At 38.2% G+C, this 57,671-nt stretch carries 60 protein-coding genes (2 of these 60 running past the window's edge); 18 read left to right on the forward strand and 42 right to left on the reverse strand.

The features are described 5' to 3' along the window. From H4J56_RS06370 to H4J56_RS06385, 4 genes are all read left to right on the forward strand, one after another. Positions 1-869, forward strand: partial view of a heavy metal translocating P-type ATPase gene (locus H4J56_RS06370; protein WP_182259029.1) — the 3' end only. It extends 1,507 nt beyond the left edge of the window; only the last 869 of its 2,376 coding nucleotides appear in the window; the start codon falls outside the window, past its left edge; its stop codon occupies positions 867-869. 57 nt (positions 870-926) lie between these two features. Beyond that, positions 927-1,280, forward strand: coding sequence for a MerR family DNA-binding protein (locus tag H4J56_RS06375; RefSeq protein ID WP_259368164.1), 354 nt, complete (start codon positions 927-929; stop codon positions 1,278-1,280). Between the two features lie 329 nt (positions 1,281-1,609). Continuing rightward, positions 1,610-2,593 carry a hydrolase gene (locus H4J56_RS06380; RefSeq protein ID WP_182229919.1) on the forward strand — a complete coding sequence of 328 codons (984 nt, stop codon included), beginning with the start codon at positions 1,610-1,612 and terminating at the stop codon, positions 2,591-2,593. Next, positions 2,590-2,835: a YheU family protein gene (locus tag H4J56_RS06385; RefSeq protein ID WP_182214706.1), complete on the forward strand. Its 246-nt coding sequence runs from the start codon at positions 2,590-2,592 to the stop codon at positions 2,833-2,835. Before H4J56_RS06380 ends, H4J56_RS06385 begins: the two co-directional genes overlap by 4 nt. 46 nt (positions 2,836-2,881) lie before the next feature. Here the strand turns inward: H4J56_RS06385 and H4J56_RS06390 are convergent, their stop codons facing one another. Genes H4J56_RS06390 through nudE form a run of 3 tightly spaced genes read right to left on the reverse strand, consistent with a single transcriptional unit; the run spans position 2,882 to position 4,903 of the window. Beyond that, entirely contained in the window at positions 2,882-3,460 is a 579-nt protein-coding gene (locus H4J56_RS06390; protein WP_182214708.1) for a YceI family protein, read from the reverse strand. 28 nt (positions 3,461-3,488) lie between these two features. Further along, positions 3,489-4,313, reverse strand: coding sequence for a 3'(2'),5'-bisphosphate nucleotidase CysQ (cysQ, locus tag H4J56_RS06395; protein WP_182214710.1), 825 nt, complete (start codon positions 4,311-4,313; stop codon positions 3,489-3,491). Between the two features lie 29 nt (positions 4,314-4,342). Continuing rightward, entirely contained in the window at positions 4,343-4,903 is a 561-nt protein-coding gene (gene nudE, locus H4J56_RS06400) for an ADP compounds hydrolase NudE (RefSeq protein WP_182259030.1), read from the reverse strand. A 99-nt stretch (positions 4,904-5,002) separates the two neighbouring features. On the opposite strand from nudE, the gene yrfG reads away from it, so the two are divergent. Then, complete coding sequence (gene yrfG, locus H4J56_RS06405) at positions 5,003-5,677, forward strand: GMP/IMP nucleotidase (RefSeq protein ID WP_182259031.1); 675 nt, start codon at positions 5,003-5,005, stop codon at positions 5,675-5,677. A 79-nt stretch (positions 5,678-5,756) separates the two neighbouring features. Here the strand turns inward: yrfG and H4J56_RS06410 are convergent, their stop codons facing one another. The 12 genes from H4J56_RS06410 to gspC form a co-directional block, all read right to left on the reverse strand. Further along, positions 5,757-6,500, reverse strand: coding sequence for a type II secretion system protein N (locus tag H4J56_RS06410; RefSeq protein ID WP_182214715.1), 744 nt, complete (start codon positions 6,498-6,500; stop codon positions 5,757-5,759). After that, positions 6,500-6,970 carry a type II secretion system protein GspM gene (gene gspM, locus H4J56_RS06415; RefSeq protein ID WP_182259032.1) on the reverse strand — a complete coding sequence of 157 codons (471 nt, stop codon included), beginning with the start codon at positions 6,968-6,970 and terminating at the stop codon, positions 6,500-6,502. The genes H4J56_RS06410 and gspM overlap by 1 nt, the downstream gene beginning before the upstream one ends. Then, positions 6,970-8,304, reverse strand: coding sequence for a type II secretion system protein GspL (gspL, locus tag H4J56_RS06420; RefSeq protein WP_182259033.1), 1,335 nt, complete (start codon positions 8,302-8,304; stop codon positions 6,970-6,972). Before gspL ends, gspM begins: the two co-directional genes overlap by 1 nt. After that, positions 8,304-9,332: a type II secretion system minor pseudopilin GspK gene (gene gspK, locus H4J56_RS06425; RefSeq protein ID WP_259367710.1), complete on the reverse strand. Its 1,029-nt coding sequence runs from the start codon at positions 9,330-9,332 to the stop codon at positions 8,304-8,306. Before gspK ends, gspL begins: the two co-directional genes overlap by 1 nt. 42 nt (positions 9,333-9,374) lie before the next feature. Next, positions 9,375-9,983, reverse strand: a complete 609-nt coding sequence (gspJ, locus tag H4J56_RS06430) for a type II secretion system minor pseudopilin GspJ (RefSeq protein ID WP_220465911.1) — start codon at positions 9,981-9,983, stop codon at positions 9,375-9,377. A gap of 11 nt (positions 9,984-9,994) precedes the next feature. Continuing rightward, positions 9,995-10,393, reverse strand: a complete 399-nt coding sequence (gene gspI, locus H4J56_RS06435; protein ID WP_182259034.1) for a type II secretion system minor pseudopilin GspI — start codon at positions 10,391-10,393, stop codon at positions 9,995-9,997. After that, positions 10,383-11,024, reverse strand: a complete 642-nt coding sequence (gene gspH / locus H4J56_RS06440; protein WP_182259035.1) for a type II secretion system minor pseudopilin GspH — start codon at positions 11,022-11,024, stop codon at positions 10,383-10,385. Before gspH ends, gspI begins: the two co-directional genes overlap by 11 nt. Positions 11,025-11,042: 18 nt before the next feature. Beyond that, a complete protein-coding gene (gene gspG, locus H4J56_RS06445) occupies positions 11,043-11,477 on the reverse strand; it encodes a type II secretion system major pseudopilin GspG (RefSeq protein WP_182214818.1) in 435 nt (144 codons plus the stop codon). A gap of 22 nt (positions 11,478-11,499) precedes the next feature. Continuing rightward, complete coding sequence (gspF, locus tag H4J56_RS06450; protein ID WP_182214719.1) at positions 11,500-12,723, reverse strand: type II secretion system inner membrane protein GspF; 1,224 nt, start codon at positions 12,721-12,723, stop codon at positions 11,500-11,502. A gap of 13 nt (positions 12,724-12,736) precedes the next feature. After that, a complete protein-coding gene (gene gspE / locus H4J56_RS06455; protein WP_182259071.1) occupies positions 12,737-14,293 on the reverse strand; it encodes a type II secretion system ATPase GspE in 1,557 nt (518 codons plus the stop codon). Between the two features lies 1 nt (position 14,294). Next, the gene (gene gspD, locus H4J56_RS06460; RefSeq protein WP_259367711.1) at positions 14,295-16,367 is read right to left on the reverse strand and encodes a type II secretion system secretin GspD; all 2,073 of its coding nucleotides are present in this window, start codon (positions 16,365-16,367) and stop codon (positions 14,295-14,297) included. 110 nt (positions 16,368-16,477) lie between these two features. Then, the gene (gene gspC, locus H4J56_RS06465) at positions 16,478-17,431 is read right to left on the reverse strand and encodes a type II secretion system protein GspC (RefSeq protein WP_182259036.1); all 954 of its coding nucleotides are present in this window, start codon (positions 17,429-17,431) and stop codon (positions 16,478-16,480) included. A gap of 232 nt (positions 17,432-17,663) precedes the next feature. On the opposite strand from gspC, the gene hslR reads away from it, so the two are divergent. Then, positions 17,664-18,071 carry a ribosome-associated heat shock protein Hsp15 gene (gene hslR / locus H4J56_RS06470; RefSeq protein ID WP_070374949.1) on the forward strand — a complete coding sequence of 136 codons (408 nt, stop codon included), beginning with the start codon at positions 17,664-17,666 and terminating at the stop codon, positions 18,069-18,071. A 2-nt stretch (positions 18,072-18,073) separates the two neighbouring features. After that, on the forward strand, positions 18,074-18,937 hold the full coding sequence (hslO, locus tag H4J56_RS06475; protein ID WP_182259037.1) for an Hsp33 family molecular chaperone HslO: 864 nt from the start codon (positions 18,074-18,076) through the stop codon (positions 18,935-18,937). A gap of 36 nt (positions 18,938-18,973) precedes the next feature. Here hslO and H4J56_RS06480 read toward each other — a convergent pair whose 3' ends face one another. From H4J56_RS06480 to H4J56_RS06500, 5 genes are all read right to left on the reverse strand, one after another. After that, on the reverse strand, positions 18,974-19,546 hold the full coding sequence (locus H4J56_RS06480) for a hypothetical protein (RefSeq protein ID WP_182259038.1): 573 nt from the start codon (positions 19,544-19,546) through the stop codon (positions 18,974-18,976). Between the two features lie 119 nt (positions 19,547-19,665). Further along, entirely contained in the window at positions 19,666-23,643 is a 3,978-nt protein-coding gene (locus H4J56_RS06485) for a rhombosortase-dependent M36 family metallopeptidase (protein WP_182259039.1), read from the reverse strand. Positions 23,644-24,091: 448 nt separating this feature from the next. Then, positions 24,092-24,850 carry a TIGR04219 family outer membrane beta-barrel protein gene (locus H4J56_RS06490; RefSeq protein ID WP_182259040.1) on the reverse strand — a complete coding sequence of 253 codons (759 nt, stop codon included), beginning with the start codon at positions 24,848-24,850 and terminating at the stop codon, positions 24,092-24,094. 13 nt (positions 24,851-24,863) lie between these two features. Further along, positions 24,864-25,856, reverse strand: a complete 993-nt coding sequence (locus H4J56_RS06495) for a DUF2333 family protein (protein ID WP_182214728.1) — start codon at positions 25,854-25,856, stop codon at positions 24,864-24,866. Between the two features lie 9 nt (positions 25,857-25,865). Continuing rightward, a complete protein-coding gene (locus tag H4J56_RS06500) occupies positions 25,866-26,345 on the reverse strand; it encodes a copper chaperone PCu(A)C (protein WP_182214730.1) in 480 nt (159 codons plus the stop codon). Between the two features lie 70 nt (positions 26,346-26,415). On the opposite strand from H4J56_RS06500, the gene H4J56_RS06505 reads away from it, so the two are divergent. Further along, a complete protein-coding gene (locus H4J56_RS06505; protein WP_182259041.1) occupies positions 26,416-27,150 on the forward strand; it encodes an enoyl-CoA hydratase/isomerase family protein in 735 nt (244 codons plus the stop codon). 54 nt (positions 27,151-27,204) lie between these two features. Here the strand turns inward: H4J56_RS06505 and H4J56_RS06510 are convergent, their stop codons facing one another. The 13 genes from H4J56_RS06510 to H4J56_RS06565 all read right to left on the reverse strand — a co-directional run bounded on the left by H4J56_RS06510 (position 27,205) and on the right by H4J56_RS06565 (position 36,681). Beyond that, the gene (locus tag H4J56_RS06510; protein WP_070374956.1) at positions 27,205-27,540 is read right to left on the reverse strand and encodes a hypothetical protein; all 336 of its coding nucleotides are present in this window, start codon (positions 27,538-27,540) and stop codon (positions 27,205-27,207) included. An 82-nt stretch (positions 27,541-27,622) separates the two neighbouring features. Next, entirely contained in the window at positions 27,623-27,835 is a 213-nt protein-coding gene (locus H4J56_RS06515) for a PspC domain-containing protein (protein WP_182214733.1), read from the reverse strand. A 147-nt stretch (positions 27,836-27,982) separates the two neighbouring features. Then, positions 27,983-28,645: a phage shock protein PspA gene (gene pspA, locus H4J56_RS06520; RefSeq protein ID WP_182259042.1), complete on the reverse strand. Its 663-nt coding sequence runs from the start codon at positions 28,643-28,645 to the stop codon at positions 27,983-27,985. Between the two features lie 292 nt (positions 28,646-28,937). After that, positions 28,938-29,825: a sulfurtransferase gene (locus tag H4J56_RS06525; RefSeq protein ID WP_182259043.1), complete on the reverse strand. Its 888-nt coding sequence runs from the start codon at positions 29,823-29,825 to the stop codon at positions 28,938-28,940. A 109-nt stretch (positions 29,826-29,934) separates the two neighbouring features. Next, the gene (locus H4J56_RS19645; protein ID WP_259364605.1) at positions 29,935-30,066 is read right to left on the reverse strand and encodes a hypothetical protein; all 132 of its coding nucleotides are present in this window, start codon (positions 30,064-30,066) and stop codon (positions 29,935-29,937) included. A 10-nt stretch (positions 30,067-30,076) separates the two neighbouring features. Further along, positions 30,077-30,355, reverse strand: a complete 279-nt coding sequence (locus tag H4J56_RS06530; RefSeq protein WP_182259044.1) for a hypothetical protein — start codon at positions 30,353-30,355, stop codon at positions 30,077-30,079. A gap of 276 nt (positions 30,356-30,631) precedes the next feature. Further along, positions 30,632-31,606, reverse strand: coding sequence for a tRNA dihydrouridine(20/20a) synthase DusA (dusA, locus tag H4J56_RS06535; RefSeq protein ID WP_182259045.1), 975 nt, complete (start codon positions 31,604-31,606; stop codon positions 30,632-30,634). A 292-nt stretch (positions 31,607-31,898) separates the two neighbouring features. After that, positions 31,899-32,261 (reverse strand): DUF413 domain-containing protein, encoded by a 363-nt coding sequence (locus H4J56_RS06540; protein WP_182222532.1) that lies wholly within the window; start codon positions 32,259-32,261, stop codon positions 31,899-31,901. Between the two features lie 178 nt (positions 32,262-32,439). Further along, complete coding sequence (locus H4J56_RS06545) at positions 32,440-33,288, reverse strand: alpha/beta hydrolase (RefSeq protein WP_231907455.1); 849 nt, start codon at positions 33,286-33,288, stop codon at positions 32,440-32,442. Between the two features lie 246 nt (positions 33,289-33,534). Next, positions 33,535-34,761: an ectonucleotide pyrophosphatase/phosphodiesterase gene (locus H4J56_RS06550; protein WP_182259046.1), complete on the reverse strand. Its 1,227-nt coding sequence runs from the start codon at positions 34,759-34,761 to the stop codon at positions 33,535-33,537. 310 nt (positions 34,762-35,071) lie between these two features. Continuing rightward, positions 35,072-35,350, reverse strand: a complete 279-nt coding sequence (locus H4J56_RS06555; RefSeq protein ID WP_182259047.1) for a hypothetical protein — start codon at positions 35,348-35,350, stop codon at positions 35,072-35,074. A gap of 90 nt (positions 35,351-35,440) precedes the next feature. Next, entirely contained in the window at positions 35,441-35,596 is a 156-nt protein-coding gene (locus tag H4J56_RS06560; protein ID WP_182214746.1) for a hypothetical protein, read from the reverse strand. A gap of 284 nt (positions 35,597-35,880) precedes the next feature. Beyond that, on the reverse strand, positions 35,881-36,681 hold the full coding sequence (locus tag H4J56_RS06565) for an enoyl-CoA hydratase-related protein (RefSeq protein ID WP_182243062.1): 801 nt from the start codon (positions 36,679-36,681) through the stop codon (positions 35,881-35,883). A 285-nt stretch (positions 36,682-36,966) separates the two neighbouring features. Between H4J56_RS06565 and zur the strand changes: the two genes are divergently transcribed. The 4 genes from zur (at position 36,967) to H4J56_RS06585 (ending at position 40,972) form a co-directional block, all read left to right on the forward strand. After that, positions 36,967-37,404 carry a zinc uptake transcriptional repressor Zur gene (gene zur, locus H4J56_RS06570; RefSeq protein ID WP_070374992.1) on the forward strand — a complete coding sequence of 146 codons (438 nt, stop codon included), beginning with the start codon at positions 36,967-36,969 and terminating at the stop codon, positions 37,402-37,404. A 161-nt stretch (positions 37,405-37,565) separates the two neighbouring features. Next, positions 37,566-39,917 carry a M1 family metallopeptidase gene (locus H4J56_RS06575; RefSeq protein ID WP_182259048.1) on the forward strand — a complete coding sequence of 784 codons (2,352 nt, stop codon included), beginning with the start codon at positions 37,566-37,568 and terminating at the stop codon, positions 39,915-39,917. After that, positions 39,917-40,432 carry a DUF6702 family protein gene (locus tag H4J56_RS06580; RefSeq protein WP_182259049.1) on the forward strand — a complete coding sequence of 172 codons (516 nt, stop codon included), beginning with the start codon at positions 39,917-39,919 and terminating at the stop codon, positions 40,430-40,432. The genes H4J56_RS06575 and H4J56_RS06580 overlap by 1 nt, the downstream gene beginning before the upstream one ends. A gap of 75 nt (positions 40,433-40,507) precedes the next feature. Further along, positions 40,508-40,972: a chemotaxis protein CheX gene (locus H4J56_RS06585; RefSeq protein WP_146798820.1), complete on the forward strand. Its 465-nt coding sequence runs from the start codon at positions 40,508-40,510 to the stop codon at positions 40,970-40,972. Positions 40,973-41,182: 210 nt separating this feature from the next. Here H4J56_RS06585 and alr read toward each other — a convergent pair whose 3' ends face one another. The 6 genes from alr to rpmE all read right to left on the reverse strand — a co-directional run bounded on the left by alr (position 41,183) and on the right by rpmE (position 46,415). Beyond that, positions 41,183-42,361 (reverse strand): alanine racemase, encoded by a 1,179-nt coding sequence (alr, locus tag H4J56_RS06590; protein WP_182214753.1) that lies wholly within the window; start codon positions 42,359-42,361, stop codon positions 41,183-41,185. After that, complete coding sequence (dnaB, locus tag H4J56_RS06595; protein WP_070374997.1) at positions 42,361-43,779, reverse strand: replicative DNA helicase; 1,419 nt, start codon at positions 43,777-43,779, stop codon at positions 42,361-42,363. The genes alr and dnaB overlap by 1 nt, the downstream gene beginning before the upstream one ends. 138 nt (positions 43,780-43,917) lie before the next feature. Next, the gene (locus H4J56_RS06600) at positions 43,918-44,868 is read right to left on the reverse strand and encodes a DUF4097 family beta strand repeat-containing protein (protein WP_182259050.1); all 951 of its coding nucleotides are present in this window, start codon (positions 44,866-44,868) and stop codon (positions 43,918-43,920) included. A gap of 24 nt (positions 44,869-44,892) precedes the next feature. Continuing rightward, positions 44,893-45,429, reverse strand: coding sequence for a hypothetical protein (locus H4J56_RS06605; RefSeq protein WP_182203265.1), 537 nt, complete (start codon positions 45,427-45,429; stop codon positions 44,893-44,895). Beyond that, complete coding sequence (locus tag H4J56_RS06610; RefSeq protein ID WP_220465912.1) at positions 45,426-46,016, reverse strand: sigma-70 family RNA polymerase sigma factor; 591 nt, start codon at positions 46,014-46,016, stop codon at positions 45,426-45,428. The genes H4J56_RS06605 and H4J56_RS06610 overlap by 4 nt, the downstream gene beginning before the upstream one ends. A 186-nt stretch (positions 46,017-46,202) precedes the next feature. Continuing rightward, on the reverse strand, positions 46,203-46,415 hold the full coding sequence (gene rpmE / locus H4J56_RS06615; RefSeq protein ID WP_070374999.1) for a 50S ribosomal protein L31: 213 nt from the start codon (positions 46,413-46,415) through the stop codon (positions 46,203-46,205). Between the two features lie 255 nt (positions 46,416-46,670). On the opposite strand from rpmE, the gene priA reads away from it, so the two are divergent. From priA to H4J56_RS06640, 5 genes are all read left to right on the forward strand, one after another. Then, the gene (gene priA, locus H4J56_RS06620; protein ID WP_182259051.1) at positions 46,671-48,887 is read left to right on the forward strand and encodes a primosomal protein N'; all 2,217 of its coding nucleotides are present in this window, start codon (positions 46,671-46,673) and stop codon (positions 48,885-48,887) included. 103 nt (positions 48,888-48,990) lie between these two features. Next, positions 48,991-49,545: an SPOR domain-containing protein gene (locus H4J56_RS06625; protein ID WP_182259052.1), complete on the forward strand. Its 555-nt coding sequence runs from the start codon at positions 48,991-48,993 to the stop codon at positions 49,543-49,545. A gap of 133 nt (positions 49,546-49,678) precedes the next feature. Further along, entirely contained in the window at positions 49,679-50,197 is a 519-nt protein-coding gene (gene hslV, locus H4J56_RS06630; protein ID WP_070375002.1) for an ATP-dependent protease subunit HslV, read from the forward strand. A 61-nt stretch (positions 50,198-50,258) separates the two neighbouring features. Next, complete coding sequence (gene hslU / locus H4J56_RS06635) at positions 50,259-51,587, forward strand: HslU--HslV peptidase ATPase subunit (RefSeq protein WP_070375003.1); 1,329 nt, start codon at positions 50,259-50,261, stop codon at positions 51,585-51,587. A 59-nt stretch (positions 51,588-51,646) separates the two neighbouring features. Continuing rightward, positions 51,647-52,012: a gamma-butyrobetaine hydroxylase-like domain-containing protein gene (locus H4J56_RS06640; protein WP_182222523.1), complete on the forward strand. Its 366-nt coding sequence runs from the start codon at positions 51,647-51,649 to the stop codon at positions 52,010-52,012. 124 nt (positions 52,013-52,136) lie between these two features. Here the strand turns inward: H4J56_RS06640 and H4J56_RS06645 are convergent, their stop codons facing one another. After that, positions 52,137-53,996 (reverse strand): methyl-accepting chemotaxis protein, encoded by a 1,860-nt coding sequence (locus tag H4J56_RS06645; protein WP_182259053.1) that lies wholly within the window; start codon positions 53,994-53,996, stop codon positions 52,137-52,139. A 108-nt stretch (positions 53,997-54,104) separates the two neighbouring features. Beyond that, positions 54,105-56,105, reverse strand: a complete 2,001-nt coding sequence (locus H4J56_RS06650) for a bifunctional diguanylate cyclase/phosphodiesterase (RefSeq protein WP_182259054.1) — start codon at positions 56,103-56,105, stop codon at positions 54,105-54,107. 249 nt (positions 56,106-56,354) lie between these two features. Between H4J56_RS06650 and rraA the strand changes: the two genes are divergently transcribed. Next, positions 56,355-56,840: a ribonuclease E activity regulator RraA gene (gene rraA, locus H4J56_RS06655; protein WP_070375007.1), complete on the forward strand. Its 486-nt coding sequence runs from the start codon at positions 56,355-56,357 to the stop codon at positions 56,838-56,840. Positions 56,841-56,891: 51 nt separating this feature from the next. Here rraA and H4J56_RS06660 read toward each other — a convergent pair whose 3' ends face one another. Beyond that, positions 56,892-57,671, reverse strand: partial view of an EAL domain-containing protein gene (locus tag H4J56_RS06660; RefSeq protein WP_182259055.1) — the end only. The gene runs 1,320 nt beyond the window's last position; only the last 780 of its 2,100 coding nucleotides appear in the window; its start codon lies off the right edge, out of view; its stop codon occupies positions 56,892-56,894.

Below are 57,671 nucleotides of genomic sequence, written 5' to 3' on the forward strand. Positions count from 1 at the left end.
TCATCAGTGGTAGTGAAGAAGCAGTATTGCAGCTGGCCTATTCCTTACAAATAAATAGTGAGCACCCATTAGGCAAAGCTGTGGTTGAAAAAGCATTAGCCAGCGAAACACAACCAATACCTGTCGCGGAATTTCAAGTTGTCGCGGGTTATGGTGTCAAAGGCAACATTGGTGACAATTTAGTCTTGATGGGCAGTAGTCATTGGATGCAAGAGTTAGGGGTAACACTGCCAACCGAAAAAATAAAAATACCAGGTGCTTCTGTTTCTTGGTTGGCTAGTCAGCAGCAAGATAAGATCACATTACTTGGGCTGTTTTGTTTTAGTGATAAATTGAAGCCTGATGCGCTGCAGGCTGTGAAGTTATTGCAACAACAAGGTATAAAGGTAGCTATGCTTACTGGTGACAATCAAGCGAGTGCAACATCGGTAGCGACAGAATTACAGTTAGACGATTTTAAAGCTGAGGTGTTGCCTGCAGATAAAGCAAAATATATTCTGCAATATCAAGAGCAAGGTTATCAGGTTGCTATGGTTGGTGATGGCATTAATGATGCGCCAGCGCTAGCCCAAGCAGATTTAGGTATGGCAATGGCGTCTGGTACTGATGTTGCCGTTAGCGCAGCTTCTTTCACGTTAATGCGCAGTAAACCAAGCCTAGTCCCCACGGCATTGATCATTGCAAGGCTAACTTATCGTAAAATACAGCAAAACCTGTTTTGGGCATTTATCTTTAATGCTGTGGGAATTCCACTAGCAGCCTTTGGTTATCTTGACCCTATTATTGCCGGAGCTGCGATGGCATTTAGTAGCTTATTTGTCGTCAGTAACGCATTGTTATTGCAACGTTGGACTCTTAAGGAGAAATAACATGGCGAAACTTGTCACCATAGGTAAAGCCTCTACTTAACAGGGGTATCGGCCAAAATGATCCGATACTATGAAGAAATTGGCGTATTAAAAAAAACGAGTCGCACAGATGCAGGTTATCGACTTTATAACCAAGCACACATACAACAATTGGGATTCATCCGTCGTTCGAGAAATTTAGGTTTTTCCATGATTGAGATTCAGTCACTGCTCAAGTTCTGGCTCAATACTGATAGAGAAAGTCGACACGTGAAGCAACTAGCGTTGAGTCATTTACAGGAGATAAATGAAAAAATATTGGAGCTAGAGCAAATGAGAGCAATATTACAAAAACTAGCTGATCAATGTGATGGTGACGATAACCCTGACTGCCCTATTTTAGAAGGTTTAGCTCAACTTTCATCTGAATAACGAAGGATAATTTTTTTTTGTTATACTAACAGCACTTGTCTATGTTGATTGTCATGCATTATCTGCACAATTAATCTTAAATACTGAGGTGTGCTTATTAACTTATCTATTAATCAATCTTCCTCTACGCTCAATGTAATTGAGCGTCAAAACAAATCACGTGAAGAAAATGATGAAAAGGTATACTCATTAATCAACGAATATAAGACAACAAGTTTATGATGGCGTTTAGCCTTGTAAGCTTTTTTTTAGCCTAAAAATATCTATTTATTTTCAATTCACATACAATAATAAAACTGATAAACCACAACAGACCACTATAACTTTAAATGTTTACTCAAAGTCAATTCACTCCAGCTTGGTGGCTACACAATCCTCATTGCCAAACTATTATTGCAAAATTTTTAAGATCTAGAAAACAGCTAGAAACTTGCAATGAAACAGTGGAGTTACCTGATGGCGACTTTATTGATTTAGCATGGACCGATAAACCTAAACCTAATGAAACTCGTCCTTTAGTGGTTGTTCTTCATGGTTTAGAAGGTTCAGTTAACAGTCATTATGCTAAAGGAATGTTATCGGCTATTAAAGATAAACAGTGGATCGGAGTGCTAATGCATTTTAGGGGCTGTAGTGGACGAGTCAATAGAAAAGCACGTTCGTATCATAGTGGCGATACTGATGATATTAGTTATTTAACGCAATTTTTAAAGAAAAAATATCCACAGCTTCCAATGACAATTATTGGCTTTTCTTTAGGGGGTAATGTACTAGCGCGTTATTTAGCAAAAGAACCTAATAATCCTTATCAAGCCGCTGCAATCATTTGTGCCCCTTTACATTTGGCCAGTTGTAGCAAGCGGATTAACAAAGGCTTTTCGCGTATATATCAGAAATATCTAGTGGGCATGCTCAAAGACAGTATTAAGGATAAAATGGACAGTAATCTACTCTCTGCTCCGCTATCGCAAAGACTGGCCCATAAGCTCGATGAAATTAAGACCATTTGGCAATTCGATCAACTGGTGACAGCCCCTATTAACGGTTTTGAGAGCGCTGAAGATTATTATCATCAGGCGAGTGGACGTTTTATTTTGGATAAAATTAAACAACCCTGCTTAATTATTCATTCAAATGACGACCCTTTCTTATGTGATGAAAATACCCGTGATATTAGCAGTATTCCCAGTAACATATGTTTTGAGGTCAGTAAAAAAGGGGGGCATGTTGGCTTTATCAATGGTAATAATCCCTTAAGACCAAAGTTTTGGCTAGAACATCGTGTTCCAAATTTTTTAGAGAGCTACCTATGATAATCCCCTACAAAGATCTACAACCCGATACGTTAACAGGTATTATTCGAGAGTTTGTTTTACGTGAAGGTACCGAATATGGTGCGGACGATGTGTCTTTGTCCGAAAAAGTGGCGCAAGTAAAAATACAACTTGCTGATGGTAGTGCGTTTTTAGTTTATTCAGAGCTTCATGATACGGTAAATATTTTACCCATTGATCAGTTTGAACAACAACAAAACGAACAAGAACAAACGCAATAGTTATTTTATAACAACGAACACCCTATGGATGTTCGTTTCTCATTTGCTATTGAGTGAAAGCTAATACAAAACTTACCGGCACGGCATAAGCAATGCTTGGTAGATTTGCTAATGATTTTAATTTATTAATGCCTGCCACTAAAGCAAAGTCTTCGGCCTTAATGATAGCCGGCTTTAAGGTGCTCACTAACATATGATTTGCTGATAGCTTAGCCACCATAACATTCAATGTAAGTTCTTGCTGGTGACCATGTAAATTCAGGCTACCCGTAAGTGACATTTTCTGACTTGAACCGATAGTTATCGCATCAATATCTACACGATTAAGTTGCGCACTAAAGCTCGCTTGTGCAAAAGTTGCTGTTTCAAAGAGAAACTCCGCCATTCTTTGATCACGTATCGCAATATTGGTGTCAACACTGCTTAGGTCAATGGTCACATTTGCCAGGCCGCTATTGTTGATAACACCCGTAAATTCTTTAAAGCTATGACTTTCAGCCACAGTGCCTTTTTTAATCGACACAAAAGTTAACGATGAATTTTTAGAGTCCAACTGCCAAGCACTATAGGCTGGTGCCGTAAGCAGGAGTGAAAGGCTTAAAATAAAAGTAGATATAATACGCATAATAGGTCCTTTGAAAATAAAATAAAAATTAAGAGCGTCGCGCTCGATGAGGGGTCACAATACTTTGCCACGGAATATTACTCGCACCTAAAGTCATAAAGTCAGGATTCATTAATCCTTCCCGTTGATTATAAGTTAACGGTAAAAACTCACTATCAATTATTGAGCCTCCTGCTTGTTCGATAATACAATGGCTCGCTCCTGTATCCCACTCACCTGTAGGACCAATACGTAAGTAACAATCTGCACCACCTTCAGCAATTAGACAGTTTTTCAGTGAGCAACTGCCTAATGCCACATATTCAAAAGCAAAGTTTTCGTTGTTAAGGTATTGCCCCATTAGGCTGAGCTCTTGTCGACGGCTTACCGCCACTTTGATTTTTCGTTTGCCATCATATTTAGCGACATGAATTTGCTGGCTACCGGTATGGCTTTCTTTAAAAGCGCCAAGCTTATTTTGTCCATAGTAGGTGAGTTGGTGATCTGGTGCGTGAATAACACCAATACTTGGCCAGCCATTTTCCACCAAAGCGACATTAACAGCAAAATCGCCACTGCCTTTAATAAACTCACCTGTCCCATCAATAGGGTCGAGTAGCCAATATCGTGACCAATTTTTTCTTTGATTAAGCGCTAATGCACCAACTTCTTCAGAAATAATAGGAATGCCAGGTGCCAAGCGTGACAGCTCTTGCATCAATACATCGTTAGCCGCATAGTCAGCACTAGTAACTGGGCTATTATCTTCTTTAATTTCTGACGTGTAATTGCCCGACTTGTAATGCTTAGTAACTTCTAGGCCTGCTTTTTTTGCACTTTCTATCGCGATGGCGAGTAACGTTTCATTGTTCATTAATCTTCACTTACTTTTTCTTTTGAGTGTTATTTTAAAATATTCTTAACTAAATCTTTTACCAGCATTAGAGCAGCTATGCTTCTTGCTTCATTAAAGTCAGGTTGGGCAAGTAATGAATGATAGTCGGCAAGTTTCCATGAGACAACTTCTAGCTCTTCAGGTTCATCACCGGGGAGTTTTTCTGCATATAAACTTTCAGCAAGAAATATTTCCATTGAGGCAGAGAAAAAAGCCGGTGCTGTTGCGACTCGATGCACATGGGTGAATTTATTCGCCCCATAGCCGACTTCTTCTTTTAACTCACGATTAGCAGCATGCTCTGCACTTTCGCCTTCATCAATAAGTCCTTTCGGGAAGCCAAGCTCATATGTATGGGTGCCAGCACAATACTCGCGTACTAATAAAAACGTTTCATCGTCTAACATAGGTACAATTAATACAGCGCCTCGACCGTAGCCTTGCATGCGTTCATATTCTCGCTCTACGCCGTTACTGAAGGTGAGATCTACTTGTTCTATAGCAAACAAGCGACTCTTGGCAACTTGCTTACGTTGAGTGACTTTGGGAAGTGTTAAACTATTGCTCATGGTAGCTAAACCTAAGAGTAAAATATTAATAATATAGTTTTAGAATAGCACGTTAACTTTAGATATAATTAATAATTAATCGCTCTTAGGAAAAAAAATATGCTTAATTGGTCAAAAATTTCTACCGTACTTTTAGATATGGATGGAACGATTTTAGATTTACATTTTGACAACCATTTCTGGCTCCATCATTTACCACTACGTTACAGTGAGCATGCAAAGATTTCACTTGAGCAAGCAAAAGAAAACTTAGCAAGCCACTATGAAAGAGTTGCTGGGACCATTGACTGGTACTGTTTAGACTACTGGGCTGAACAAACCCAATTACCGATTCAAGCATTAAAACGTGAAGTACAACACTTAATTAGCTTACGCGATGATGCTCATGATTTTATGGTGGCACTACGAGAGAGTGGACGAGAAATAATACTGGTTACTAATGCTCACCCAGATAGCTTGTTGCTTAAGATTGAACGCACGCAACTCGATAAATATTTTGATGTTTTATATTCTACGCATGAATTTGGTGTTACCAAAGAATCACAATTATTATGGCAACGTCTTCAAGAGAAACAAGGTTTTAGCCTAGAGAACACCTTGTTTGTTGATGATAGTATCAATATTTTAGCATCGGCTCAACGCTATGGTTTTGAACATTTATTAGCGGTTGAAAACCCAGATAGTCAGAAAACGCCACATATTGTTAACGATTACCCATCTACATCAGACTTTAGAACATTAATTGATGAAATAAAGAAATATCCCATTAAGTAATGGCTATTATTCATCCTGACGTAAAGCCAGGATGAAATAGGTTTAGCCTAAGTAACGATTAATCACCGTATTAAATGGCTTAAAAATTCAATCGATAGCGCCCTTGGTTATCAGCTTTGCCAATAAAGGACAGCAGTGGCTTTAATTTTTCAGGGAAGTTAGCACCTGGCTTTAAATAACCATTTCCAGAAGCTCTATTGGTATTATGCAGATAAGCGGTAAACGTGAGTCCAAGATCGTTTTCAGGGGCAATGATAAACGCAAGCGCCCCTTTTTCACAAGCCAACTCAGCAGATAACGTACCTAAATTTGCTTTTTCTGATAATGCGGTGATAGCTGCCTTGTTCCATTTTATTAAGCCCTTCATTTGCTGACATACAGGCTTGCCGAGTATAAATTCATCAACACTGAGTTCAATAAGGTTGTGGGCTTGCATCGGGATAGCTAGATTAAGCTTTTCCGTAATTTGTTGCGCAGCTACTGTGATATCAACATTTGTAATTTTTATCTGCTTAAGCAATTGGCTTGCTGTCAACCTACCTTCTGGTCCACTGACTAAGGCACCGCCAAAAGTTAACTTAATTGTCGGGTCAAGCATCAATAATGAGAGGAAACTTAACTCACTACTGACGTTGTTAATGTCGACATTATCAATGCGGACTTGTTTTGCATAACTTTGCCACACTGTGCCAGAAAGTTGAGATACTTGGCTGTTTTTTGGTAAATTAATAAAGCTAACCACCCAAGCTGCAGGCATAGTTGCAATTAAAAAAATCAAATATAAACTAAAGAACATTGCTCCGTAAGCAAACCACTTTTTCATTAACCTTTTCCTAATTGTAAGCGACGAACTCTAACAACGCCGTTGCGATCGGCTTTACTTAAATCAATACTTTTCACTAATAAACCTTCATTATTGGCTAAAAATTCAAGCCAACTAAGTAACTGTGTAAAGGGGACTTCATCAATCCATACTTGTAAGTCTTCACCTTGAGGTTGCAAGCGAGCTATCGAAATATTATTACGACCGGCACTGCTGTTAACAATACTAGAAAGGCTGGCATTGCTGGCTGATGATGCCACTCTTTTTTGTGACTGTTGATAGCGCAGGGTATTTTCTTGCACCCAGGTATAAAGCGCTTGTTGGCGCATGATTTTTTGTTGAGTTTTATCAGTATTAGTAACCAATGGTTGCCACACTGCGCTGTAAAATAAAAACAGCACTACAACAAAGCCCATCATAGCAACGAGTCGTTGCTCAGAGCTTTTTAATTGTTGCCACCACGTTTTCATTATCGCCCCTTACTTGTGTTTGTTGATTGCTGATTATCATCATTACTGGTTATGCTAAATGAGCCAGAAATTTGATCACCTTGATTATTTTGCGCGCCCATAGATACCGTCAGATTACTCTCTTCAAGAGCGATTTTTAACTTATCAAAATACTGATAATCACTGGCAATTGCCTGCATACGGATCTCGTTGCGCTTACCATCAAACTTCAACGTTTGGGGTTTTATTTCAGGCACTAAAGCTAACGCTGGTTGCACTTGAGTTAAGATAGCTAAAAAGCCACTTTCTCCACTAGCCCCTCCTACTTCTTTGAGTTTCTGCTTAAGTTGGGAGCGAATAGTTGAGACTCGGACTCGCTTAGTTTTTGGAAAAACCTTTTTATAGGTACTAATGATTTGCTGTTCAATTTCAGCCTGTTGACTATGAAGCTGTATTAATTCGGCACCTTTAATACCGACATTAAGCAATAAAGCGAACATGGCAATACCTGCGGCCAAAAACCAACTTTTTAGCACGGGTGAGCGCTGTTCTTTAACTTTGAAGTCACCCTGTAGTAAATTGAACTTACCCGCTTTTTCATGATTATATGTAGCGGCTAATAACGCCAAAGGCAGCTCTTCTGGCATCGCATTGATGGTCAGTTTAGCGATGGTTTCAGGTAATATTGAATAAGCATTTAATGAGAAACTGTTGGGTACGTCATTATTGCTATCATTGTCCGCTACTGATTTTTGCTCACCGCTAATTTTCTCTACTGTTTGAGTACCACTAAGTGACTGACTAATTAACGGCCAAGTGTTGCTGTCTATGGTGATCCCTTGCCATTGTCCTTGGCGTATCAGTATTTGCTCACCTAATACAATTGCACTACCAACATTCACTTCATTAGCCAGTGGCATTGCAAGTACATCTGGGATGATTTTTTTACAGGTAATATCCGCACTTTTTAACCACCCTTGCCATAATGCCAACTGAGCAGATTCGATAATTGCAACAAAGCAATTGTGCGCACTACCGACAATTTTGATATCACTATAAGCGAAAAATAACTCTTCAACATCTTGTGCTAATTCATCTTCAAGCATATACGGCACAGCTAAGCGCATCGCTTTTGAAGATTTACTGGGTACCGTTAAACTTTTCAAACTGATATCACTGGCTGGCACAAACGTAATGACTTCACGTTGTTTGGCTTTCTCAGCTAATTGCTCTAACGCATTGGCATTGGGGAGTTCACCACTGGCAATGATGCCTTCTTGATCGTCACTAAATATTACCCAGTGCACTACGTCTTTTGCGTTAGTACCTAATCGGATATATAACTTTTCGGTCATTACTCTCGTCCTATGGTACGACTCACTACGGAGATATTATTATTGCTTTCAACTTTCATTAAAGTGCTCAACGCGAAGTAGCTGTCATTAAAACTAGCGATACTTTTTAGTTTAAAATAATGGCTAACAACATCGAACTGCTCTTTTTGATCATTGGTTATTTTTGTATGTTTTGATATATCGGCTAAATTAAAAAACTCATCTCGTGTTTTAAAACCAGCACCCTCTCGGCTAGCCAAGGCATTTTCTGCATCCGCTAAAGGAATACCTAAAAAAGCCTCCAACAATTCAGGTTGGTCGCTTCTTATGGTGTTTACATTTATTTTATGGAGATTGTTATTAGGTATTACGCAAGCATACTCTTTTAATTTATTAATAACCGGCACAGTAAAGTGTTCAATTAAGCGTAGTTCGGTAATACTGGCCAAATAATAATTAGCGGGTAAATAAGGAAACTCTTTTGCAGAGTAATCATTATCTTCAGCACCACCAGCACTAGCTATAGCGCTGTTTTGATCAAGCCAGTCAACCAATGCATCGGTCATGTATTCAGCATCAAACTGACTAACACCTTCAACATTAAGCGACATAATTAATTTTTGGAAAGCGTCTTCTATTGGACGCCTTTGAGTGCCCGTAGGAGTAGCATTATCATCAGGCCTTAAAGCATTTAAATTAAAACAGGCTTGCATATCAAAAATTTCGCCGGTAATTTGTCCAAAGTCAACAGGATAACTTGTTTCGCCTTGAGCCCAAATTTGTTCTAAATGCGTTACGTCTTTTTCATCTTTAAAAACATTGATTAATATTCTTTTTGCAAACGCTTCTGCGCCCATCGCATACCAATAAGCCTGCTGATTTAGCGTAACATTATTAGTACGTTGCATCTGCAACTGCAAGCGCGCAGTCATCTGTGTGGCTAATACGGCGGCTAACGCGACGATAAGCAAAACAGTAATTAACGCCACACCGGTCACTTTTTTAGCGGTCGACTTACTCATATCAGTACGGCACTGAGAGTTCTTCATTAGACCTCCCATAACGAACAGCACAATACGTAGGCTTTAAATTTAGACATCATCACCCGCCACTAAAAATTCTCGTCTTATAAGCCCATAATCTTTAGTTATTAGCTCAACAGCAATCGCTCGAGGTAAACTTTTATTTATAATTTGTTTTTGCCATTTTTTGTCATAAAAAAACTCAAAATTTAGCGCTTCAATCTCGGTGATTAACTTTCTTCTTTTAGGCTCTTGCCCTTGGATAGCGTCAACAAAATTAAAATGAAGTCGCTCAAAGGTTCCCTCATTTAATTGATAAGCGACTGATTGCATATTGCTACGCGGTAATAGTAGACCTGGATTTGTCCATCCGTTGCGAACAAAAGCTAAGGTACTTTCGCCATTTGAAAAACTATTGCTGTCAGTATATAAAAAATCTTGCTGGGGAGCTTCGCCATTTAATCGAATACTGCGTTTAGCAATTTGCAGTAAATCACGCTCGATAAGTAAAAAGCCTCGCTGTAATTCATTAACGCGTTCGGTACGAATTTTAGATGACTCATTACCTTTTAATACCGTATTAAAAATAGTGAAACTACTCATGCTGATCATTGAAAAAATAGCGATAGCTATTAAAACTTCTAACAAGGTAAAGCCATTATTCGTTGGCTTATTCAAGCAAATCTTCACTACGGCTGACTCTTTGAGATATAGGTAACCATACTAGTGATCGCTAACTTTTCATCTTCTTTATTACGAATTTCAATCGTTATAGCACGCATATTCTTATTTTCTGTTTTAAGCACTTTTTGTAGCCAAAACCATTCTTGGCCAGCCATTTTTACGGTGCCTTTTTTATTGTTTTTTGGTGGCCATGTTGGATCTAATGTCATCGCAACTAATTGATTTGAGGCCACCCAATTGGCTAATACTTTATTTTCTAAATGACTTAAATTTTTAAAGTTATTGTCTGCTGCACTTAACAACGCAATACCCGCGATTGAAAAAATAGCCATCGCTAACATAACTTCAATTAAAGTGAAGCCTAATGAAGCCGTTTTAATGACCCGTTTGACCTTATTCATCATCAAAGAGTGGCCCTTCAACGGTTATCGGTGTGGTATATAAACCGGTCACCTTAAAATAAAGTTTTGCTTCGGTATAATTATTTTTAACGAATTGAAAACGCAGACTAAACGGTGTTATTTCACCGCCTGAGAGTATGTAAATTTGGGGAATAAGTATTTTTTTTTCTATATTATTACCGTCATCATCTTTACCTACGTCTTCATCTAAATCGTTCTCTTTATTAGCCGCTTGTAACTCATTAAATACTTCAGTATCAAATAATTGTGGTTCTTCAATTGGCAAGTCATCAAGTTGTAAAATCAACTCAACACCTTCAGGTAATTTATAGCGACTGAATAATTCATTATCAGAGATATCCGACCACGTTATGCCGTCGTACCCTAAAAACTGATAACCTTTTTTGCCAATAACTAAGCCTAATTCAATATTATTTAGCATGCCATATTCAGCAGCAATATTAAAAACGCCAGCAAAACGTTTACTCGAGAGTTCAAGTGTTTCTTCGGCTTTATCACCTGAAGCACTAAACTGAACAACCGAAACCATTAAACCCACCAGCACAATAACCAACATCACTTCAATTAAAGTGAAACCGTTAACTACTGTGCTGTTTTTGGAATAATGCTTCATATTAAGAGTTCACCAAAACTACTGGTAGTCGCCAAGGTTCCAGTTGCCAATATCGTCTTCTGTACCAGGTTCACCGTCGGGTCCCATGGTAAAAATATCAATATCACCATTTTCGCCTGGATTTAATAGTTGATAGGCGTTGCCCCAAGGATCGTCAGGTAAACGTTTAACATAACCCCCGTTTGGAAAACGACGCGGTAAAGGTTCAACGTCAGTTTCTTCAACTAAAGCTTCTAAGCCTTGTTCAGTCGTTGGGTAGTTATAGTTATCCATTTTGTACATACTTAACGACGTTTCTAATGCATTAATATCTTGTACTGATTTTTGAAGTTTTGCGGTATCCATATTGCCCATCAAGTTTTGAACAACAACACTGCCTAACAAACCTAAAATAACAATAACAACCATCACTTCCAATAAAGTAAAGCCACGTTGTTTATTTTTCACTTTCATTGGTTGAATTTTTTTGTGCACATTAACCTCCTACTAAGGTATTTAACTGAAGAATTGGCTGTAAAATAGCCATAACTATAAAAAGAACGATACCTGCCATAGCGATCATCAAGGCGGGCTCAAAAGCTTTTAGCGATATATTCATCAACGCTTCAAACTCCCTGTCTTGGTTGTCTGCTGATCGACCAAGCATATGTTCTAACTTGCCACTTTTTTCACCACTAGCAATCATATGAAGCATCATCGGTGGAAATAATTTCGTTTGCTCTAAAGAAACTCGTAAACTCGCGCCTTCGCGCACTTTATCGGCCGACTCTTTAACGCATTGCTTAATGTATAAATTTTCTAAAACTTCACCTGATATTTTCATGCTTTCCAGCAAAGGAACAGCACTGGCGGTTAAGATACTTAAGGTACGAGCAAACCGAGCGGTATTAATACCACGAATAATTTTGCCCAGCCCTGGAAAACTAATCACCTTGCGATGAAAAGCAAACTTGAAGCTGGCCTTTTTCATTAAATGATTAAAGCCACCAATCAGTAAGGCAATCAAAATAAGGATATACAAACCATTATCTCTTAAAAAATCACTGGTACTAATTAAAAACTGAGTCGTTGCAGGTAAGTTTGCGCCCATGTGATCAAACTGGCCAACAATTTTAGGGACTACCGCCGTTAACAGTATTGCGATAACGCCTATGGCTACGACCGTCATAATAACGGGATAAATAAGCGCTTGAATGATTTGTGAACGTAAGTGTTCCCGTTGCTCGGTGTAATCGGCTAAGCGGTTTAAAACCGTATCTAAGAAACCGGATTTTTCACCTGCCGCAACCATTGCTCGGTATAAGTGACTAAAGACATGCGGAAACTCGGCCATACTCTCGGCTAAACCATAACCTTCGGTTACTTTTGTTCGTACCGCCATGATCATACTTTTCATGCTGTTTTTTTCACATTGTTCGCCAACGGCAAGCAAAGATTCTTCAATCGGTAAACCCGACTCGACTAATGTTGCCAACTGACGTGTGATTAAAGCAAGTTCAGCAACAGATACTTTTGTTCGTCCGCCAAACCGTGATTTATTCGCGGCTTGCTTAGTTTTTTGTAAGCTTGGCGTTACTTCAGTGGGCATTAAGCCTTTGTCACGTAATAAGCCACGCGCTTGTCTGGGTGTATCACCTTCGATAACACCCTTTACCGTTTTACCACGGCTATTTACTGCTTGATAATCAAAAGCTGCCATAATAAAACTCTAGTTAATCTTCTTTGGTAACACGCAAAACTTCTTCGAGTGTCGTTTGTCCGGTCAACACTTTATCAAAGCCGTCACGGCGTATGCTTGGCGTATTTTGGCGAATAAACTTTTCAATAGCCTGCTCACCTTTACCATTATGAATAAGCTCGCGTACTTTATCGTCGACAACAATAAGTTCATGAATACCCATACGGCCTTTGTAGCCCTTTTGGCTACATTCACTACAACCAACTGCGCGATAAATATGCTGAGTGTTGTCTTGAGGTAACTCAAGTAATTTAAGCTCTGGGCCATCAGGTAAATGGCTTTCTTTACAATGCGGGCACAATGTTCTCACGAGTCGTTGTGCTAAGACCCCCAAGAGACTCGATGAGAGTAAAAATGACTCTACGCCCATATCTTCCATACGAGTAATGGCACCAGCGGCACTGTTAGTATGCAATGTCGACATCACTAAGTGACCGGTTAAACTCGCTTGCACGCCAATTTGAGCGGTTTCTAAATCGCGTATTTCACCAACCATAACAACATCGGGATCTTGGCGAAGTATCGCCCGTAACCCGCGAGCAAAGGTCATATCAACTTTGGTATTAACTTGCGTTTGTCCAATACCTTCAATGGCGTACTCGATGGGATCTTCAACCGTTAAAACGTTACGCTCTTTCGAATCGATTTGGCTCAGTCCCGCATAAAGCGTGGTACTTTTACCCGATCCCGTAGGACCCGTAACTAAAATAATACCATGGGGTTTTTCGATAAGTTTTGAAAACTTTATTCGGTTGGCAAGTGTCATGCCTAAATCTTCTAAATCGAGACGAACCGAGTTCTTATCAAGTAAACGAAGTACCACACGCTCACCATGGCCCGTTGGCATTGTTGAAACACGTACATCAACAGCACGACCGGCAATGCGCAAAGAAATACGACCATCTTGTGGTATGCGTTTTTCAGCAATGTCGAGTTTTGCCATAACCTTGATACGAGAAACTAATAATGAAGCAAGTTTACGATTAGGCTTTAATACTTCACGTAAAACGCCATCAACACGAAAACGAATTTGTAGCGCTAATTCAAAAGTTTCAATATGAATATCAGAAGCATTTTCTTTTATTGCTTCACTCAACATCGCATTGATCAATTTGATGATTGGCGCATCATCTTCATTTTCTAGCAGATCTTCTGTTTCTGTCATCTCGTCAGCGAGAGAATACAAGTCAACTTCGTTGCCAATATCTTCCATCATCTGTTGAGCTTCTGAAGAATCTCGTTGGTATGAAATAGTTAATAACTGTTCAAATTCATCTAACGAATGAAATTCAATAGCAAAGGGGCTTTTTAAGACCCTACGCACTTCTAATACTGCCGCACTGTTAACATTGGCTAAGCAATGTAAGGTGTATTGGTCGTTACTTTTACTAATAAGTACATGATGACGTTTGGCAAAATTAAAAGGCAAACGGCTGATCTGCACTTTTACTTCTTCTGCCTCTTGACCATTACCTGCAACATTTAAAGTCACTACGCTGTCGATGTCTTCTCTCTTTTCAATATCAGCCATATTATTGGTCTTTTTGGTCTGAAGTTGATGAGTCATCACCCTCGCTTTTAACGACAGGCGGTAATAAGCTAGAGTCTTTAGACTGACTTTCTTTCATATATTCATCGAATGAAGGAGGTAAAGTCAGTTGGTCATTCCATTCAGGTAATAATGGCATTTTTTCATCGCTCATTAATGACAAACCTTCTTCTTGCTTACGTATTTCAGTCGCACGAATATAGTTATACTTTTCTTTACTAATTTCATTCATCAACTTGCCATCACGAATAATCGTTGGGCGAATAAATACCATTAAATTACGTTTACGCGTTGAGGTTGTTGTTGATTTAAATAAGTGCCCAATAAAAGGTATGTCACCTAATAAAGGTACTTTTTGTTCACTTTCTTGAACGTCTTCATCAATCAAGCCACCCAGTACCACGGTTGCGCCAGAATCGGCCATCACTACCGTTTTAATTTCACGTTTGTTGATAGAAATATCTACCCCCGTAGCGCCACTCACCGAAGAGACTTCTTGCTCTATAGTTAACTGCACACCACTGCCCTCATTCACTTGTGGGGTAACGGTTAGTTTTATACCAACTTCTTGGCGTTCAACAGTTTGAAATGGATTGCCGTTGTTGCTACCAGCAGTAGAGCCAGTAAGAATAGGAATTTCTTGTCCAACTAAAAAGTGCGCTTCTTCATTATCGAGTGTAGTGATACTTGGCGTAGCAAGGATATTGGAATTAGTGTCATTACTCACCGCTTGTATGATTGCGCCCCAGCCATTTTTCATAATACCAAACATACCACCGCTTACAGAGCCAAGTAAGGTTGCGGCTAATGAATAGTCGCCTTTAATATCATCTTGATCAGGGTTAACCGTTGTGGCACCACTTTCAGAAGTAACCGTAGAACCTTTAGTTCCTGGTGTTGATTGAGCTGCCTCAGCAGCCGCTGCTACAGCACTTATAGGCGCAGGACCGTTATTGAACTGGGTAAAACCACCATCTTCGCTGAACCATTGCACGCCTAAACTAATACCGTCACTTTCAAAAACTTCGACGATTATCGCTTCAACAAGCACTTGCGCACGACGAACATCTAATTTGCGGATGACTTCCTCAAGTGAACGTAGCATGTCTTGCTGAGCGGTAATTACCAAGGTATTGGTGTCTTCATGAGCGTCAATGCTGACATTACGTTTTTTACTGCTTTGTTTACTCGTTTGTGCGCCAGCGTTTTCGGCTTCAATTGATTTACTGACCCCTTCAAGTACTTTGACTAAGTCTTCAGCTTTTGAGTATTTCAAATAGTAAACACGGGTATTACCATTGGTTTCTAATTCACTGTCTAAGCGGGAAATTAACTTAGCGACACGCGAACGGGCTTGAGATTCGCCGCTAACAATTACACTATTGGTGCGCTCATCAGCAACTATTTTAGGGATAAGGAAGGTTGGCGTGCCAGATTTTCCTTGATCAGATTTATGCATGGCTTCAACAATACGCACCATTTCTGCCGCCGATGCATATTGCAGTTTAATAATTTGTACGTCTTGATCGCCAGCTTTGTCGACACGCTCAATAATATTCACTAAACGATTAACAACCGCAGCAGTGCCCGTTAGCATGATGACATTAGCGGGATCATAATTGACCACATTACCGCCACCGGCTTGATCTGAAAGTTGACGAAGTAAAGGGGTTAATTCACGTACTGTGACATTTTTAACTTCAACAACTCGAGTCACCATTTCATCACCCACACCAGGGTTTTCGTTACCAACAACCGGTATTGATGAAGTTTTAGCGTCTTTATTACGAATAACTTTTACAACATTATTATCCATTTCAACAGCAGAGAAACCATACACTTCAAGCACATTTAAGAACACTTGATAATATTGTTTTTCGGTAAGTTGATCTTGGGTACGTAATGTCACTTTACCTCGAACGTTAGGGTCAACGATCATGGTTTTTTTCAGGTTTTTACCGACTATATTGATGAATTCGTCAATTTCAGTACCTTTAAAGTTTGGCGAGTACTTAGCCGCATGTATATCAGCACTAAATAATAAAGTATTCATCATCACAACAGTTAAACCTGTTGCTAACAATCCTTTATACCAAGGGGCGCGAAGAGTCTTGCGCAAGGAAAAATTTTTCATAACTTAATTCTCAATTTTGGTCAGTAAAGGTATTAACCACCGATACTAAATAATATTTCGTTCAATTCACCATTACGATCGATTAATAGTGATACTTCTTTATCTTGTTTTAATGCAGCAAGTGCCTGTGCGGCTTCGCTTGGCACCGTTAAATCATAACCATTCATTTGAATCGCGATATCACCAGATTTCAGCCCTGAATTTTGAAAAAAATCTGCGTTTTTACCCGGCAACAATCTGTAACCTACTATTTTGCCACTTTTACGTTTTGGCGATATTTTTAAATAATCGGTAATTTTACTTGGGTCGGTATTAATTTCGTCTTTAAATGACTTTGCACTTTTACTCAACATCTTATTTGTTCTTTGATCAATAACATTAGGTGATGTTAGTCGACTATTTAATTCTCGAGTTTTAGCCGGAGATATTGCCGATTTATTTACCACGTTTTGTTGTATTTTTTCATTGTAATCAAAGCCATCAAGCATCAATGTTTCAAGTTTTCCGGCATGCTTTAAAAGCACTCGGTCACGAAAGACACTATCGAGCACGGCACGTGTTCCGGTAATGGTTTCACCAGGACTATAGGTGTCTTGCTTACCAGCGTTTTCAATGACCGCCGCAGACGTAGTTTTGTCATCACTTGCTACTGCCCCTGATAGCGTTAAACGTAACTGTGTTTGAGGTGCACTTTCCACTTCAACCGTTTCAATTGTATCTATACTGTCTGTATATAAGCCAAATAAGTTCAATGTTTTTAAATTTGTTAAACTGATATCAGCTTTTTCAGTGTTCTGTATTGCTACTTTTACGCTAACATTCGAAGATGCATGATATTGACCACTTGGCGCAACAAGCCAAGTGATTTGTGCAAAAACATACGCGATGTAAGCTAACAAAAATACACTGATCACCTTAGCTATTTTTTGCTGAGGTAATTGTGAAGAGAAGTCGACTACACTAGAAAAATTTGAAGGTAATTGCATGGTTATCTTTATAGAAATTTAAATTAATTTTCATTATTATACCGTGATAGTACTTGAGCTAGACATTATCAACAAGGGTAAGATGATGATTAAAATATTTATTAACAATTTAGTGCTGTTATGTGCAAACTAATATTGCCAGTTCAGCGATACACTTAGTTAAAAGACTAGACATTATAAGCAATTATGATATTTTCGCCGCGACATATATTTATAGGAAGATGGTAAGTAGATGAAACATAATTCACCTCTCACTGAAAACACTTCAACCCGTCTCGATAAGTGGTTATGGGCTGCTCGTTTTTACAAAACACGTGCCATTGCCAAACAAATGATTGATGGTGGTAAAGTGTTCTATAATGGTCAACGAACAAAGTCGGGTAAAGTCGTTGCTTTAGGAGACAAAGTTGTCTTACGCCAGAGTTATGAAGAACGAGAAATTATTGTTGTGGCGCTGGCAGATAAACGTCGAGATGCGAGTTTTGCGCAAACTCTTTACCAAGAAACACCCAACAGTATTACCACTCGTGAAAAAAATGCCTTAGCACGTAAACAAGGCACTTTACTTAGCCCCGCTAGTGATACTAAACCCGATAAGAAACAACGTCGACAATTAATACAATTTAAAGAAAGGATCTAACTGTGACTGTTAAAACTGATGTTTTAAATCGCTACTTATTTGATGGTAAGCATGCTCGTGGAGAGCTTGTACAACTGACTAAAGCTTATCAAGAAATTATCGCTTTGCATGAATACCCTCCTGGCGTGCAAGCCTTGTTAGGTGAATTAGTTGCCGCCACTTGCTTGCTTACTGCTACTTTAAAGTTTGAGGGCGAAATTACTGTTCAATTACAGGGCGATGGCCCCATTAGCTATATGTCAGTTAATGGTGACGATAAACAAAATATGCGTGGCATAGCTCGTTTAGCTGAGCCAACTGCTGGTATAGGTTTAAAAGAACTAATAGGTAAAGGTACGATGGTTATTACTATACGTCCTGAAAAAGGCGAACCTTACCAAGGAGTTGTTGCACTAGATAAAGATAATTTAGCTGATTGTTTAGCACATTACTTTGAAGTTTCTGAACAAATACCCACAAAAATTTGGTTATTTAATAATGCTGATAATACTCAAGTTGCTGGTAGCTTAATACAACTGCTTCCTGATAGTGATAGCAAAGAAACTCAGCTTAGTGATTTCGGACACTTGTGCCAACTAACCAATACAATAAAAGCAGATGAGATTTTTTCGCTAGACGCTGAAGACTTATTGTATCGCTTGTATCATCAAGAAGAGGTTCGTTTATTTGAACCTCAATCGGTTAATTATCAATGCAGTTGTTCTGAGGAAAAATGTTTAACAGCTATTTCTCAAGTTTCACCAAGCGAATTGATAAGCATTATAGAAGAGCAAGGTTGCGTATCGATGACTTGTGAATATTGTTTAACAACATATAAGTTTGATGAACCAAAACTTGCACACTTTATTCATGAGCCCAAGCACTAGTTTAGACTTAACGTCTTAATTCTACCTGTTCGCCTTTTAGCGCTCTTCTGCTAATGGGCGACCCACTTGACCACTGTAATCTATTTCTATCTCTACCCGCTCAAACTGTTTTGCTACTACAAGTGATTTATAATAACTTAAGAGATCGACACCCTCTCCTGGCGTTAATCGATAGGTACTTTTAGCTATTTTATTAATATTTGCGGTATTTTCATAGCTTGTTAGGCTCGCTAAGTTGTTAACGATAACCACAAAAGTGCCCTTTACCGTGCCCGTTTCTGACATTAATAAATTAACAACTTTAGCGCCATTAGTCAGCTTATCTGCTTGTAATTCAAATTTCTGTTCGTTGAGCATTAAGTATTTATTTTCTGAATTTGTCAGTTTTTTAAAAACGTTGTTATTTTTTAAACTTCCATTACTTTCACTTAAACCGCTACTAGTGGCCCGTGCAAGTGTTTCATTAGTTGTAGCATCTGATGTGTTTGGCTTTAAAGAAGCAGCTTCTTTATCGCTGGTTTTTTTTTCTAGTGGCTGTACGACTTCTCTTTTATCTGAACAAGCCATTAAAAAAGTTACACTAAGGGCGATGACACTAAGGTTACGCATATTTACTTCCTTTTTTATTTCCAGTCATAATTAAGTGATAAACGTTTAGTTATAAAAAAAGCTGATTGAATGACCAATCAGCTTTATTTTTACTTGTTGATACTACTTGTTGTTACTACTTACTTTTTACGGCGACGTAATAACGCTAAAGGTAATAGCAAGAAGGCTAATAAGCCAGTTGAACCACCGCTAGAATCTTTCCTAGCTGGAACCATACTAGGCATATCATTAACCACTACAGAGAAACTCTGCGTAGCATCGACAGTACCATCATTAACACTTGCTACAAATGTTAGTGTTTCACTACCAGATTCAATACTAGGAGAAGTGAAAGATATAGCTGCTGTGTTTGAGCCCGCTAATGTCACTGTTGGACCAGAGGTTTGTTCCCAGCTGTATGTTAATGCATCACCATTAGGATCTGTAGCTTCAACACTCATGCTAACAGAGATACCTTCTCTAACAATTCGCTCTACATCAGTAACGGCTGTTACAATCGGTGCACGGTTATCACAAGCAACACTATCACCTGCAACTACATCACTGAAAAGACTTGTTGTTATGCTATCAACGGTAACATCGTCAATTAACCAACCATCTGCAACAGTATTCGTATCACTAGCGATACGGAAACGGAATTTCACTTGGTTACCGTTTAAAGATTGGCCAAAGGTTACACGTTCATAACCTTGATTAGTCCCCGTAAAGGCAGCACGTCCAGCAAGAGCTGATTCAGCATTTTCGATAATAACACCGGTGTAGCCAGCAACAACAAATCGACCGCCAACTTCAGTTACGTCGATCCATTCATCACCATTAATGCTAACTTCTACCACACCACCATCCCAACCATTTAATGGTGCAGCAGGTTCGGTTGGGTCTTGGTCTGGATCTACTGGATCTGCTGGATTTGCTTCAAGATCATAGTACTGATACCAAGTTATTTGGAAGTCAGTTGCTTCAAAGCCAACAAGCATGTCTTTAGTTTCGTAAGCAACGTCTGATGGATAACCATTGTTATTTAACCAAAGGTAGTTATCACCACCGCCCCATGCACGCAACTCGCCAGTACCAACAGCTTGCTCCCCACCGATCATAACGTTTTCTTTAAAGTCATTAAATGCAGAAATAGTGTTCATGTCTTGAGATTGCGACGTTCCAACTAATTCTCTATCAGCAAAATCATAGTTAACTGTTGTTCTAAATGAATAGTCACTAGCAACACTTTCATCAAGATCAGGGAAAGTGACTTTCAACTCTATGCTATCAGTAGTTGCCACTTCATTTAATGTAAATTCAAGTGGTACGCTGGTTGATGAACCGGTAACACCTAAGTTAGCAAAAGTAATCATACCATCGTTAGCAAATGTTATGTCTTGGTCGCCAACGACTTCGACTTGTGCTGCAATATTTTCATAAGTAACACTACCGCGGTTTTCGATAACAAAACTAACTGTACCTGTTTCACCTTTATCAAGCACATTATCACTAGTACAGTAACCAGAAGTTAATCCCTGATAGTTAGCATTTAATACTTGTCCTTTAACATTGAAAGCTGACAATTCAGTTTTATCAGACTCAACTACGCCGCTAAACTGTGTATCAAAACGACTTGGTGCAACTGCGCCTAATCCCATGCCACGCTTAGCAAATGCGGCAAGTATTATTTTGTGATCTGCAGGGTCATTAGCAAAAGCTGCTGCTAATATTGCATCACGTGCTTCAACAAATGTTGGTGCTATTGGCATCATTTTGTAGCCAGCAATTAAGTAGTCTTTCATTAAACTATTTGCTTCAGCAAAAGTATGACTCTCACTGTTGATCATACCAACGTAAGATTCCCACAGCATGTTAGAAAATACAGAGCCTGGAGAATGAACTAGATCAGGGTATAGAGCTACATCACCAAATGAAGATGGATTAATTTCTACGTTTGTTGAATAAGGGTATGGACGAATACCTAATACATAACTATCTACATAAGTAGTTACACTATGTGGTAAACCATGTGTTTCATTACCTACCATTAAGGCATCTTTTTCTTCAGTCAATAGTAATAAGGCATGGAAATCACTAAAACCCTCACCCATAGCACGCCCTTGTTGACTGCTTAAACCGTTACTGTTACCCACTAAACGGTTACTAATATAGTGACCCCATTCGTGTGCCACAATACCGTTGTCCCATGCGCTACCTTTAAATCTAGCAGGTAACTCTTTCTTGAACATATCAACAGAGACAGTTTCGTCTGCCGCTAACAAGGCGTATATTTCTGTCCCTTCATCTTGAGTGATCATAAAGCTTGGAATAGTAATCGTGGCATCAGTGCCGCCCATACCATTAACAGCATTACCATCTTTGTTGTTGGCAATAATAACGGCAACAGCGCCTGCTGCTTGAGCATTAGCCACCTTAACGGTAAACCCACAAGCCCCACGGTCAATAACGGCAATTTTACCCATTAATTCAGTGCCGTTTGTTGGAGCTTCACAACCGTCGTTTACTGGCGCAGTTGCATCGACATAACGTACTAAATCACCAGAGATTTCAAAAGCTTCAGGACCAAAGAAAGGAGCACCAAGGCGAGATAATAAACCTAGGTCAGCATGGGTAGTTACTGTAACGCCCTGATCAACACCGTTTACTGGTGCCGAAACATCCCATAAATACATTTGCATTTGTGGAGAACGACCATCAGCTGGTGTAGACATGTTGGCATTATTAAAGCCTGAGTAATCTTGAACTTGTACCTCAAGAGCATCATCCTCTTCACCACCACGTTCGAAGTTAGATAGCTGAGCATTACCTGATACTTCATCAAAACCATGATCATAGTAATCATCATGTAAGTAGTTATTCATGTAAAACAGGTTAACAATAGCCGCTTTACGGTTATGCACCGAATATTCTTTTTGAGCAATGTCATACTCGTAATCAAAGGTATTAGTACTGGTGACTTCTGCCATGTAATCGCCGTTACTCAAACCATTAGGCGCGATAACATCAACATAAGCCGATACGTTATTACCCATAGTTACTGTAGCGTCATCGGCTAACCATGGATCCATAGTGCTTATTGGACCATGGCTTAATGTTACTAAAGGAGCAGGTAAGTATTCTGAAGTTCTGTAAGCATAAATGTCTGCACCTTGTGGAGCTGGCATAACATTACCGTGTGGGCTATCCCAAGGTTTTGCATTTTCATCAGCATAAGCACGGTAATTAAAGTCAGCTGCATGGCTAGTTAGATTATTTTTAAATAAAACTTTACCTGTATTTGCTGAAATCACATAACTGAAAGTTTCTGAATCTACAGAATCTACGGCAGCAGTTTCAATTTCTACGTAATGAGCAGCAACAAGCTGACCTTTCTCTTCAAAAAAGACTTTTTTAGTTCTTGGCTCACCAACGATAACTTTATCAGTGGCGTAATTAGTAACTGAGAATTCTTGGTATTTACCACTAGCATCTTTAGCCGCTAGTTTAACTGAGTTCGCATCGCCACCCATATCAGAGAACGCTGAGTTTACAGCTAAAGCAGAGTCACCAAATGCTGAGCTCATATCTTTTATTGCCGCTGGCGCTGTTTTATCAACAAAATAACCTGATGAAGCAACTAAGCCAAACTTAGCATCCATCATGATATTGTATTCACGATTGAATACTTCAACACCAGCAATTTCTTGTTTGTATTTCGCTATTTTCGCGCCACGTCCTAAATCATGAACATTAGCGAGTACAGGCTTAGAAATTTTAGATTTTTTTATTGATTTGCCCGTTAATTTATTAAGATAAAAATCAGCAGCAAAAGCAAGCTGATTTTCTGCAGAAATAGCACCTAAGTCAGGAGCAGCAATATTTTTTCCTGCCCACTGAAATGTAGTTTTACCAAGTTCTGCATCATACTGGTTTTGCATACCACTTGCCGTGGCAACCTGTGTATTTAACGCTGCAACTTTAGTACCTGATTTTGAGCCAACAACTTGCTCAATTGGAAAGTTTTTAGTTGGCATGCGGTCATTAGCTACCACGCCTAGTGCGGTGGTGGCTAGTGCAGAACCGACAAATGTGGCGATGATTGATTTATTAAATTTCATACTATTCCCTAACTATTTTTTATTATTAACCCACAACTTGGGTACTGAAGCATTTTATTATTAACCCACAACGTAGGCTCTACGGTAATTTATTACATTTATGTAACAATAAAGCAATCATTTAGCTTAAAAAACACAAACAAAAAGTAAAGCATACGTTACGTTAAAGTAATAAACGCTTATAAGGCAACCACTTGTTACAAAAACGTTAACGTCGTGCTTAATAATGGATAATAACGGATAAATACATATATTTATAATATCTCTAGCAAGTAACTGATTGGATAGTAGAAACTTATTTATACTAAATTTACCATAACGTCACTAAGTGGATTTAACAGATGAGTGGCATAAACTCTTTTTTCACAACAAAAAAGGCGCTAATTTTATAATTAGCGCCTTTATCAGTTTAAAAGTTCAGCTTTGTGAAACAGGTCCAATTAAAGCCTTAAAAGTGGACAACAACACCTGCAAAAGCACCTTTAAATTCAATGTTTGTATACAAGTCATCTAAATCTTCAAGTTCAAATTTAACCGCTTTATAGCCAAGTGTTAAATTTACATCAACCGCTAAGTTATCAATAAGCTCGTAGCTCAAACCGACTTGGTAGTCGTATATAGTATGATCGTCAATCGATAATAAATTACCATTGGCAAAAAGATTAAAACTCGTGCCGGGTAAGCCGACAATCGTTGAAACATAAAGCATAGGTACGATTTCTGTAACGGCTAATGTTCCTTCAACTGATGTACCACCAATAGCTGATGCAACCGTAATATCGCCATCAAAATCACGACCGGTTAAACCAATATCAAAAGAGAAAAGACCGTTATCAAAAATTTCATAATATAACGTATAGTCAATATAACTAACATCGAAGGTGCTACCGACAGCGGTGCCAGCGTCGAATGTTTTACCAGAAAAGTCAAAATCCTGCGACAAAACTGTTGCGCCATCAGTATCTAACGTTGTTGAGGCTATCATTAGATTGGGGATTAAAGGGATCGGATGTTCTAGAGCGATATAAAATGAACCTTGCTCTTTATCTTCTAAATTAAAATCAACTAAGCCAGCTTGTTCACCAAAAGTACCTGTTGCTTCATTACTCCATATTGAGCCACCAATATAAAGTCCGGCAATAGTATCAGCCATTGCTGATGTTGAAAGTAACCCGGTAACAAGTACTGCTAATGCTGTTTTTTTCATGTTGAACCCTTTATTATCCTTGACTTAATAAGTCATTTAAATCGATTAGTGCTGCGTTAGCACGAGAAATATAATTTGCCATTACTAAAGAATGATTAGCTAATAAACCAAAGCCATCACCATTAAGGATCATTGGACTCCATATAGATTCTTGGCTTGCTTCTAATTCTCGAATAATTTGCTGTACGCTTACTTTAGCATTTTTCTTCTCTAATACATCATTAAAATCAATTTCTACGGCGCGTAAAAAGTGAAGTAACGCCCAACACGCACCACGTGCTTCATAAAATTCATTATCAATTTTCCACCAGCTGGTTTTTAAGACAACGCTTGACTGTGCAGATGTTGATTGCTGGGCAACGCTATCGCCAGCTAAGTCGGTATTTAACTGTTCACGGCCAACACTTGCACTTAATCGTTGAGAGTAGCTGCCTAAACGTTTATTCACTTCTTGGATCCAGTCACGTAAATTATCTGAGCGAGCATAAAATTGCGCTGTTTGACTGTTAACATCACCTAACGCTTTGCGATAGGCATACAATTCGTTAATTGCTTTATTGTATTCACTTTCTGCACTTGGCATCGCCCAACTTTTGTGATCGATATTGTATTGAGGCTGAGCAACTTTTAAGTGCTTATTTTCTACCGATTGTGACTGAGAGCGGCTAAATTCCTGACGCATAACAAGCGCCATATCACGCGACATTTCAAGCGCACCAAGCTCCCAAGCTGGGATATTGTCTAAAAATACTGAGGGTGGCAAAGCATCATTTGACAGATAACCGCCAGGTTTATTTAATAATGTCTCGGTTACTCTAATAAGTGCCGTTGTTGTGGTGTAACCGACAACAGGTTTTATACCAGCTGCCGTTGCATCTTTCGTTGCTTCAGCTCTAATATCAAGCTGTTCAGGTTCAAAGCTCCAATAAACGCCGAGAAAATAGCCTGAGAGGATGATAGCAAAAAAAATGGTGACAAAAGTTTTTCCTGAAAAATTAGTCGTCATGTTGAGCTCCTAATGGTGTTGTTTTTTAGCCGGGTTTTCTTGTTTAATACTTCGCACCGGAATGGTTACGACAAGATCCTTTTGCTGCTTAAAGTGCAATGTTAATGAAAGTTCCTCTTCAGGTAACAAGGCTTTTTTAACGTTAAATATCATTAAGTGATAGCCCATAGGCTGCAATACCACTTTATTATTCCCTTCGATTGTCAATTGTTCAACTTGACGCATCTTCATCATACCATCACTCATGGTGTGTTGATGAATTTCAATTCTATCGGAAAACAAGCCACTGACTCCTGTTAAAATTAGCGCCTCATCATTTTTATTTTCAATCGACATATAAGCTGAAGTGATACTAGTTCCAGGTATGCTAGCTCTCACATAAGGCCCGTCAATAATAATATTACTATCGTGTTCAACAGCAAAAACATCGCTATTGATACTGAGTAACGTAAAAGATAATACAATGGCTATAAAACATATTTTATTCATTTCTCGCTATACTTCCTTTTTTAGACAGATTATTTTTATTGCCTTAACATTGTAACTAAGCTGGAGCAAAATGGATAACTTAATTATTAGCCAAGAAAACAATCATGTTTTCACCGTGACTCTTAACCGTAAACATAAAAAAAATGCACTTAATCAAAGTATGTATATCGACTTATGTGCTGCTCTAAAATATGCGAGCGAAAATTCAACTATCCACTGTGTACTTATTCAAGGCGATGAAAACTGTTTTTGTGCAGGTAATGATTTGGATGACTTTTTACAATGCTCACAAGATGATGAATTAGTAGCATTAGATTTTGTACAAGCACTGACAATATTTGATAAACCTCTTATTGCCGCAGTTGCTGGCCCGGCAATAGGTATTGGCACTACCTTGTTGTTACATTGCGACATGGTCATAGCGGCAAACAATAGTAAATTTAAATTACCCTTTACTCAGTTAGGTCTATCACCTGAAGCTGGCTCTAGCCTGTTGTTACCCCTGCGTATTGGTCATAACAAAGCGTTTGAACTTTTAGTACTTGGCAAGCAATTTACTGCCGAACAAGCACTAGATTACGGTCTTATTAATCAAATATGCATCCCGGAAGATTTACTAAAAATAGCTAGCGATATTGCTAATACTATTGCTAAATTACCTCATGATTCTGTCATGACCAGTAGAAAATTGATGAAACAACATGCTCAATTGACTATGCAACAGGTCATTGATAACGAAGCTAAAGAATTTAAACGTTTAGTAAAAACGCAGCAATGTAAAAATATTTTAGCGCAATTTTTTTAAAAAAATAAATCTTAAAGGTGAAATAGTCAGCCAAAATTTGCGGGGGTTTCATCTTTAGGCGATTTGTTTTTTGTCCCCTGCCATTAACCAAATAACAACAGCAATAAAAATAACGGGCCAAAATATACCAATCATCACAAAGGCCGCCGCACCAAAAATCATCATACCGATAAAAATTAATGAACCAAACACACTCATAACAATTGCAAATGCCACCATGACAAGAATAACCATAATAATTGCTGAAACACTAATCGCTTTTAAAGGATCAATGAGTTCATCACCAACATGAAGGTCGACATTAAACATTTCTATAAAACTTATTCCTAATGCATAGGTTAAAAATAAGGTTGCAAAAATTGCTAATGTTAATGATTTAAAAAATGACATAATTCCTCCTGCTTACTTAGTTTTACGCACAGCTATCGGTAAATATTATTTACTCGCTATCGCTTTAAGTTAATACTGCCCATTAATGCTTGGTGGGTAATAGTATCGCCGCGACCACATAAGCAACACCGCTAGCTAACGGAAATATAAGCAAAGCAGCAATAGCGGCAATACGAACAGCTATTCTTGGTAAGTCATAATATTTTGCGATGCCCGCACAAACGCCTGATAATTTTTTATGGGCAACATCTTTTGTTAAAGTTTTTTTCACTGAATACTCACGTTGATAGCTCATCATTTATTCCTTAATTCTAACCGCTGTTTTGTAAAAAAAGTTAATAGTCCTGCGCCAACAAAAAAAGTTAATACGGGAGCAAGACACATGATCATTATGAAATAGCCACTATGATGTATCATGTAATGCCCCCTAGTTTTTTGTCGCTTAGCCATTAACAACTTGCTTTTTTAAATCGGTTAATTCTTGTTCAATAGATTCATCTGTTTCTAAATCACGAAACTGGCTGGCGAGATCTTTATTCTCGGTAAAGTCATAAGACTCTAATTCAGCTTCTACTCGGTCAATTTTTTGTTGGTAGCGTTCAAATTTATTAATGGCTTCATCTATGTTGTAGACAATCGCTCTTTCACGCACTTTTAAACGTACTTCAACTGACTCTTGGCGTAATGCAAAAGCGTCTTGCTTACGTTTAGCTTCTTGAAGTTTTTCTTGTAAACGTTGACCGTCTTCTTGTACTGCACTCAAAAAAATCTCTAGCTGCGCTAAGTCATCATGGAATTCACTGACTTGTACTGAACATTTTTGCTTTTCATGTAGCGCAGACTTCGCAAGATCATCACGCCCTTTATTAATGGCTAATGCGGCTTTTTCTTGCCAATTATTAATACTAGCTTCTAGTGATGCTATTTTACGCATTAAGGTTTTCTTTTCTGCTATATTTTTTGCTGCAGTAGAGCGTACTTCAACCAAGGTTTCTTCCATTTCCTGAATGATCAATTTAACCATTTTCTCAGGATCTTCAGCTTTATCTAACATATTGTTTAAGTTAGCGTTAATAATATCGGTAAAACGTGAAAACATGCCCATAATCCATTCTCCTGCGCAAATGCGCTGCTATTAGTATTTTAATTTAATGACTCATTAAGTATTAACCAAAATGTTAATGCTTAACTTGCTACTGTGTTTTCTATTACAAGTGACATGCCAACTCAGCAAAACAAATTAAACTACTGTTTATTAAGGGATTTTATAAAGACATCGATTACAGAAAGAAAGAGGACATAATATGTCAGACGAAAATATAGTCAAATTCACAAATTAATTAGTTAATTTGACTATACCCATAACATGGTGGAATTTTATTAAAATGAGCGTTGGATTATTGAGTAACCACTACCGGAAAATAATCACCTGCGCCCCACTCACTCCATGAGCCGTCATAAACTTTTACGTGCTTATAACCGCACATTTCGGCGGTTAACGCTAAAACACAGGCGGTTACCCCAGAGCCACAGCTCATCACCATTGGTTTATTTTCGCTATTAATAGCGTTAAATTTTTCTTTTAAAATATTTTTGGCGAGCAAGCAGCCATCATGCGATAAATCACTAAAGGGTAAATTCACAGAAGAGGGTATATGACCGCTACGAATACCTTCGCGTGGCTCAGCAACTTTGCCCTCAAAGCGTTCTTTAGCCCTAGCATCAACAATAAGGTGTTCTTGAGAGTTAAGGTTACGTTCTATATTTTGGCTGCTATAAAAGTATTTTTTACAAAATGTAGCGATAAAGTTACCACGGCTAGTAACGGAAGATGTCGCTGATGAAACACGATACCCTGATGCCAACCAAGCGGGTAAGCCGCCATCAAGTACGGCAACATTTTCATGTCCCATTGCTCTAAACATATACCAAGCACGCGCTGCAGAAAATAAGCCTTGGTCATCGTAAACAACAATTTGACTGTCTGTCATTACCCCTAACGCACGCGCTTGCTGCTGAAAATGTTCAGCACTTGGCATAGTGTGGGGAAGTGGATTTGATAAATCAGAAAAGTTTTTATTTAAATCGAATCGCTTGGCATAAGGCAACGTAAAGTCTGGCCATTGTTTTTCTGGCGAGCGCATATTACCAACGGGTGGGATACTCGCATCAAGCAGTATTATATTTGATAATGGTTTTGCAGAGTCTCCGGTTAAATGGAGTGTAGAAAAAAGCAAATCATGCAGCTGACGGCACGATATTATTTGCTGAAAAGTCGAAGGCATAGTTAGCGTCATTCATTTTTGAATAAGGCTTAAAAAATAACGAATAAATCGATAGTTGTACAGTCGAAAAAACAATATAAATTGGCAGGGTACAACAAATTCCCTGCGTTTAGCTTGCGGCTTGTTTTTCGGCTGATGATTGTTCACGGTTATTTTCTACTAGGCTTACCACTAAAGACGCTGCCAATAAAAATACAGCAGGTAACATCAATAACGTAAAAATTAGCTCTAAGCTCGGCATAATCAATTCCTTACTCATCCGCTGCTTGAACGGTATTCTTTTGTTGAGTACCCTTTTTGTTACTAAGCTTAGCCACTAAAATTTGGGAATATTTGTTGTTGGCTAAAGCTGACATCGTGATATCTGGCTGAACTTTATCTTTTACGCTACTCGTTAATTTTGTATTGAGTTGTTCAATGCCTGTTTTAACCATCAGATTAGCGATAGTTTTGATGTCTGTAGTGTTGTCTGCAAAACTGTTAAAAGATAATAAAGCGGTAGTTAATGTGGTGATCAATAACGTTTTCATGTTGTTCTCCAAGTTTTATAATAGTTAAGTCGTAATATCTATTACAAAGGTTGTGCCAGAGATCAAAAAAAAATTAAGCAATTGAATTTTATAGGATTAATTAATCTATGCTTTTATCATAAAAATAAAGTTTAAGACTAAATAAAAGAAAAGTGGTCAAAAAAGCCAATTATTAATAATTATAGCGATAACATTATCTTTATCGCTAAACGGCAAAATAAATAGTATTCCGATTTAGGGATACAATTTCCCAAAATCGGTACACAAAACAGAAAATTACTCGCCTGCAGGAAGGGTCACTTGTGCGAACGCATCAAAAAGAACTTGGCTGGTAACTTCATTACCACTGCATTGCTCACTTAAATAACGACGAAACTGCCTAGCACCCGCTAAACCATTGCAGAGTCCAAGCATATGGCGAACAACATGCCAAGCACGCCCGCCGTTGGCAATATGAATATCAATATAGCGCGCCATCTCGGCAACAATTTGCTCTCGAGAAAGAATATCCGTGTTTGTTTGATAAATCGCGTTATCTGCTTCAACTAACATGTAAGGGTTTTGATAAATTTCACGGCCTATCATCACACCATCAATATGAGCTAAATGCTCATTGGCTTCATCATAGGTTTTAATACCGCCATTAATTGAAATTTGTAACTGTGGAAAGTCTTTTTTGATTTGATAAACACGACCATAATCAAGGGGCGGAACTTCCCTATTTTGCTTAGGGCTTAAACCGCTTAACCAAGCTTTACGTGCATGAATAATAAAATGTTTACAGTCAGCCTGAGAGACCACATCAACAAAATTATGTAAAAACTCATAACTGTCATGGTCATCGATACCGATACGCGATTTAACAGTAACCGGAATATTGGCTGCCGCTTGCATCTCATTGACACAGTCAGCTACCAAAGAAGGTTCAGCCATTAAGCAAGCACCAAAACGACCATTTTGGACACGATCAGATGGGCAGCCAACATTAATGTTAATTTCATCATAACCATACTGCCCAGCCATTTTTGCACACTCTGTCATGGCTTTAACATCACTTCCCCCCAGTTGCAGTACAACAGGGTGCTCTTCTTTGTTAAAGGATAAATAATCACCTTTACCAAATATAATTGCGCCAGTAGTCACCATTTCGGTGTATAGCACGGTGTGCTTTGACATAACACGATAGAAGTAACGGCAATGGCGATCAGTCCAATCGAGCATGGGTGCAACGGAAAGTTTATGTGAAATCATAAAGTTATAAAAAACCTTTAAGTTTAAAGCGAATGTAGCTGTTGGAAACAACAACAGAAAATTTCGCTGATTATAAAGGCTTTAGCGATGTTAAACAAAAGAAATAATGCCAAGTGACAGCACCGAAAGCCTCGATAGCTTTCAGCTATTTTTATGGTATAAAGATGGGTGAATTTTAAATAACATCACTTAATAATTTGGCGAATTAACGCCTAGTCAATTTGAACCTAAATCGGGGCTAAGTTATAGCAAGTATCTTGCATAAATAGCCTAATAGATTAACAAGAAAAGGTTAATCTAGGTCGTCAGGATCTGACTCAAGTTCGTCGTCTGTTTCAACTTTAGTTCGACCAAATAAGGTGTGGAATTGCTTGGGTGTTAAAATTATGTTTTGATATTTTAACCAAGCCTTCTCGATGGTATTGCTTACAGCAGCATTACCACGACAAACTTCAACAAAATGTTGCTCTTCTTCGGTAACAGGCAGACGGCTTCCTAAAGAAAGTGCCATTAATGCAACGCCATATTTTTCTAATGCCTCGGCCTCGGCCAAGTTAAAGTCACCGGAACGCTTTATGCCGCGCGGATAATTTCTATCATCGTAAAAATTTCTATTTACCTTAAAACTTTCTGCTGATATTGCTAAATTAGCCATTTTATAAACTCTACTAAAATATAAATACACTGATAATCGCATTTTTAACTCAATATCGATTAATTGGCAATTATTTTTTTAACGTTAATTAGAATATTTTACTTAATGTATATTATTTACCATTATATACACTATTTTTGACTTTTTTTTAGGCTAAAAATACAAAACTAGCATGAGGTTATATTTTGTAAATCCAATGTAGTCCTTGAATGACCGTCGTAGGAAAAGCGGTTTGATGATTGGCTTCTGGGATAATAACAATTTTTGCTTTTACATGAGTTTGCTGCCAATTAAGTATTTTTTCATAAAAATTTTCAGCATCTTTGACCATGTCATGGCTGCTGTCTAATGCTTTTGATTCACGCTCGCCAATAGCAATAAAAATATTAGCATTAATGGTTAACTGCCGCTTTCGATGCGCCTCTTCTAATGTAAAAATAACCTTATTATCAAACCAATAAGAAGGACTACCGAGTATGTAATGATTAAATAATGTCGGTTTAGTTAATAATATATATGTACCAAATAATCCGCCAAGCGAGTTACCGACAAAGGTTCTATCTTGTCGATCCGTTCGATAATTTTTATCGATATAATTGATAACACTAGCTTCGATAAACGCCATATGCTGTTGAGCACCACCTGTTGTTTGTTGCCAGGATTTATTGATTGTTGGGGTATAGTCTCGCACTCTGCTAGCATCTCGCTTCGACCCTTTAGCATATGAAATTCCAACGATAATAGCTTCTTTCATTTTTTGTGCATTCATTGGATAACGGGTTGCCCCAGAAACAATCTGAAAAGTATACCAAGCATCGGTTAAGTAAATAACGGGATAAGTTTTATCATCATTTTTAGCATAAGATTTAGGTAACTTTATAAATAATGGGTAAACACGTTGACTGTCGGGATCTTTAATTTCAACGACTTTACTTCTTGGTATTTGAAAAGGCGTAGTGGCAAAAGCCATTGATAGCTGGCTGGTCAATATTAATAGCAGCGTTAAACTATATATTACTAGTTTCAAGTGAACTCTCTTTCTTTACTCAATGACAAGTCGTTATGTTTACCTAACCATAACGAGTTATTTGTAAAACCTTAAGGATAAGTAAAGCAATACTCCTGCGAATAAATCACCGGTGTATTACTTTTAGTGTGCAACTCTTATTGGCAAATATTTATTTAAGTAACGGTTTCATAATCGCTAATTTACCATCAATTGGTGTGGTGATTTCTAGGCCTAAAATGTCTGCTATTCTTATTGGCATAATATTTATTTAAGTAACGGTTTCATAATCGCTAATTTACCATCAATTGGTGTGGTGATTTCCAGGCCTAAAATGTCTGCAATTAATGGCATAATATTTATGTTTTCCGCTGTATCTAACTGATATGCTTTTTTAAATGCGGGCCCTTGTGCATAGAATATTCCATCCATGTCCGTAGTGTCAAACTGACTCCAGCCATGATTTCCTTTACTGGTTTTTCCGGTAAAACCTATTGACCAATCGTTATCGGTTAAACAAGCTATATCACCGATACGACTTGATTTTGAGGCGTTAAATTTTGCTGGAATATCTTGGTATTGATAACATTTATAATGCTTAGCTTGTTGATTTAATTGTGCAACAGTTTGAGCTAATGTGCGGGTAGACTTACCCTCATCGTATATAAGTGTAATAGGGTTGGTTGCCAAAACTTTATATTCATCATTTAACCAATTAGGTAAATATTCATAATTTTTAGCAGGATAATCAGCCATACCATGATCAGAGACAATAATAATATTTACTTCAAAATCTAACGCTCGTACTTTTTCAACCATTTCACGAATGGTGCTATCTACACGGTTAATAGCGGCAATAAGCTCAGGTGAATCTTGACCAAAACCATGCCCTGCACTGTCTATATCATGAAAATAAGTGGTTATTAATTGCGGCCGTTCGCTTGAAGGAAGCTGATACCAATTTAATACACCATCTATGCGTTCTTGATGTGAGGCGTTGTGATCATATTTTTTAAAATGAGACGGATAAATACCCGCAATAGCGGCTTCGGAGCTTGGCCAAAAATAGTTAGCGGTACGCATATTTTGTTCTTCCGCAATAATCCACAAGGGTTTACGTAAATAAAAGTCGGGATTGGTCACCGCTTCCGAGTCTCTTATGCTGTAGGTTTTATTTAAATCGCGAGCATAGAAACGGTTAGACACTATGCCATGATTCTCAGGGTATGACCCCGTAACAATACTCAAATGGTTAGGAAAGGTTTTTGTCGGGAAAGTAGGACGTAATGATGTTAAATGAGCAGACTCTTTAGCAAATTGAGACAAGAATGTAGGCTGATATTTATCAACATAATCCCACCTAAAACCATCCAGTGAAATTAACAACACATAAGGTTTAGGATTAGGATTGGATGCTATACCTAGTGAATTTTTTGATTCTGATGTGCATGCATTTAAGGCAAATAACATGCCTATTATAAATAATTTATTCACGGTAATTTCTCATCAATAATTAGTGTTTAAGGGCTTTCTAGCATTGTTTTTTTACTAACATAAAATCGTTATTGCTTTATCTTAAGACGAGTATTTATTGACTCAACGCGGGGCGTAAATAAGACAATCGCTTCAATTAAACATCAGCATAATAATTATATATTTTGTGCTGATGCCTTTTTATAATTGAGCGCTCGGTAAAATTAGTAGAGCTTTACTCGGTAAATACTGTCCATTGATTGAAGGACTACAGATAATCTATCATCATTATCAACAAACCAATAGCTTGCCGCAGGAATCGACGGAAGTGCTATAAGCTAATTAAGATGTTTTCAGGTGCATGATGAAACCAAATAATTTCCTGTTCGATGATGTCTGCGGCATTAATACTCGCTTCGGTTAACACCGTACTCCAGATGGCAATATCACCGGCATTATCTTCTGTAAAAATCGCGTCGACAACAGGTGGTGTTGGAACAGTAGGCTGCGGTGTCGTTATTTTTTCTGAACGTTCACCACTGCCTCCACCACAAGAAGCTAAAAGAGCCAGTGATATTAAGCTCACAAAAAGAGAAGCAGTATAATTCATTCAAAAACATCCATTTGTTATAATTCATCCTAAATAGGCGAGACATTTATACCTAAAGATCAATATATTTACAATTGAAACGTCTATTCTTTATTGGGGTAAATCAATAACTAAATTGAATTTTTCAGAGCTTTTCCATAGGTTAAGTAATACAGTAAATTCTGCTATTTCATGGACAGATGCGGTTGAGCTGAGGATTTTTTCAGAGAGGGTATTCATTCGATCAAATTCATTGACATTCATCATTAACATTCCTTGTTATATGTCAATGACATTATGACTTAAATAATGAAAAAGGTATAGCTTTTAGTGAGTTAGTTTATGAATCTTTGATGACAAACGTTACTGACAATACTGCTTAATTAACGATTATTTTCCCAAAGTCTCTTCTCGGGCCTTCCTGAGCAAGTGTAGGTGCCCGACGCACACTCTTTAGTAACATATAAAGATTAACTCTATAGCGCTAAAGCCAACAAATATTTATTGAGGAGAACGTTTAAATAATTTCACTGAAATGACTTAATTTTATATCACTTTTTCAGTTTTCGTTTGAGCTCTTCCATTGTCAACATTGCTTGTGGAGACTGCAGTAATTCTGCGTTTAAGTCGGCAACTGCACTTAAGCCATTAGCCACAATAGTATCGGTATTTACATTTAAACTGCGTTTTGTCGCTTTTACGGCATAATTAGGTAATAAAGCAATGCGGTTGGCTAAACTGAAAGCAGCTTTCATTAAACGCTTACGTGTTAAATAGGTATCATTAATCATGCCCCATTTTTTTGCCTGACGTCCTGAGAAAATAGCCGAAGTGTATGCTAATTCTCGTAATCGGCCATCGGGTAAATTAAAATGCAAGCGTTGCAATGTTCCCATATCTGCAGGTATACCTAATTGCGTTTCCAAAATGCTAAAGTAAGACCGCATCGACGCTAAACGAATATCGCATGCCGAAATTAAATCAACCGCCCCCCCGATACATACACCATGGACCGCTGCGATTGTTGGAACAGAACAATCAACAATCGCTGAAAATGCTTGTTGCATATTAATGATTTCAGCCCTCAAGTGCGCTGTTTTATCATTTTGGCAATCTTGTGTTGACGCCATAACGTCTAATAAAAAGTTGATATCGGCGCCCGATGAAAATTGTTTCCCCTTGCCACTCAATACCACGACATGAATATCGTTTTGGTTATTTATCCAACGATAAGCGTCACCAATTTCAAACCACATTTTTTTATTCATCGCGTTCGCCTTATTCGGGCGTGCAAGTTGTAAATGTAAGACATTATTTTGGAGCGTTAAATCTAAATATTCAAATTCAGGCATGTTCAGTCCATAGTAAAAAATTTATTCTTATTGATTAAAGATGACACGTAGGTATCGAAGAGGGCAAGATAAAATTGCTAAACCAGTAAAGTGAATTTTATCTTGGTACTTAGCTGTTATCCAACTATCAAATATTACATTACATTTTCGTAAACGTTGAGAGTGCCAACAACACGCTTTTAATTTAAAAGGTTAAGTAATTAACCTTTCAAGCATATTACATCATCAAAATCTCTGTGTTAAACTGCTAAAAAGTAACCCAATCATGCAAGTACCTAACTCATAATGAATGCAGAAGAATTATTAATACAAGCAAAAGAGTCTTGCAAGAAGCGTGGTGCACGATTTACTTTGGCTCGCGAACAAGTATTTAAACTATTAACCGGACATAGCGGTGCTATTGGTGCTTATGATTTGCTTGACGAATTAAAGCTAATTGACCCAGCAGCAAAACCAGCAACCATCTATCGTGCTTTAGATTTCCTTGGTAAGCAGGGCTTTGTTCATAAGATTGAGTCTATAAATGCTTTTGTGATGTGCCATCATTTCAGTGAATGTAATCATCCCGTGCAATTACTTATTTGTGACCGTTGCGGACATGTTGAAGAAATTCAATCGTCTAATTTAGACTTAGCTTTACGCTCGATGGCAGATGCAACCGGCTTTACCATTAGCCATCAAATTGTTGAAGCGCATGGTGCTTGTCAAAGCTGCAGTAAATAGCGTTATTATTCAGGAGTAATAATAACTTTAACACCCCCATTAAACTCATATTTAGAGCTATTGGTCGCATAAGAAGTACCCTCCCCCTTAACTCAGTGAACTTATTTATGCTATAAGTACACGGTTAAACATGCCCATATTATAAAATATTCAGGAAGCCTATGAAATATTCAATCAAGTCAGCGTTAATTTGCTTATTTGTTGTTGCCAGTGGTAGCGCAATAGCGAAAAACACCATTAGTAGCGATAAATTTCGTCAATTAGAAGAATCTTTACCAACACCCAACACTTACAGAACTGCATCAGGCGCACCAGGTCACCAGTATTGGCAACAACAAGTTGATTATAAAATTAATATTCAACTTGATGATAAAACGCAAACCTTAACGGGTAGCGAAACAATGAGTTATACCAATAATTCACCTGACACTTTACGCTACTTGTGGATACAGCTAGATCAAAACCGCTTAAAACGTGACTCTGATAATCGCTTAACAGCTACAGCTCCTAGTAAAAAAATAACTTATAGCGGATTGCGTGGCGCTATCGAGTCAACTGAATTTGATGGTGGTAATACAATTACTGCAGTTACAGCATCAAACGGTAGTGCTCTTGACTATGTAATTAACGGCACAATGATGCGCGTTATCTTACCTAAGGCATTAAAATCCGGCGATGATGTTGAATTAAATATTAAGTGGAACTATAAGCTTCATGAACAAAAAGTGTTAGGTGGCCGTTCGGGTTACGAATACTTTAAAGAAGACGATAACTATTTGTATGAGCTTGCTGGCTGGTTTCCTCGCGCAGCAGCATACTATGACGTTATGGGCTGGCAAAACAAGCAGTTTTTAGGTAACGGCGAATTCACTTTAGAATTTGGTGATTACGACGTTAAGATCACCGTTCCTGCTGACCATATTGTTGCCGCTACCGGTGAGTTACAAAATGAAAGCAAGGTCTTAACAAAAACACAGCGTAAACGCTTAGAACAAGCTAAAAACGCAAAGAAACCTGTGCTTATCGTTACCGTTGATGAAGCACTTGAAAACGAAAAATCTCGCTCAACAAAAACGAAAACCTGGCATTTTAAAGCTAAAAATGTTCGTGATTTTGCTTTCGCATCAAGCCGTAAATTTATTTGGGACGCTCAAGCTTATAAAGAAGGCGGTACCGATACCATGGCGATGTCTTTTTACCCTAATGAAGGTAATCCATTATGGGAAAAGTACTCAACTGAAGCTATTATCCATACCATGCAACAGTATAATAAATACACCTTTGCTTACCCATACCCAGTATCAATTTCAGTCAATGGACCCGTTGGTGGCATGGAATATCCGATGATCACTTTTAATGGTCCTCGCCCAACACTTGACAAAGAAACAGGTGAAAAAACCTATTCTCGTGGTACTAAATACGGCTTAGTTGGAGTAATTATTCACGAAGTGGGTCATAACTACTTTCCAATGATCGTTAACTCTGATGAACGTCAATGGACTTGGATGGATGAAGGTTTAAACACTTTCCTACAGTTTTTAGCACAACAAGCATGGGAAGAAGGTTATCCTTCACGCCGTGGTCATGCTGCTGACATTACTAATTACATGAAAAGTACTAACCAGGTACCTATTATGACCAACTCTGAATCAATTCTTCAGTTTGGTAATAATGCCTATGGTAAGCCAGCAACAGCATTAAATATTTTACGTGAAACCGTTATGGGCCGAGAATTATTTGATTTTGCCTTTAAGGAATATGCACAACGTTGGATGTTTAAACGCCCAACACCTTCAGACTTTTTCCGCACCATGGAAGATGCATCAGCCGTTGATTTAGATTGGTTCTGGCGTGGTTGGTTCTACACAACAGATCATGTTGATATCGCTTTAGGTAATATTCATTTATATCGTCCTGATAGCCAAAACCCTGATACAGAAGCCGCTTGGAATCGTGCCTTAGAAAGTGAAAAGCCAACATTTATTAGTGACCTTCGTGATAAAGGTCAATGGCTTAGAACAACTGACAAGCCTGAATTGTTAGATTTTTACAACGAGCATGATAAATTTACGGCAACCAATAAAGCACGTAATACCTATAACAGCGCAAATAAAAAGTTAGAACAATGGCAAAAAGATCTCCTTGTTGATGAAAGAAATTTCTACATCGTTGATTTTGAAAATAAGGGTGGCTTGGTCATGCCTATTATTGTGCAATTAACTTTTGCAGATAAAACAACAGAACAAGTACATATTCCTGCAGAAATCTGGCGTAAAAACAGTAAAAATGTTTCTAAATTATTTATTACTGATAAAGAGATTACCGCTATCGCTATTGATCCAAACTGGGAAACAGCCGATGTAGATGTTAACAATAACTACTGGCCAGCACGCCCTATTAAATCAAGCTTTGAATTATACAAACGTAAGAAAAAAGACATGATGCGTGACTATAATGTTAAATTAAAGTCAGCTGATGACGAAAAAGAAGACAAGGAAGAAGAAGATAAATAATGTCAAAAACCTCATTATTTAAAAGCTTTGTTTTTTGTTTATTGTGTGGCGTTGCGCTTTCAAGCGCAGCCCACCGATACTTCTTTGGATTAACTGATTTATCAGTTAATCCAAGAACCCATAACATAGAAGTTATTCATCAATTTACGGCTCACGATATTGATAATGCTATTGCTGAGCAACAGCAAATACACTTTTCAGCTGAGCATTCTGAATACGAAAAGTTCATTCAAAACTATGTTGAAGCACATTTCCAACTTATTGATGTTCAAGATAATAAAAAACAGCCAATTAAGCTCAATTGGATAGGTTTAGAAGTCGCTAAAGGTAATGTTTATATTTACCAAGAAGCTAATTTTGAAAACTTTTTATCCGGATTAGTGGTAAAAAATGATTTACTCATCGATACTTACCCTAAGCAAGTAAATACTGTAAATTATAAAGACGAAACAATTATTGGCAGCTTAACTTTTTCGAAATCAGTTAAAATTGCGATAATAAAAAACAATAACTAGTAGGAACGATTTACATTTGCTAAATTAACATGCAAAATAAAATGACTAGTATAACTAAGCCCTTGGGAAACATTCATGAATGTAGAGTTTATTAACCCTTTTTTATCTTCAATGCTCAATGTAATGTCTACTATGGCACAAATGGAATTAGTACCTGAAAAACCTCGTTTGAAAAAAAATGAAGTTGCTATGGGCGATGTTTCTGGTTTAATTGGTATGGTGAGCGCTCAAACAAAAGGCTCACTATCAATTACTTTTGAAGGAAAGTTAGCACTGGCCACCATGAAAAAAATGGTTGGCGAAGGTCCTGACGAAGTCAATGAAGAAATTACCGATTTAGTCGGTGAAATTACTAATATGGTCACCGGTGGCGCTAAGCGTATGCTGAGCGAAAAAGGCTTTGAATTTGACATGGCAACGCCTATGGTTGTTTCTGGTCAAAACCATACTATTCATCACAAAGCCGATGGACCTATTATTATTATTCCGTTAAATTCTGAATTTGGTAAAGCTTTTATTGAGTTCAGTTTCGATAAATAGTGAATTAAGTAATTTGTAGTCATAGACCAAAACCTCGTTTAGCAATAAACGAGGTTTTTTATTTTTTACGCTATATTTAGTTTATTGACTCAATAACAACTGACAATTAATGACATTATAATAAACAGTGACGGTTGAGTGCGCTGTAAATGAATTTTTGGCGACTTTACCAAGAAGATGAGTAGTTTACTTAGTATTTAAAAAAGACCTTTACTGCGCTGACAAGGTGATTTGTACACGGCGAGTAATATTACATAAGAGCTCATAGGGAATGGTAGTTGCACATAGCGCTATTTCGGCAACAGATAACTGCTCTCCCCACAAAGTCACAACATCGCCAACCTGTTCTTGTGCATTTATCCCTAAATCAACAGTGATCATATCCATTGATACTCTTCCTACCAAAGGAACCCTTCGTCCATTGACCAAAACAGGTGTGCCATTTTTAGCATGCCGAGGGTAACCATCACCGTAACCAATGGCAACAACACCAATAATAGTCTTTTGCTCACTTGTCCAAGCATTACCGTAACCGACTGATTCGCCAGCGGCTAATTCACGTACGGCGATCAAACTTGACTTCAGCGTCATTACTGGCAGAACATCCAAGGTTATATCTTTATTGTGCAAAGCACTCTCTGGCGCACAAGTTGATAAATTTGCTGCGTTACTTTCAAAGGGTAAAGGAGAAATCCCGTATAATAATAAACCGGGGCGAAGCCATTGGTAATGGCTTGCTGGCCATGCACAAATACCGGCAGAGTTTGCCAATGTTCGTTCTTCGTTACAGCCTAACGTTACTTTTTCAAAGAGTGATATTTGTTGGCGAGTCGCCTGATTGCTTTTATCATCAGCACAACCTAAGTGACTCATTAGCACAATATTTTTTTGCACGTTTACTGAGTCCGTTAATTGCTGATAAAAATGGCTAAACTCCTCTGGATTTATACCTAAACGGTGCATACCTGTATCGATTTTTAGCCAAACCTTTAACGGAGAAGGAAGCGTTGCCGATAAAAGAGCATCAAGTTGTTGATGGTTATGAATAACCGTTTGTAAATTATTGACCGCAAGTATCGCTAAATCTTTTGCATTAAAAAAACCTTCGAGCAAGACAATCGGTTGAGTAATACCTGAAGACCGTAATGCCAGCGCTTCATCAATTCTTGCCACGGCAATAGCATCAGCGGTGATCGATGAATGACCGTGTTCATTTATTTTAGCTTGCTCAGAAAACAATGCGTGCGCAATGCGTTCAAGGCCATGGCCATAGGCATTAGCTTTTAAAACGGCTAGCACCTTTGCTGTCGGTGCAAGTGATTTTATCTGCGCTAAGTTGTGCTTGAGCGCAGATAAATTAATAATTGCCGTTGCGGTCGTTAATGCCATTAATCTTCATCTAATACATGCGGGCCGGCATAATTATCAAAACGAGAAAACTGTCCTTGGAAAGTCAACGGAACACGACCAATAGGGCCGTTACGTTGTTTACCAATAATAATTTCTGCCATACCTTTAAACTCTGAATCATCGTGATAAACCTCATCACGATAGATAAACATGATCAAATCGGCATCTTGCTCAATAGAGCCTGATTCACGAAGATCCGAGTTAATCGGCCGTTTATCTGAACGTTGCTCCAAACTACGGTTTAGCTGAGACAGTGCCACAACCGGTACTTGTAATTCTTTAGCTAATGCTTTTAATGACCGTGATATTTCGGCAATCTCTAAGGTGCGGTTATCAGCAAATTGTGGCGCGCGCATCAACTGTAAGTAATCGATCATGATCATACTTATACCACCGTGATCACGGGCAATGCGGCGCGCACGAGAGCGAACATCGGTTGGCGTTAAACCAGCGGCATCATCAATAAACATCTTACCTTTATCAATAAGTAACCCCATGGTTGAAGATAAACGCGCCCAATCTTCGTCACCTAATTGCCCCGTACGAATTTTGGTTTGGTCAATACGGCCTAATGAGGCTAGCATTCTCATCATCAGTTGTTCTGCAGGCATTTCTAAACTAAAAATCAATGCGGGTTTATCTTCAGTCATCGCCGCGTTTTCTGCGATGTTCATCGCAAAGGTAGTTTTACCCATTGATGGACGTGCAGCAACGATAATAAGATCTGACTTTTGAAAACCAGCGGTCATCTTATCTAAATCAGAAAAGCCACTAGAAACACCGGTAACACCATTATTTGGCGATGAACAAAGTTGTTCAATACGATCGACTGTTTTTTCTAGTACTGAGGTTATGTTTTCTGGCCCTTCGGACTTGTTAGCCCGTTGTTCCGCGATAGCAAATATTTTAGTTTCAGCAAAATCGAGAAGCTCTGCACTAGCACGGCCTTGAGGATCATAACCCGCTTCAGCAATTTCATTTGCCACACTGATCATTTCACGAGTAACTGCACGTTCACGAACGATGTCGGCATAAGCGGTGATATTGGCCGCACTGGGTGTATTCCTCATCATTTCGGCAAGGTAAGCAAAGCCACCGGCATCTTCAAGTCGTTGCTCGTTTTCTAAAGCTTCAGATAAGGTAATTAAATCAACAGGGTTGCCTAGTTCAATTAACGCAGCTATGGTTTCAAAAGTAATACGATGTGAACGACTATAAAAATCCTGAGCGACAACACGTTCGCCAACACGATCCCACGTCTCGTTATCGAGCAATAAACCGCCCAATACAGATTGCTCTGCCTCAAGCGAATGAGGTGGAACTTTTAAAGCATTCATTTGACTATCTTGAGAATACTTTTTATCTTTGAAAAATTTATTTGGCTTGCGCTCTGCCATTTATATACCCTAAAACTCTATCGCAAATGCGAGATTAAAACTTTTGGTAGGTTAGCAGAATTTACTTTGAAACAGAATATAAATACGAGCCAGAAAGCGCCCTAACTCGTTCTATTTTCAATGCCAGAGTCATAAAAATTAATTGCTGACGCTAATATTGCCATTTACCGTATTTACACGTACGTTCGCGTTGGCACTACCGGTTTCAAAGTCTAATTTTGAGCTTGGTCCATACTTAGCTTTATTTGATTTTTGCGTGGTAATTTTATTAGTGATCTGACCACCAGCACTGGCTGATAATCTGAAGCTTGCTTGAACATTTTTCTGTAGCTTTAATGCTAAACCGCCACTAACACTAGACATCTTAACGACACCACCATCATTTAACGATAACGTTGCAGAAAGATCGCCACTGACATTTGCAACGGTAAGTTCGTCAATATCATTTAATCCTAAGTTAATATCGCCACTGACATTTTCGATCGTCACTTCTTTTGCTGTTGATTGCGCGTCAATTTCACCACTGACCACGCGTAAACTTAAACGTCCACGTGACTGACGATCTTTAATATTACCGCTAACACTCGACAAACTCACTTTCCCTGATAATTTGCTGCTGTTAATATCACCACTAACTGAAATTAATTCAATGCGTTCACTCAAATTTACCGCTTTGATGTTACCACTTACTGTTTTTGCTTCGGCGCTGGCATGCAAGTTCTCAAAATTAATATCACTGGCAATCCCCTCAAAACTGACACGAATGTTTTTAGGCATATGAATCGTTAATACTGAGCCTTTAGCATTGTTACCCCAGAAGTTGTTGCTATGATTTTCAAGCTCAACCTTAATTTTCACACGCGATCCTTGTTGCTTAAAGAGTAAACCTTCGGCGTCGTCTTCCAATTCTCCCTTTATCGAAATAGTGTTTTTATCCCAACCAATAACCGTAATATTACCGCGTAAATTTTCAATATTTACACTACTGACATCACTGACCAGTAATGACTTGTCTATCTGCTCACCCGCAAAGCTTGAACAAGCGGCTGAAAATAACATCATCGGAATAACTTTTTGTAAAACTCTCATAACTACCTCTTTATAGTGTTATCTTTAAATACTCTGCCATTTAGGGCTGTATAGTTGGCTTAATAGATCTAATTCTTGTTTTTGGGTCCAACGTAATAAATTAAGTAAATCATTATTACTTGGGTCTTCATTTAGAGCCTTTTCAATCGTAGCTTGGGCTGAGCTTAGGTTTATTAACTCTTGTTGAATTTCTTTTGGCAGTGCCGATATTTTAGGCTGGCCAAAGCTAATCAACATCGATTGCTTGGTGTGCTTAAAATTTTCTTGCATTGCAGTTACTAAGGTCAGGGGTGAGTTATTTTGTTGCGCTAAATCCAGCGGCTGTTCTGAAAATTGAGGCGAAAAAGAAAACCAAGTAGCCAATACAGCGAGCACTAAAGATGCCGCCCATGCTGTAGGCATAAACACTTTTTTCACCGGTGATACAAAGACGGGTTTGTCTTGTGTTTTAACTTCAATTGCACGTTCAATACCAGCCCATAAATCACGTTGTGGTGTCATTTCATCGGGTAATTTTGCCAGTGCTTTTTGTAAAGCTTGCTCTGATAATAATTTATTCATATCTCGATCCACTCCATTAACAAATTTCTAGCTCTATGGTATTGCGCTTTACTAGTACCTACTGCCATGTCGAGCATATTTGCAATTTCTTCATGGCGGTAACCTTCAACCGCGAACAACACAAAAACTAAGCGAGCTCTTTCAGGTAAACGAGCGATATGTTTATCTAATTCGGTTAGACCCGCACTATCTGGCATTTCTACGGCAATATCTGCCATGGTTTGATCTTCGATACTAAAGATACGTTGCAACCAGTTTTTATGTTTGCGCAAGTGTCCAAGTACAATATTGTTGGTGACACTGTGTAACCAAGTAGAAAATTTACTTTCACCACGAAAATTAGCTATTTTTTGCCATAGTTGTACAAAAACCTCTTGGCAAACATCCTCGGCACTATCTTTATCTGCAAGCATACGCCAGCAAATAGCATAAACTTTACGATGATACTGCTGATAAAGTTGATAAAAAGCCTGCTGATCACCCTGCTGTGCTCGACTAATAATTGCACGTTCTTTTGCACGGTTTACAGCAATATGGATCGGCGGTTCAGCACAGTTTTTAATGTTAATAACTTTCGGATTATCCAAAGGTTAACTCTCAATAATGGTGTCGTTATAAAGTAAGATACAGTATTTATGAAAAGGGTTTAAAGAAAAGCGAAAAATATTATATTTTTTGAGATCACGGCAAAGCTGAATGGTATTTCAATGGATTTTTAGGCATAAAAAAAGCGTCTTACGACGCTTTTTTTACATTTTGATTTTAGCGCAAAATTACTTGCTGCTAAGTGCACCAAAACGTTTGTTGAATTTATCAACACGACCACCGGTCTCAGCAGCTTTTTGTTTGCCCGTGTAAAATGGGTGACAAGCTGAACATACGTCTAAGTGAATATCTTTTTTCGCTGTAGAACGAGTTACGATGATGTTACCGCAAGAACAAGTTGCCTTGAACTCAACATAATTAGGATGAATACCGTCTTTCATAGAAACCTCTGTATAAGGCCGTATCGCCACTTAGTCAGTCATTATTGCTGCTAAGCACCATACGAGTTAAAAATAATGGAGGCGAATTTTAAATCATCGACACATGCTTAGCAATAGCCTAATGACACTAATTGCTAAAAAATGAACAATTAATCCGTTAAGGTGATTAAAGTTAAACTTTCTATAAAATCGTACTTGGCATATTAACAACAAGTCGGCAGAATAAGCTTAATTATCGTCAAAAAAGTACTCGTTATGCAGGTTAGTTATATTCAAGTCGCTATTCCTGTACCTATGCGTCAGTTATTTACTTATATCGTGCCAAAAAGCATCAGTAATGACGAGATTCAAATAGGCGCACGAGTGATCGTGCCTTTTAGTCATAGAGAAGTTATTGGTATTATTATAAGTACCAGTGAAGTCTGTGATATTGACGACAAAAAACTTAAGCCGATTATTGGCTTAGTCAATGACAACTTTCGTTTTCCTCCCGCGCTTTTAAAGTTTTTACTGCGTTGTGCTGATTATTATCATCACCCGATTGGAGACGTACTACAACTGGCTCTTCCCGTGTTGCTTCGTCAAATTGAGCAACCTACTATTGATTTAGCGACCACTTGGCATTGTTTCTTGTTTGAGCAAGACAGTGAAGAAAAGCTGCTATTAGAAAGAATAGTTAAGCGAGCCCCCAAACAAGCCGAACTGTATAATGTCATTAAAACCCACCCGGGGCTAACTTGGGCAGAAATTAGAACACTAGGTTATACAAAAGCACAATTAAATACGCTTGAAAAGAAAAAGTTAATTGAAGAAAGGCAACAAAAAGCTGAAACCTTTGTCTATCACCAAGACGCTTTAGCTGAGAATGAAAAGCTAACCTTAACCGTTGAACAAGCGGTTATTGTCTCTGCGGTAAAAGCGTCCTTTGAGCAGTTTTCTTGTCATTTAGTAGACGGTGTCACCGGTAGTGGTAAAACCGAAGTTTATTTACAAGCGATGGAAAAAACTCTCGCCGCCAATAAACAAGTACTGGTATTAGTGCCTGAAATTGGTCTAACACCACAAATGCTCAGCCGGTTTGAACAACGCTTTAATTTACCTATTTGCTTGCACCACTCAGGATTAAACGACAAAGAACGTTTACAAACTTGGCTGGCTGCACAACGGGGCACCGCCGCAATAATTATTGGCACGCGTTCAGCCGTTTTTGCGCCGCTACATCATTTAGGTTTAATTATTGTTGATGAAGAGCACGATGGCTCTTTTAAGCAACAAGACAGTTTTCGTTATCACGCGCGCGACATTGCTATTTTACGCGCGGGTCAGTTAAATATTCCCATTGTACTCGGTAGTGCCACGCCTAGTTTAGAAACGCTACAAAATGCATTGTCGGGTAAATATCAATATCATCAATTAACTAAAAGACCCGGTCAAAGTACTCAAGCCAAAATCAGTCTTATTAATGTTGCCCAACAGCAAATGGAACATGGCTTATCAGGTACGTTAAAAAAGGCGATTGAAACAACACTTAAACGCGGTGAACAAGCCTTAATATTTTTAAATCGCCGTGGTTATGCGCCAGCGATTAATTGTCAAGAGTGTCACTGGGTAGCCGATTGTCAGCGTTGTAATAAACCTTATACTTTGCACCAAGGGAAAAAATTATTAATTTGTCACCACTGTAGTAGTCAAAAGCGTATCCCATACCAGTGTCCTAGTTGCGGAAGTGTCCGTATTAAACCTATGGGACAAGGTACAGAACAATTAGAAGAGCGCATCGGCGAACTTTTTGCTGACTATAGTACCGTAAGAATCGATCGCGACAGTACTCGTAAAAAAGGCGAATTGGCAAAATTATTACAAGAAGTCAGTGATAAAAAACATCAGTTACTGATTGGTACACAAATGTTAGCAAAGGGGCATCACTTCCCTGATGTAACACTGGTTGCAGTGTTAGACGTTGATGGTGCACTCTTTAGTTTTGACTTTCGTGCTGCCGAGCACATGGCACAATTATTAGTGCAAGTTGCTGGCCGTGCAGGTCGAGAAAGTAAGCCTGGCAAAGTTTTAGTACAAACCAACTTCCCTGAACATCCATTACTGCAAGATTTAGTCAACAACGGTTACCCACACTTTGCTAAATATGCGTTAACTGAGCGCAAACAGGCCTTATTACCACCGTTTAGTTATCAAGCACTTTTTCGGGCAGAAGCTAACTATCCTTCTTATCCTGAAAAATTTCTCAGTGCATTAACCGAATTTACTTTTGATGGCTGCCAATTTGCCGGTCCGGTGCCAGCTGCGATGGAAAAAAAAGCAGGTAAATATCGCTATCATTTAATTGTACAAGCTAAATCACGCAAGCAACTTCATCTTGCTATTTATCAGCTGATTAACGCTATTTCTCAGAATGAATGGCAGAAAAAAGTACGCTGGACAGTAGATGTTGATCCACTTGATTTAAGTTGGTAACTTTAAGTAATAAGCCTTCTGTTACAATTTTCTTTTTAAACTAGTGTCATTTCCTTACCAGTTGGTTAGAATTACCCGACGTTTACCGGTATATTATTATTTCATGGCTCATCAAGATTACGTTTCCCGCGCACAAAACAAAAAGAAAAGTCCCTATAAAGGCAAGGTAGCGCCTAAACCAACCTTCACCTTAAAATTTAAGTTTTTACTCTTTTTAGTCATATTATTGATCGGTGGTTTTATTTATGGATTATGGTCAATAAAAGACAATAAACCGCAAGTCTCTCCCGTGAAAATAGTCAAAGAAGCCCCACAAGCGGTGAAAGAAAAAGCATTACCCGCTCCACCAAAAGAGATATGGGCATATGTTGACAACCTAAAGAGTAAAGAAGTTGAAGTGGGTAAATATGAAGTTAAGGATAAAGGACCGTATAAGATGCAGTGCGCGTCGTTTAGAACGATGAGACAAGCCGAAGTATTAAAAGCCAATATTGCCTTTACTGGCTTAACGGCTCAAATAAGTGAATCTAAAGGTAAAAACGGTATTTATTACAAAGTGTTTTTAGGTCCTTATGAGCGTAAACGTGAAGCAGAAAAAGACAAACATAAGCTAAAAAGTAATAATGTTAATGGCTGCCAAATTTGGCTTTGGAAATAAAATCCAACGGATTAGTGAACAATAAGTTAGTCCAATTGACATAATAGACACATTTATCTAGCTCCCTCCTTGAAAAAGTCATAATTAGCCTTATCTATTCTTCATAGATATAAATAAATATTTGAGGTTAATTGTGACAACTATCGTATCCGTAAGACGTAATGGCAAAGTAGCAATTGGTGGTGATGGCCAAGTATCGCTTGGAAATACCGTAATGAAAGGTAATGCTCGCAAAGTTCGTCGTTTATATAACGGCAAGGTCCTTGCTGGTTTTGCTGGCGGCACTGCTGATGCTTTTACTTTATTTGAGCGCTTTGAAAGTAAACTTGAACAACACCAAGGCCATTTAACTAAAGCCGCTGTTGAGCTTGCTAAAGATTGGCGAAGTGACCGCGCCTTAAGAAAATTAGAGGCTTTACTTGCTGTTGCAGACGAAACAGCTTCATTAATCATCACCGGCAATGGCGATGTTATACAACCAGAGAATGACTTAATTGCTATCGGTAGTGGTGGTAACTTTGCACAGTCGGCAGCAACTGCACTGTTAGAGAATACCGAGCTTTCTGCGATTGAAATTGTTGAAAAGTCGTTAAAAATCGCTGGCGACATTTGTGTATTCACCAATCATCAACATACGATTGACGAGCTATAAAGCTCAACTTTCGTCTCGCTTAGTAAGTGTATCAAATAAGTAAAATGCATAAGGAATTATCATGTCGAATATGACACCACGTGAAATAGTCAGTGAATTAGACAGCCACATTATTGGTCAAAGTGATGCCAAACGTGCTGTAGCCATCGCCTTAAGAAATCGCTGGCGCAGAATGCAGTTAAACGAAGAGTTACGCACCGAAGTTACCCCTAAAAACATTCTAATGATTGGTCCAACGGGGGTTGGTAAAACAGAAATAGCAAGGCGTCTAGCCAAACTTGCCAACGCTCCTTTTATTAAAGTTGAAGCAACTAAATTTACCGAAGTCGGTTATGTTGGTAAAGAAGTCGAAACGATCATTCGTGACTTGGCTGATATGGCAATAAAAATGACCAAAGAGCAAGAAATGGCTCGGGTAAAACATATCGCCGAAGAAGCCGCTGAAGAACGAATTTTAGATATATTATTGCCACCACCACGAGACGGTTTTGGCGCTGATGGAGCTACGGATAATAGCAGTACTCGTCAAGCTTTTCGCAAAAAGTTTCGTGAAGGTCAACTTGATGATAAAGAAATAGAATTAGATTTAGCTGCCCCACAAATGGGGGTTGAAATAATGGCTCCTCCTGGTATGGAAGAGATGACTTCGCAGCTGCAAAATATGTTTCAGGGCATGTCTAATGAAAAAACCAGCAAGCGTAAATTAAAAATTAAAGATGCTTTTAAAGCGTTGCAAGAAGAAGAAGCCGCCAAAATTGTTAACAATGACGATATCAAAGAAAAGGCTATTTATGCAGTAGAGCAAAATGGCATCGTTTTTATCGATGAAATTGACAAGATTTGTAAGCGTGGTGATAGCTCAGGTCCTGATGTTTCTCGCGAAGGGGTACAAAGAGACTTACTCCCTCTGATTGAGGGCTCAACAGTAAGCACTAAGCATGGCATGATTAAAACAGACCATATTTTATTTATTGCTTCAGGCGCATTCCAGATGGCAAAACCATCTGATTTGATCCCTGAATTGCAAGGTCGATTACCAATTCGTGTCGAGTTACAAGCGCTAACTACCCATGATTTTGTTAGAATTTTGACTGAACCAAACGCATCATTAACTGAACAGTATATTGCTTTGTTGGCAACAGAAGGTGTACATGTTTCTTTTAGTGAAGATGGTATTCAGGCAATCGCTAATGCCGCATGGCAAGTTAATGAAAGTACAGAAAACATTGGCGCAAGACGCTTACATACTATGATGGAACGTTTAATCGAAGACCTATCATTTAATGCTGATAAGCGTGCTGGGGAAGTCATTATAATTGATCAAAAATACGTAGATGACACTATTTCTGAATTAGTTAAAAATGAAGATTTAAGCCGTTTTATTCTATAGAAAGAAAAGAGTAGGAAGTTAACTTCCTACTCTTTTAGCCAATATAAGCGCAGGAATTAATGAAAATCATTCAGTTTACGCTTGATAGCAAGCAAAAAAAATTAACCCTTAATTTTGATAGTAACCTTCAACTTAGTTTCTCCTTTGAATACCTAAGAGTATTTTCTCCCGTAGAAACGAAAGCTAAAAATGGCGTTAAAATACCAGAAGTGTTTCATAAAAAAGACGTGCTATTAACTGATATTGAACCGCTAGGTAAGCATGGCCACCGCTTAGTATTTGATGACAAGCACGGCGCTATTTTCACTGACCAAACATTCAAAAATCTCTTTGATAATTACGACATTAATTGGCAAAGCTATTGTTCAAGTTTAACCACAAGCCAAAATAGAGAAGCGTCGATTAGTTTTGTTGAAGTGAAATAAAATAAGTTAACACGAACATTCAAGATGGCTTTTATTTAGCGAACTTTGCCTAGTAATAACTAGACAGAGATAACGTTTTCTCTTGAAAACACCTGTTCGGTATCTTCAAGAGAAAAGTATATTTCTAAACTTTAAACTGACTCACTTCATTATTCAACACTGCCGCTTGCTGAGATAACTCTTCACTCATTTGTGCATTTTGATGAGATATTAGCCCGGCTTGTTCGGCGACGTCTCTTATCTCAACCACATGTTGATTAACTTCAGAAGCGACCGTACTTTGCTCTTGAATGGCTGATGCTATAGCTGTATTCATTTCCATGATGGTTGAAACATCATAGGTTATTTCTTCTAGCATTTTACCCGCTGAGCTTGCTTGGTCAGCGCTGTCTTGGCCTTGTGTTCGACAAATAGCCATATGAGAAACAATTTCTTTGGTTCGTCCTTGCAATGAACTAATAATCGTTTCAATTTCTTGTGTCGAATCTTGAGTCCGACTGGCTAATGTTCTAACTTCATCAGCAACCACAGCAAAGCCACGCCCTTGTTCTCCCGCCCTGGCAGCTTCGATAGCCGCATTTAACGCCAGTAAGTTTGTTTGCTCTGCTATGCCTCGAATAACATCTAATACTGAACCAATAGTATCGCTATCTTTAGCAAGTTCGTGCACTATATTTTCTGACTCCCTTAACTTTTCAGAAAGCTCATCAATTTTCGCAATAGTTTGCTCAACCCCTTCTTTACCACTAATCGCATTATTATTGGTTGCTTCAGCTTTACTCGCAGCGGCATTGGTATTATTAGCAATTTCATCAACGGTCGCAACCATTTGAGTCACCGCGGTAGCGACCATATCCGTTTGTTGAATTTGTGAGTCGACACCGGCATTAGCAAGGTGAATATTTTTTGATAAACTATCTGTTGCTTCGTGCACAGTATCAACAGAAAGGTTAACGGCCGTAATTAAGTTTCTAAACTTACCCAGCATATTATTAAAAATAGTGGCCATTTCGCCGAGTTCGTCATCACTGTGAGTAGATACGGTCAACGATAAATCCTGAGTATCAGCCACTTTTTTCATGGTCTCGTTTAGCTGATTTATGCTTAATAAAATACTTCTACTGACAAAAAAGGCAAAACTGATGGCAATAAGTAATATGATAAAAAAGACACTGTAGGCAACCAAGTCAACAAATTTGGTGTGCTCAACAACCTCATTTTTACTCAGTAAAACAAGTTTATCTAAAATTTCATCCACTTGATGAACAGCGTTGCGCATATCACCTTTTAAACCTTCTTTAGCGGTGAAACCAAGCCGTTTTTGTCCGGCAACAAAGTCTGTAAATGCTTGTTCATAGAGAGAGATATTATCAATAGCTTGTGATTTAGCATCAGTGGATAAATCGCTTACGTTTATGTCTTGAACAAAAGAGCTGGCATTATTATTCCAACGGTCGACGTATTTCGCATCAAGACGTAACATAAAGTCTTTCTCATTGCGTCTAAGTTGTAGCATATTGCTCAGCAATTTATAGTCACTATTACCAATCGACTCTTCAACTACATGAACAGCAGATCTTAATGAGCCGTATAGACCGTCGGTTGAAGATAAACCAAGATCTTTTTGTGCATCAACTAAGTCTTTAAAGAACTGTTGATAATCATTTAGCACAGCGCGAAGCTTATTTAATTCAGGAAGGTCTTTGCCTATCGTTTCGTAAGCTTGCTCAAGTGAACCAATATTTCTTATAAGCTCAGCATAATTTTCACTAAACGCCTCAAAATACTTGATATCTTTTCTAGCTAAAAAATCCTTTTCATTACGACGCAACTGTAAAATTTCGGTTTCGATATTGCCAATTTCTCGAGCAATTTTTATATCAGTTTCCAAAGACGACATAGTAAAATTAAGTAAGCCCAACATAAAGACCATTGATAAAACCAAAATACCGGTGTTAGCAATAAGCTTGTGCTTGATTAGCATAAAGGAGATCCTAAAAATATTAATAGATTGATATTTTTAGTATAGGTAGAAAATTAAAATTTGAAACAAATTTATAGGTTTTTTTTATATGAAATAATAAGATGATAATTATCGGGCAAAGTATTTTTTCAATGCTTCTTCGGGTATAGGTTTACTGATGTAATATCCTTGAACAGCATCACAGCCAATGTTGCGTAATACCCTTAGTTGTTCTTCGGTTTCAACTCCCTCGGCTAAAACACGCTTACCTAAACCATGAGAAAGCTCAACCATAGATTTAACAATCGTTAAATCTGAATCATTACTTGCGACTTCTTCAATAAAACTTCGATCAATTTTAATTTTGTCGATCGGCAGTTTACGCAGGTATGCCAATGAGGAATACCCTGTACCAAAATCATCAATTGAAACTTTTATGCCCATATTTTGCAAAATAACAATGGTATTCATTGCTGTTGCGATTTCAGTCATCACAACATTTTCGGTAATTTCTAAATCTAAACATCTTGGTGTAATTTGATATTTAAAAAGTAAGGCTTGGATATTTTCAATCAATTTTGGATCTTGAAATTCAACGGCGGTAATATTAACCGCTATGGTCACTCGTCGATGATATTCTTTTTGCAAACGTGCAATAGTTTGGCATGCTCGTTCAAGCACATAACTGTCTAGCTCACTAAGCAGGTTAAGCGATTCAATATCAGGTAAAAAACTTGCGGGTTGTAATAAACCACGTTCTTGGTGTTGCCAGCGAACAAGCGCTTCGAAGCCTTCTATACGATTATTTAATAAGTTAAGCTGTGGTTGAAAATAGAGTACAAATTCATTGTTTTCAAAACCATCGCGAATTTCTTTTTCCATGGCAAGTAATCTTCGACCATGCGATTGCATTCCCGTTTTATATTTGACCGTCGCCACATTTTGACTTTCAGCTTGCGCTAAGGCTAAATTAGCTTTCTGCAATAAATCTTCAGCTAATAGCCCATCCCCAGGATATAAACAATAACCAACAGAGCATTGTAATAATACTTTATGTTGTTTGATATGGTACGCCCGACTTATTAAGCCGTGTAAATGTTCTATTGCAGCCGCTTGTTGCTTTTCGTCAACACCATCAATAATAAAAGTAAAAGAATCACCACTTAATCGTCCAACCACCTGGGGTAAAAATATACTTTCATCAAGTCTACGCGCTATTTCACCCAAAATAGCATCCCCAACCTTAAGCCCGTATGTATCATTGACAAATTTAAAGCCTTTAATATCTAGTAAAAAAACCGCTAAATTTTGTTGATTACAGGCGGTTTTTTCGATGATTAATGGCAGCTTTTCCATGACTTGTTGTCGGTTTAACGCCCCGGTTAATGAATCGTGCTTACCTAAATATTGAGCCTTATTCATCGCAGAGGTCGCAATACTTCGCTCTGCCCCTTGCATCCAAATAAGCATAGTAAATGCTAATAAAGTAAAGGCACCCAAATCAAAATAAATCAGTACTTCTGCTAATGGCCTAAACCAATACTCATTGATAAGTACAATAGAAAGAAAAGAAAATAAAACGTACCTGCCCCCCATAATAAGACTATAAATAATAAAAACATATGCAGAAAAATATTTTTTTGGCAAGTTATATAGATAAAAGGCCGTTAGCAATAAACTGCAGCCCATCACAAATGCAGGTAAACTCTCTCGCAGGTAAAAGCGGTTATAAACCTCGTTAACATCAAATCCATAGAGTAACGTTGCCGTTAGTGCGAACAAAGTACTGAGTATAAAGCTGCTATTGGTGATTTTTTTAGAAATATTTTTTTTTGAAACTGCGCTATATATTCCGAGTAAAAGTGCGCAGAGATGAAAATAAAAACTAACTTGAATACCTACTGTAAGAAGAACTTTCTCTAAGGCGATAACACTGAGGTCAGTAAGTTGGGTTTCAATGGCAAGGCAAAGTTGATGGGCACTTAAAGAAAATAGGCTCACCGTCCAGTAGCTAACATACTGTCGACCTATCCCCCGATAATACAGCAAAAAAAATGTAGCAAGTAAGCCAAAAACTACGGCTTCAACAGAAAATAATAGACCGTGATAAAAGTCTTTCTCACCTACCATGTTATATTCTCTATTAAGTTGCGGGCGACCATTAAATATTCTTTTGCTTAGCAATACAAGACAGTCGCTATTATTATTTGCTGATTATACGGTTATTTACCATTGAATATATTTCACACAACGTTTGTACATCGAGCTATACTAACAGCCAATAGATTAAATTTTTTCACACTTTATGTTTACTGTTGCCGTGAGCAAAAATTTAGTAGCATAGGTATAAGCATTCAATCATAGCATTAAGGAAAAATAATGGAATACAACACCTCAGAGCTTTGTAATATTTATGCCGACCTAATTGATGTTGTTGATCCTATCTTTTGTAATTATGGCGGGCGCAGCTCTTTTGGTGGTCAAGTTGTTACCATTAAGTGCTTTGAAAATAATGGCTTAATAGCACAAATTGTAGCGACAGATGGACGAGGAAAAGTACTTGTTATTGATGGTGGTGGCTCAACACGTAGGGCACTGATTGATTTTAACATTGCTGAACAGGCCGCTAACAATGCTTGGGAAGGAATTGTTTGCTATGGAAGTGTCCGCGACGTAGATGCAATAGAAGAACTCGACTTAGGTATTCAAGGCTTAGTCTCTATTCCTGTCGGTGCTAGCGACCAAGATATTGGCGAAAGTGATTTAGCAATAAACTTTGCTGGGGTAACATTTCTCCCTGAAGACCACATTTATGCTGACAATACTGGTATTATTTTGTCACCAGAGCCGTTAGACATTGAATAAATCATCTAGACTTTATATTCAGTAAGTTACGCCCACTGACTTAAATTGGGCTCACTTAGCTGGCTCACTATGTGGATATTGTTCGAGCCAACGTCGCGTCCAAATTTCAATTTCATCAAAAACAACCCCACGACTTAAATATCTACCCTGAGCATATTCACCACCCATTGATATAAATGCTTGTTCAATATTACTGTTATTAATTGAGGTGCCAATAAGGGGGAGTTTCATTGCCCGGGTTAAATTGATGAGCGCATTAATAATGGCATTATCTGAGCTACCACTCTCAATGTCATTCTCACTATTACCCAACAAGCCACAATTAATTTTTACTTGATGGATACTCAGCTTTCGTAAGTATCGTAATGATTCATAGCTGCCTGAAAAATCCCCTATCGCGATCTTTATATTTAAAGATTTCAGCTGATCAATGATCGCTTTTGCTCTTTGGCTAGCAGATAAAATTAGCGCTTCTTTAAACTCGATAATTAAAGAATTTGTATTAATACTATATTCTTTAGCTTGCAAAACAATGTAGTCAATTAATGCCGGTTCAAGTAACTCTTTACTAGCAAAGGTAATGGTTACTGGCTTTTCAAAACCTACCTTTTGTAATTGAGCAATGGCCTTACATGCTTCAACAATCATCTGCTTTGTTAATAGATAGATATCGCCACTATGCTCGGCAATATCGACAAATTGGTTGAGTACACGAGGTGTTTGATCACCGCAATACCAATGCACCTCCATGTGAAAGCCTACTACTTTTTTATTTGCTAGACCTATTTGTGGTTGTAAATACCAATGTAATTTTTCATCGGCTATATCTTG

Source organism: Colwellia sp. BRX8-4 (genome assembly GCF_014077345.1).
GTDB lineage: Bacteria > Pseudomonadota > Gammaproteobacteria > Enterobacterales > Alteromonadaceae > Colwellia_A.

Excerpts from the sequence above, each read along its gene's own strand:
- H4J56_RS06375 (WP_259368164.1), top strand. The coding sequence starts at position 927 with ATGATCCGATACTATGAAGAAATTGGCGTATTAAAAAAAACGAGTCGC.
- H4J56_RS06380 (WP_182229919.1), top strand. The coding sequence starts at position 1,610 with ATGTTTACTCAAAGTCAATTCACTCCAGCTTGGTGGCTACACAATCCT.
- H4J56_RS06385 (WP_182214706.1), top strand. The coding sequence starts at position 2,590 with ATGATAATCCCCTACAAAGATCTACAACCCGATACGTTAACAGGTATT.
- H4J56_RS06390 (WP_182214708.1), bottom strand. The coding sequence starts at position 3,460 with ATGCGTATTATATCTACTTTTATTTTAAGCCTTTCACTCCTGCTTACG.
- cysQ (WP_182214710.1), bottom strand. The coding sequence starts at position 4,313 with ATGAACAATGAAACGTTACTCGCCATCGCGATAGAAAGTGCAAAAAAA.
- nudE (WP_182259030.1), bottom strand. The coding sequence starts at position 4,903 with ATGAGCAATAGTTTAACACTTCCCAAAGTCACTCAACGTAAGCAAGTT.
- yrfG (WP_182259031.1), top strand. The coding sequence starts at position 5,003 with ATGCTTAATTGGTCAAAAATTTCTACCGTACTTTTAGATATGGATGGA.
- H4J56_RS06410 (WP_182214715.1), bottom strand. The coding sequence starts at position 6,500 with ATGAAAAAGTGGTTTGCTTACGGAGCAATGTTCTTTAGTTTATATTTG.
- gspM (WP_182259032.1), bottom strand. The coding sequence starts at position 6,970 with ATGAAAACGTGGTGGCAACAATTAAAAAGCTCTGAGCAACGACTCGTT.
- gspL (WP_182259033.1), bottom strand. The coding sequence starts at position 8,304 with ATGACCGAAAAGTTATATATCCGATTAGGTACTAACGCAAAAGACGTA.
- gspK (WP_259367710.1), bottom strand. The coding sequence starts at position 9,332 with ATGAAGAACTCTCAGTGCCGTACTGATATGAGTAAGTCGACCGCTAAA.
- gspI (WP_182259034.1), bottom strand. The coding sequence starts at position 10,393 with ATGATGAATAAGGTCAAACGGGTCATTAAAACGGCTTCATTAGGCTTC.
- gspH (WP_182259035.1), bottom strand. The coding sequence starts at position 11,024 with ATGAAGCATTATTCCAAAAACAGCACAGTAGTTAACGGTTTCACTTTA.
- gspG (WP_182214818.1), bottom strand. The coding sequence starts at position 11,477 with ATGAAAGTGAAAAATAAACAACGTGGCTTTACTTTATTGGAAGTGATG.
- gspF (WP_182214719.1), bottom strand. The coding sequence starts at position 12,723 with ATGGCAGCTTTTGATTATCAAGCAGTAAATAGCCGTGGTAAAACGGTA.
- gspE (WP_182259071.1), bottom strand. The coding sequence starts at position 14,293 with ATGGCTGATATTGAAAAGAGAGAAGACATCGACAGCGTAGTGACTTTA.
- gspD (WP_259367711.1), bottom strand. The coding sequence starts at position 16,367 with ATGATGAATACTTTATTATTTAGTGCTGATATACATGCGGCTAAGTAC.
- gspC (WP_182259036.1), bottom strand. The coding sequence starts at position 17,431 with ATGCAATTACCTTCAAATTTTTCTAGTGTAGTCGACTTCTCTTCACAA.
- hslR (WP_070374949.1), top strand. The coding sequence starts at position 17,664 with ATGAAACATAATTCACCTCTCACTGAAAACACTTCAACCCGTCTCGAT.
- H4J56_RS06480 (WP_182259038.1), bottom strand. The coding sequence starts at position 19,546 with ATGCGTAACCTTAGTGTCATCGCCCTTAGTGTAACTTTTTTAATGGCT.
- H4J56_RS06485 (WP_182259039.1), bottom strand. The coding sequence starts at position 23,643 with ATGAAATTTAATAAATCAATCATCGCCACATTTGTCGGTTCTGCACTA.
- H4J56_RS06490 (WP_182259040.1), bottom strand. The coding sequence starts at position 24,850 with ATGAAAAAAACAGCATTAGCAGTACTTGTTACCGGGTTACTTTCAACA.
- H4J56_RS06495 (WP_182214728.1), bottom strand. The coding sequence starts at position 25,856 with ATGACGACTAATTTTTCAGGAAAAACTTTTGTCACCATTTTTTTTGCT.
- H4J56_RS06500 (WP_182214730.1), bottom strand. The coding sequence starts at position 26,345 with ATGAATAAAATATGTTTTATAGCCATTGTATTATCTTTTACGTTACTC.
- H4J56_RS06505 (WP_182259041.1), top strand. The coding sequence starts at position 26,416 with ATGGATAACTTAATTATTAGCCAAGAAAACAATCATGTTTTCACCGTG.
- H4J56_RS06510 (WP_070374956.1), bottom strand. The coding sequence starts at position 27,540 with ATGTCATTTTTTAAATCATTAACATTAGCAATTTTTGCAACCTTATTT.
- H4J56_RS06515 (WP_182214733.1), bottom strand. The coding sequence starts at position 27,835 with ATGAGCTATCAACGTGAGTATTCAGTGAAAAAAACTTTAACAAAAGAT.
- pspA (WP_182259042.1), bottom strand. The coding sequence starts at position 28,645 with ATGGGCATGTTTTCACGTTTTACCGATATTATTAACGCTAACTTAAAC.
- H4J56_RS06525 (WP_182259043.1), bottom strand. The coding sequence starts at position 29,825 with ATGCCTTCGACTTTTCAGCAAATAATATCGTGCCGTCAGCTGCATGAT.
- H4J56_RS19645 (WP_259364605.1), bottom strand. The coding sequence starts at position 30,066 with ATGCCGAGCTTAGAGCTAATTTTTACGTTATTGATGTTACCTGCTGTA.
- H4J56_RS06530 (WP_182259044.1), bottom strand. The coding sequence starts at position 30,355 with ATGAAAACGTTATTGATCACCACATTAACTACCGCTTTATTATCTTTT.
- dusA (WP_182259045.1), bottom strand. The coding sequence starts at position 31,606 with ATGATTTCACATAAACTTTCCGTTGCACCCATGCTCGATTGGACTGAT.
- H4J56_RS06540 (WP_182222532.1), bottom strand. The coding sequence starts at position 32,261 with ATGGCTAATTTAGCAATATCAGCAGAAAGTTTTAAGGTAAATAGAAAT.
- H4J56_RS06555 (WP_182259047.1), bottom strand. The coding sequence starts at position 35,350 with ATGAATTATACTGCTTCTCTTTTTGTGAGCTTAATATCACTGGCTCTT.
- H4J56_RS06560 (WP_182214746.1), bottom strand. The coding sequence starts at position 35,596 with ATGATGAATGTCAATGAATTTGATCGAATGAATACCCTCTCTGAAAAA.
- H4J56_RS06565 (WP_182243062.1), bottom strand. The coding sequence starts at position 36,681 with ATGCCTGAATTTGAATATTTAGATTTAACGCTCCAAAATAATGTCTTA.
- zur (WP_070374992.1), top strand. The coding sequence starts at position 36,967 with ATGAATGCAGAAGAATTATTAATACAAGCAAAAGAGTCTTGCAAGAAG.
- H4J56_RS06575 (WP_182259048.1), top strand. The coding sequence starts at position 37,566 with ATGAAATATTCAATCAAGTCAGCGTTAATTTGCTTATTTGTTGTTGCC.
- H4J56_RS06580 (WP_182259049.1), top strand. The coding sequence starts at position 39,917 with ATGTCAAAAACCTCATTATTTAAAAGCTTTGTTTTTTGTTTATTGTGT.
- H4J56_RS06585 (WP_146798820.1), top strand. The coding sequence starts at position 40,508 with ATGAATGTAGAGTTTATTAACCCTTTTTTATCTTCAATGCTCAATGTA.
- alr (WP_182214753.1), bottom strand. The coding sequence starts at position 42,361 with ATGGCATTAACGACCGCAACGGCAATTATTAATTTATCTGCGCTCAAG.
- dnaB (WP_070374997.1), bottom strand. The coding sequence starts at position 43,779 with ATGGCAGAGCGCAAGCCAAATAAATTTTTCAAAGATAAAAAGTATTCT.
- H4J56_RS06600 (WP_182259050.1), bottom strand. The coding sequence starts at position 44,868 with ATGAGAGTTTTACAAAAAGTTATTCCGATGATGTTATTTTCAGCCGCT.
- H4J56_RS06605 (WP_182203265.1), bottom strand. The coding sequence starts at position 45,429 with ATGAATAAATTATTATCAGAGCAAGCTTTACAAAAAGCACTGGCAAAA.
- rpmE (WP_070374999.1), bottom strand. The coding sequence starts at position 46,415 with ATGAAAGACGGTATTCATCCTAATTATGTTGAGTTCAAGGCAACTTGT.
- priA (WP_182259051.1), top strand. The coding sequence starts at position 46,671 with ATGCAGGTTAGTTATATTCAAGTCGCTATTCCTGTACCTATGCGTCAG.
- H4J56_RS06625 (WP_182259052.1), top strand. The coding sequence starts at position 48,991 with ATGGCTCATCAAGATTACGTTTCCCGCGCACAAAACAAAAAGAAAAGT.
- hslU (WP_070375003.1), top strand. The coding sequence starts at position 50,259 with ATGTCGAATATGACACCACGTGAAATAGTCAGTGAATTAGACAGCCAC.
- H4J56_RS06640 (WP_182222523.1), top strand. The coding sequence starts at position 51,647 with ATGAAAATCATTCAGTTTACGCTTGATAGCAAGCAAAAAAAATTAACC.
- H4J56_RS06645 (WP_182259053.1), bottom strand. The coding sequence starts at position 53,996 with ATGCTAATCAAGCACAAGCTTATTGCTAACACCGGTATTTTGGTTTTA.
- H4J56_RS06650 (WP_182259054.1), bottom strand. The coding sequence starts at position 56,105 with ATGGTAGGTGAGAAAGACTTTTATCACGGTCTATTATTTTCTGTTGAA.
- rraA (WP_070375007.1), top strand. The coding sequence starts at position 56,355 with ATGGAATACAACACCTCAGAGCTTTGTAATATTTATGCCGACCTAATT.